Origin of the sequence: Cyclobacterium roseum, assembly GCF_010119225.1 — a bacterium.
Taxonomy (GTDB): domain Bacteria; phylum Bacteroidota; class Bacteroidia; order Cytophagales; family Cyclobacteriaceae; genus Cyclobacterium; species Cyclobacterium roseum.
Map to the genome: position 1 here is coordinate 173,015 of NZ_WNKF01000005.1, position 57,671 is coordinate 230,685.

The 57,671-nt window shown below is 41.7% G+C and carries 46 protein-coding genes (2 of these 46 running past the window's edge); 20 read left to right on the plus strand and 26 right to left on the minus strand.

Annotated elements, in window-relative coordinates; all coding sequences use genetic code 11:
* Positions 1–1,030, minus strand: partial view of a putative type IX sorting system protein PorV2 gene (locus GJQ68_RS09385; RefSeq protein ID WP_162417045.1) — the 5' portion only. The gene continues 86 nt to the left of window position 1, outside the view; the window shows 1,030 of its 1,116 coding nt (coding positions 1–1,030); it begins with the start codon at positions 1,028–1,030; the stop codon falls past the left edge of the window.
* Positions 1,031–1,428: 398 nt separating this feature from the next.
* On the opposite strand from GJQ68_RS09385, the gene GJQ68_RS09390 reads away from it, so the two are divergent.
* The 8 genes from GJQ68_RS09390 (at position 1,429) to GJQ68_RS09425 (ending at position 9,184) form a co-directional block, all read left to right on the plus strand.
* Positions 1,429–1,770: a PadR family transcriptional regulator gene (locus GJQ68_RS09390; protein WP_162417046.1), complete on the plus strand. Its 342-nt coding sequence runs from the start codon at positions 1,429–1,431 to the stop codon at positions 1,768–1,770.
* Between the two features lie 46 nt (positions 1,771–1,816).
* Positions 1,817–3,712 (plus strand): PspC domain-containing protein, encoded by a 1,896-nt coding sequence (locus GJQ68_RS09395; protein WP_162417047.1) that lies wholly within the window; start codon positions 1,817–1,819, stop codon positions 3,710–3,712.
* Between the two features lie 56 nt (positions 3,713–3,768).
* The gene (locus GJQ68_RS09400) at positions 3,769–5,169 is read left to right on the plus strand and encodes an MBL fold metallo-hydrolase RNA specificity domain-containing protein (protein WP_162417048.1); all 1,401 of its coding nucleotides are present in this window, start codon (positions 3,769–3,771) and stop codon (positions 5,167–5,169) included.
* A gap of 56 nt (positions 5,170–5,225) precedes the next feature.
* Entirely contained in the window at positions 5,226–5,768 is a 543-nt protein-coding gene (locus GJQ68_RS09405; RefSeq protein ID WP_162417049.1) for a carboxypeptidase-like regulatory domain-containing protein, read from the plus strand.
* A 132-nt stretch (positions 5,769–5,900) separates the two neighbouring features.
* Positions 5,901–6,470, plus strand: a complete 570-nt coding sequence (locus GJQ68_RS09410; protein ID WP_162417050.1) for an RNA polymerase sigma factor — start codon at positions 5,901–5,903, stop codon at positions 6,468–6,470.
* Complete coding sequence (locus GJQ68_RS09415) at positions 6,460–7,212, plus strand: hypothetical protein (RefSeq protein WP_162417051.1); 753 nt, start codon at positions 6,460–6,462, stop codon at positions 7,210–7,212. Before GJQ68_RS09410 ends, GJQ68_RS09415 begins: the two co-directional genes overlap by 11 nt.
* Before the next feature lie 11 nt (positions 7,213–7,223).
* Entirely contained in the window at positions 7,224–8,249 is a 1,026-nt protein-coding gene (locus GJQ68_RS09420) for a hypothetical protein (RefSeq protein ID WP_162417052.1), read from the plus strand.
* A 17-nt stretch (positions 8,250–8,266) separates the two neighbouring features.
* The gene (locus GJQ68_RS09425; RefSeq protein ID WP_162417053.1) at positions 8,267–9,184 is read left to right on the plus strand and encodes a DUF4097 family beta strand repeat-containing protein; all 918 of its coding nucleotides are present in this window, start codon (positions 8,267–8,269) and stop codon (positions 9,182–9,184) included.
* A 31-nt stretch (positions 9,185–9,215) separates the two neighbouring features.
* Here GJQ68_RS09425 and GJQ68_RS09430 read toward each other — a convergent pair whose 3' ends face one another.
* Positions 9,216–9,725, minus strand: a complete 510-nt coding sequence (locus tag GJQ68_RS09430) for a hypothetical protein (RefSeq protein ID WP_235941257.1) — start codon at positions 9,723–9,725, stop codon at positions 9,216–9,218.
* Positions 9,722–10,822, minus strand: coding sequence for a ferredoxin--NADP reductase (locus GJQ68_RS09435; protein ID WP_162417054.1), 1,101 nt, complete (start codon positions 10,820–10,822; stop codon positions 9,722–9,724). The genes GJQ68_RS09430 and GJQ68_RS09435 overlap by 4 nt, the downstream gene beginning before the upstream one ends.
* A gap of 208 nt (positions 10,823–11,030) precedes the next feature.
* On the opposite strand from GJQ68_RS09435, the gene GJQ68_RS09440 reads away from it, so the two are divergent.
* The 3 genes from GJQ68_RS09440 (at position 11,031) to GJQ68_RS09450 (ending at position 15,138) form a co-directional block, all read left to right on the plus strand.
* Entirely contained in the window at positions 11,031–11,765 is a 735-nt protein-coding gene (locus GJQ68_RS09440) for a DUF4397 domain-containing protein (protein WP_162417055.1), read from the plus strand.
* A gap of 134 nt (positions 11,766–11,899) precedes the next feature.
* Positions 11,900–13,243: an adenylosuccinate lyase gene (gene purB / locus GJQ68_RS09445; RefSeq protein ID WP_162417056.1), complete on the plus strand. Its 1,344-nt coding sequence runs from the start codon at positions 11,900–11,902 to the stop codon at positions 13,241–13,243.
* A gap of 332 nt (positions 13,244–13,575) precedes the next feature.
* Positions 13,576–15,138 (plus strand): SulP family inorganic anion transporter, encoded by a 1,563-nt coding sequence (locus tag GJQ68_RS09450; RefSeq protein WP_162417057.1) that lies wholly within the window; start codon positions 13,576–13,578, stop codon positions 15,136–15,138.
* 63 nt (positions 15,139–15,201) lie between these two features.
* Here the strand turns inward: GJQ68_RS09450 and GJQ68_RS09455 are convergent, their stop codons facing one another.
* The 5 genes from GJQ68_RS09455 to GJQ68_RS09475 form a co-directional block, all read right to left on the minus strand.
* Positions 15,202–17,259 (minus strand): alginate lyase family protein, encoded by a 2,058-nt coding sequence (locus GJQ68_RS09455; protein ID WP_162417058.1) that lies wholly within the window; start codon positions 17,257–17,259, stop codon positions 15,202–15,204.
* Positions 17,260–17,331: 72 nt separating this feature from the next.
* Positions 17,332–17,880: a HEAT repeat domain-containing protein gene (locus GJQ68_RS09460; RefSeq protein ID WP_235941258.1), complete on the minus strand. Its 549-nt coding sequence runs from the start codon at positions 17,878–17,880 to the stop codon at positions 17,332–17,334.
* 112 nt (positions 17,881–17,992) lie between these two features.
* Entirely contained in the window at positions 17,993–18,178 is a 186-nt protein-coding gene (locus GJQ68_RS09465) for an Arc family DNA binding domain-containing protein (RefSeq protein ID WP_162417059.1), read from the minus strand.
* Positions 18,179–18,182: 4 nt separating this feature from the next.
* Positions 18,183–18,686, minus strand: a complete 504-nt coding sequence (locus GJQ68_RS09470; protein WP_162417060.1) for a hypothetical protein — start codon at positions 18,684–18,686, stop codon at positions 18,183–18,185.
* Between the two features lie 2 nt (positions 18,687–18,688).
* The gene (locus GJQ68_RS09475; protein WP_162417061.1) at positions 18,689–19,537 is read right to left on the minus strand and encodes an SPFH domain-containing protein; all 849 of its coding nucleotides are present in this window, start codon (positions 19,535–19,537) and stop codon (positions 18,689–18,691) included.
* 483 nt (positions 19,538–20,020) lie between these two features.
* Here GJQ68_RS09475 and GJQ68_RS09480 point away from each other — a divergent pair, with 483 nt between their 5' ends.
* The 7 genes from GJQ68_RS09480 to GJQ68_RS09510 all read left to right on the plus strand — a co-directional run bounded on the left by GJQ68_RS09480 (position 20,021) and on the right by GJQ68_RS09510 (position 27,372).
* Positions 20,021–21,250, plus strand: coding sequence for an MFS transporter (locus tag GJQ68_RS09480; RefSeq protein ID WP_162417062.1), 1,230 nt, complete (start codon positions 20,021–20,023; stop codon positions 21,248–21,250).
* Between the two features lie 246 nt (positions 21,251–21,496).
* Positions 21,497–23,341 carry a tetratricopeptide repeat protein gene (locus tag GJQ68_RS09485; protein WP_162417063.1) on the plus strand — a complete coding sequence of 615 codons (1,845 nt, stop codon included), beginning with the start codon at positions 21,497–21,499 and terminating at the stop codon, positions 23,339–23,341.
* A 161-nt stretch (positions 23,342–23,502) separates the two neighbouring features.
* The gene (locus GJQ68_RS09490; RefSeq protein ID WP_162417064.1) at positions 23,503–24,243 is read left to right on the plus strand and encodes a DUF2589 domain-containing protein; all 741 of its coding nucleotides are present in this window, start codon (positions 23,503–23,505) and stop codon (positions 24,241–24,243) included.
* Positions 24,244–24,264: 21 nt separating this feature from the next.
* The gene (locus GJQ68_RS09495; RefSeq protein WP_162342138.1) at positions 24,265–24,549 is read left to right on the plus strand and encodes a hypothetical protein; all 285 of its coding nucleotides are present in this window, start codon (positions 24,265–24,267) and stop codon (positions 24,547–24,549) included.
* Positions 24,550–24,552: 3 nt separating this feature from the next.
* On the plus strand, positions 24,553–25,101 hold the full coding sequence (locus tag GJQ68_RS09500) for a DUF2589 domain-containing protein (RefSeq protein ID WP_162342137.1): 549 nt from the start codon (positions 24,553–24,555) through the stop codon (positions 25,099–25,101).
* Between the two features lie 53 nt (positions 25,102–25,154).
* A complete protein-coding gene (locus GJQ68_RS09505; RefSeq protein ID WP_162417065.1) occupies positions 25,155–26,135 on the plus strand; it encodes a glycoside hydrolase family 25 protein in 981 nt (326 codons plus the stop codon).
* A 112-nt stretch (positions 26,136–26,247) separates the two neighbouring features.
* A complete protein-coding gene (locus GJQ68_RS09510; protein ID WP_162417066.1) occupies positions 26,248–27,372 on the plus strand; it encodes a mechanosensitive ion channel family protein in 1,125 nt (374 codons plus the stop codon).
* A 240-nt stretch (positions 27,373–27,612) separates the two neighbouring features.
* Here GJQ68_RS09510 and GJQ68_RS09515 read toward each other — a convergent pair whose 3' ends face one another.
* Positions 27,613–29,187, minus strand: a complete 1,575-nt coding sequence (locus tag GJQ68_RS09515; protein ID WP_162417067.1) for a family 43 glycosylhydrolase — start codon at positions 29,185–29,187, stop codon at positions 27,613–27,615.
* Positions 29,188–29,209: 22 nt separating this feature from the next.
* A complete protein-coding gene (locus GJQ68_RS09520; RefSeq protein WP_235941260.1) occupies positions 29,210–30,184 on the minus strand; it encodes a glycoside hydrolase family 43 protein in 975 nt (324 codons plus the stop codon).
* Positions 30,185–30,444: 260 nt separating this feature from the next.
* On the opposite strand from GJQ68_RS09520, the gene GJQ68_RS09525 reads away from it, so the two are divergent.
* Together GJQ68_RS09525 and GJQ68_RS09530 are read left to right on the plus strand one after the other, a co-directional pair.
* Positions 30,445–32,883 carry a right-handed parallel beta-helix repeat-containing protein gene (locus GJQ68_RS09525; RefSeq protein WP_162417068.1) on the plus strand — a complete coding sequence of 813 codons (2,439 nt, stop codon included), beginning with the start codon at positions 30,445–30,447 and terminating at the stop codon, positions 32,881–32,883.
* Between the two features lie 701 nt (positions 32,884–33,584).
* Entirely contained in the window at positions 33,585–38,522 is a 4,938-nt protein-coding gene (locus tag GJQ68_RS09530; RefSeq protein WP_162417069.1) for a malectin domain-containing carbohydrate-binding protein, read from the plus strand.
* Between the two features lie 153 nt (positions 38,523–38,675).
* Here the strand turns inward: GJQ68_RS09530 and GJQ68_RS09535 are convergent, their stop codons facing one another.
* From GJQ68_RS09535 to GJQ68_RS09610, 16 genes are all read right to left on the minus strand, one after another.
* Positions 38,676–40,007 carry a hypothetical protein gene (locus GJQ68_RS09535; RefSeq protein ID WP_162417070.1) on the minus strand — a complete coding sequence of 444 codons (1,332 nt, stop codon included), beginning with the start codon at positions 40,005–40,007 and terminating at the stop codon, positions 38,676–38,678.
* Positions 40,008–40,718: 711 nt separating this feature from the next.
* The gene (locus GJQ68_RS09540; protein WP_162417071.1) at positions 40,719–41,867 is read right to left on the minus strand and encodes a glycosyltransferase; all 1,149 of its coding nucleotides are present in this window, start codon (positions 41,865–41,867) and stop codon (positions 40,719–40,721) included.
* Positions 41,868–41,910: 43 nt separating this feature from the next.
* Positions 41,911–42,615 (minus strand): glycosyltransferase, encoded by a 705-nt coding sequence (locus GJQ68_RS09545; RefSeq protein WP_162417072.1) that lies wholly within the window; start codon positions 42,613–42,615, stop codon positions 41,911–41,913.
* Between the two features lie 395 nt (positions 42,616–43,010).
* Positions 43,011–43,952, minus strand: coding sequence for a glycosyltransferase family 47 protein (locus tag GJQ68_RS09550; protein WP_162417073.1), 942 nt, complete (start codon positions 43,950–43,952; stop codon positions 43,011–43,013).
* 172 nt (positions 43,953–44,124) lie between these two features.
* On the minus strand, positions 44,125–44,604 hold the full coding sequence (gene pssE, locus GJQ68_RS09555; RefSeq protein ID WP_162417074.1) for a PssE/Cps14G family polysaccharide biosynthesis glycosyltransferase: 480 nt from the start codon (positions 44,602–44,604) through the stop codon (positions 44,125–44,127).
* Positions 44,605–44,632: 28 nt separating this feature from the next.
* Complete coding sequence (pssD, locus tag GJQ68_RS09560) at positions 44,633–45,109, minus strand: PssD/Cps14F family polysaccharide biosynthesis glycosyltransferase (protein WP_162417075.1); 477 nt, start codon at positions 45,107–45,109, stop codon at positions 44,633–44,635.
* Between the two features lie 40 nt (positions 45,110–45,149).
* A complete protein-coding gene (locus GJQ68_RS09565; RefSeq protein WP_162417076.1) occupies positions 45,150–46,214 on the minus strand; it encodes a glycosyltransferase in 1,065 nt (354 codons plus the stop codon).
* Positions 46,215–47,189: 975 nt separating this feature from the next.
* Positions 47,190–48,050 carry a hypothetical protein gene (locus tag GJQ68_RS09570; RefSeq protein WP_162417077.1) on the minus strand — a complete coding sequence of 287 codons (861 nt, stop codon included), beginning with the start codon at positions 48,048–48,050 and terminating at the stop codon, positions 47,190–47,192.
* 4 nt (positions 48,051–48,054) lie between these two features.
* Positions 48,055–49,068 carry a Gfo/Idh/MocA family protein gene (locus GJQ68_RS09575; protein ID WP_162417078.1) on the minus strand — a complete coding sequence of 338 codons (1,014 nt, stop codon included), beginning with the start codon at positions 49,066–49,068 and terminating at the stop codon, positions 48,055–48,057.
* A gap of 61 nt (positions 49,069–49,129) precedes the next feature.
* Positions 49,130–50,140: a glycosyltransferase family protein gene (locus GJQ68_RS09580; protein ID WP_162417079.1), complete on the minus strand. Its 1,011-nt coding sequence runs from the start codon at positions 50,138–50,140 to the stop codon at positions 49,130–49,132.
* Positions 50,141–50,146: 6 nt separating this feature from the next.
* Positions 50,147–51,457, minus strand: a complete 1,311-nt coding sequence (locus GJQ68_RS09585; RefSeq protein ID WP_162417080.1) for a glycosyltransferase — start codon at positions 51,455–51,457, stop codon at positions 50,147–50,149.
* A 20-nt stretch (positions 51,458–51,477) separates the two neighbouring features.
* Positions 51,478–52,731 carry an O-antigen polymerase gene (locus GJQ68_RS09590; RefSeq protein WP_162417081.1) on the minus strand — a complete coding sequence of 418 codons (1,254 nt, stop codon included), beginning with the start codon at positions 52,729–52,731 and terminating at the stop codon, positions 51,478–51,480.
* Between the two features lie 2 nt (positions 52,732–52,733).
* Positions 52,734–53,342, minus strand: coding sequence for a CatB-related O-acetyltransferase (locus tag GJQ68_RS09595; RefSeq protein ID WP_235941273.1), 609 nt, complete (start codon positions 53,340–53,342; stop codon positions 52,734–52,736).
* Positions 53,343–53,389: 47 nt separating this feature from the next.
* Positions 53,390–54,760 (minus strand): lipopolysaccharide biosynthesis protein, encoded by a 1,371-nt coding sequence (locus GJQ68_RS09600; RefSeq protein WP_162417083.1) that lies wholly within the window; start codon positions 54,758–54,760, stop codon positions 53,390–53,392.
* 39 nt (positions 54,761–54,799) lie between these two features.
* On the minus strand, positions 54,800–57,175 hold the full coding sequence (locus GJQ68_RS09605) for a GumC family protein (protein ID WP_162417084.1): 2,376 nt from the start codon (positions 57,173–57,175) through the stop codon (positions 54,800–54,802).
* Positions 57,176–57,184: 9 nt separating this feature from the next.
* Positions 57,185–57,671, minus strand: the 3' portion of a protein-coding gene (locus tag GJQ68_RS09610; RefSeq protein WP_162417085.1) for a polysaccharide biosynthesis/export family protein. The gene runs 311 nt beyond the window's last position; 487 of the gene's 798 nt are visible here — the last part of the coding sequence; its start codon lies off the right edge, out of view; the stop codon is at positions 57,185–57,187.

Genomic DNA, 57,671 nt, shown 5'->3' on the forward strand with positions numbered 1-57,671 from the left:
GCGTTTCTGAAACACTTCCAATATCGGTGAGCGCATAATCGATCAATACCTTCTCACTTACCCGAAATCCCAATCCAAAACCAGGCTGAAGGGAGGTATATCGCGTGCCATCGAAATTTTCCAACCGTTGGAAATTACCCATCCCTATCCGAAAATAGGCTGTTTCCTTGTAGGCCAGCTCGGCTCCGATTTTCGGATCCAGACTAAAAACATCACTTCCATAGAGCGCATGGCGTTTTCCATCAAATGAAAAATTCAAATCCAGGACGGTAAGCAACTGCATGTCGGTATTCAGGCTAAAATTCTTTGCCACACTAAAAATAGCCCTGGGCAGGGTAAGTTCAATGCTATTTACGGGCACTTGATTCTGTGTTTGTGCATAAATTTCGCGTACCATCGCTGCATTATGGGACCAGGCGTTAAAGGTGGTGGTAATGTCCCTTCCCATCAATCCAAGTCTCCAGCCATTAGCGAGATACATCGCGCCGAAATCCAGTCCAAATCCCCAAGCCTTGGCAAATTTTCCGACATTACGGTGAATAATTTTAGTATTGAACCCCATTTTAAACCGATCGCTCATGTCTCGCGCATAACTTAGGATCAGGGCATAGTCTGCTGCATTGAAGTACTGGATATTGTTGTAGTTCAATGCCCCATTTGCATCGTACAGGAATCGGGTATCCGGAATGTCATCCACACCGAACCGGATCAGGGACACTGCGATCTGATTGTCTTCCTGAATATTGGTGGTGTATGCGGCGTAGTCGTAGGAGGCTATTCCGGCGAAATATTCGGCATGCATTAGTGAAAATTCGTGTTCATGGGCCACTCCTATCAGCCCTGCCGGATTCCAGTATGCCGCAGTAACATCATTTACCGCCGCCACCTGAGCTCCTGCCATACCCAGTGCCCGGGCTCCAATGCCAATATTCAAAAATTCATTGGAATACTTGGGTGCTATCCCCTGCGCACTAACAGATCCCCCCAGCACTAAACCGACCATCACATAAAAATATGCCCTGAAAACCATGAGTTTAAATAATAATTATCCTGCAAAGTAAAAAGAAAAACCGATTCGAAATATGCTGAATTCGAAAAATTCTACCGGAATTAGCCGCCCATGTTCAAAAGTGAACAGTAAATTGTTCGATGGAGGGACGCTTTGGTTAGGGGTAAGGCTATTATACGTATGCGAGCAATTATTTATCGAATAGTGTACTCTGTTTTTCGCCGGGTCAATTTCGCATTTCAACCCTGATTTTAAGCCTCTTACAACAAATCACCGCCAGGGCGGCCACAAGATAACAGGCAGAATCAGGTAATACATGGTACCTGATAAAAAATTGGTACTATTTTTCTTGGTACACCTCTGCAGGAAGCCACTAGCAGAGGGGATTTCCAAAAAATATTTCTACTAATTGATTAATTATGAAAGCTTCAAACACCCAAACACAAATGCGGAAAGGAATTCTGGAGTTTTGTGTCCTACACATCATTGCCAGGGGGGAAGTCTATGCCACTGATTTGATCCAAGAATTGAAAAATTCTCAACTGATCATTGTGGAGGGCACTTTGTATCCGCTCCTAAACCGAATAAAAAATTCCGGATTGGCTACCTATAAATGGGTAGAGTCCGATGCAGGCCCCCCAAGAAAATATTATTCCCTGACTCCAGAGGGCAGTGCCTTTTTGACGGAGCTTCAAAAAACCTGGGAAAACCTTGACACTTCGGTCAATCAAATCATTTCAACACCAAAAAATCAATTGTAGCATTCGGGTTATTACCTAATATTTCTTAACCTTAGAAGTAGAAATCATGAAAAAAACGATAAGCATAAATATTAGCGGCATTCTTTTCCACATAGAAGAGGATGGCTATACCTCCTTGAAAAGCTACCTGGATGCAATCAATCAGCATTTTTCTCTTTACGAGGACAATCAGGAAATCATTACGGACATAGAGAACCGCATCGCAGAAATTTTTCTCAGTAATCTAAAAAATAACAAACAGGTCATCACAGCTGAGAATGTTAGCAATTTGATTGAGAAAATGGGGACGATCGCTGATTTTAAAGCCAGCTCTCTGGATTTGGAGGAAGAGAAACCGGTGGATGAGGAAAACGATTTTTATAAATACATTACCCCTCCGGACCAAAAATCCGGTAAAGGCTATAAAAAATTAACCCGCCTGGCCAATTCCAAAATACTGGGCGGGGTCTGTGCAGGTTTTGCAAACTACCTCTCCATTGATCCATTATGGACACGGTTGATTACCATTTTACTACTTTTCAGTGGAGGCTTAAGTTTCCATTCCTTTCCCTTTCCTTTCTTCTCAGATGGATTTGGTCTCCATATGGCGCTGGGCTGGTGGACGCTGATTGCCTATATTCTTTTATGGGTAATCCTGCCCGTATCCTACGAGAAACCGGAAGACAAAAACATCAAAAAACTGTATCGTAATCCCGACGATCGGGTTTTGGGTGGTGTTGGTAGCGGTTTGGCAGCTTATTTTAATTTGGATGTCATTTGGATGCGTCTGGCTTTTGTAGGATTGATTTTTGCCGGAGGATCGGGGTTTGTTTTATATCTCATCCTATGGATCATCACCCCCATGGCCAAGTCCATTACGGAAAGGATCGAAATGAAAGGAGGAGCCATCACGCTAAGTAATATTGAAACCACCATCCAGGAAAACTTATCTGCTGAAAACAGAAAGGAAGAATCCGCTAGCCGGAAGCTGGTCCTGGCACCATTTCGATTCCTCGGAATGATTATCAATGGGATAGGCAAAGCCTTGGGCCCCTTTGGCAGATTTATGTTGGAAGTAGTACGGGTAATTTTTGGACTTATTATTTTCTTTATCGGAATGCTGGTCCTGATCACCCCCCTGGTTTTTCTGGGCATTTATACCGAAATTCTCACCAATGAAGGCTGGGGTTATGCACTAGACGGGTTTCCGGTAGATTCCCTGGCTGAATTGCTTCCCCTCTGGCTTGCCATCGCCGCCTCCATAATCGTGCTGATACCCAGTATTGTACTGGTACTGCTTGGCATCAGTGTATTGATCAAAAGAAACCTTATAGATGGTCGTTTTGGTTTGGTGATATTTGGAATTTGGGTACTCAGTATCCTGGTCTGCGCCTTTCAGGCACCTAAAATCGTTGGTCAATTCAATTCAGATGCCGTGCATACCCTGGATAAGAGGTTGGAGATCCCGGAAGGCAGCATGGTCTTCAAAGGAGAAGAATCGATTCTGGACACGAAAGACTGGGGCCAGGTCCGCCTTCAACTGAGAGGCCATGAAAGGAATGAAATAATTCTGGACCAACGGTTTTTCTCCAAAGGATCCAGCTATGAGGATGCCTTAGAAAATGCTACTTCGGTAAATTATACGGTGCGACAAACCGATTCACTGTTTGTATTTGGAAAAATGCTCACCTTCCCCGATACGGCTAAATTTCGGATGCAGCAGTTGGAACAAACATTGTATTTACCTTATAACAAGCCCTTTATGATAGACCGGAGCCTGCTTCCCATGCTAAAGAATACGTTAACCAGGGACGGGTATAAAACACGGGATATTTCAGATACCCATTTCTGGGTGTTTAACGAGGACGGGTTGCTATGCCTGAATTGCATCAACGACCACAAGCAGTCTCCGGCAGACAGCGTTTCCAGGAGCCAATTTCAGGATCGCTATTTTATGAAATAAATTTAGTATATCCATGGTTTTGCTTACATTCAGGTTGGCAAAAACAAGTTCCTGATATGGATATTAAAGTAAAATTTATGGGAGGAGCCGGTACTGTCACCGGCTCTCGCTTTTTATTGGAAATAGATGGCTTTAACCTTTTGATTGATTGTGGTCTCTTTCAGGGGCTGAAAGAATTAAGGTTGCGAAACTGGGAGCCATTTCCTGTGGACCCATCCAAGGTAGATGCCGTGCTGTTGACCCATGCCCACATTGACCATTCCGGTTACCTCCCCAAATTTATTAAGGAAGGATTTCAGGGACCCGTTTACCTGACAGAAGCATCCTTGGAACTGGTAAAAATTCTATTAGTAGATGCCGGAAAATTACAGGAAGAAGAGGCCAAATTTGCAGCTAAAAAAGGCTATTCGAAACATCAAAAACCGCTTCCACTCTTCACACAGGAAGATGCTGAAAAAGTGTTTCCACTGCTTCAGCCCATTGATTTCGAACAGGAAGTAAAAATCAACGAGCGAATTACCCTGACTGCCTACAATGCAGGGCATATTTTGGGAGCAGCCATCCTGAAGGTATTAATTAAGGGAGACAATCAGGAGAAAAGACTTATTTTCTCCGGTGATCTGGGCAGGTACCGCGATCCCATCCTCAATCCACCGGACGAAATTCCATTTGGAGATGTGCTGTTTTTGGAATCCACTTACGGTGACCGGTTAAATAACGCTTCCGATGTGGACAAGCGTCTGGGCAAAATCATCCGGGAAACGTACCAAAAAGGAGGCATTTCGCTCATCCCTTCCTTTGCTGTGGGACGGACACAGATGCTTCTGTTTTATTTGCATCGCCTACAGGAAAAAGGATTGATTCCAGAAATTCCCATTTATGTGGATAGCCCGATGGCTATTAATGTCACTGAATTGTATAAAAAATTCAGCCATTACCATCACCTGGGCCCCTCCCTGGAGGAAAAAGGTGCCAATCCTTTCTTGCATAAAAATCTCCACTATTACCGGGAACAGGAGGCCTCCATGAGCCTGAATCAACTCCGGGGAGATGCAATCATTATTTCCGCCAGTGGCATGGCCACCGGCGGCAGAATCCTACATCACCTGTATCACCGGCTACCCAATGAAAACGACAGTGTTATTTTTGTAGGCTTTCAGCCCGAAGGCACCCGCGGACGGAAGTTACTGGATGGAGAAGATACCTGCCGGATATATGGCATCGATGTGCCGGTAAAGGCTGCCATTCATTTTATTGACGGCCTTTCGGCTCATGCCGATCAGGAAGAGCTGGTCAATTGGTGCGAGAATTTTATCTCCAAACCTAAATTCACTTTCCTGGTGCATGGGGAAAAGGAAGCAAGCGAAAAACTGGCCAGAATTTTGAAAGACAAGTTTCAATGGAACACCATTTGTCCACATTATTTGGAATCCTTCGAACTATTTACGGGGATTTAGCTGAAATTTCAGTAATACCTTACCTCATTTTTAACAATAAATAATACCAGGCATTCATGAAATCACTCCTCCACATTTTCCTGCTGATTTTATTAGTTTCCTTTCTGGTCTCCTCCTGTAAATCTTCCCGGAAAGCACCTCAGACTTCCAAACAGACGGAAGCACAACCCTCAGAAAAAGAAACTCCCAAAACCACATCCACTCTTCCCGGCGAGGGAATACAGGGACACGTTTATTGGATAGATGGAAACCAAATGCCCCAAGCCTCCCAATCCGGAGATGCCTCCCCGTCAGGATCAAAAAAACAACCTGTCAAACGGACGATTCGGATTCACGAGCTGACCCATATCAATGAGGCCAGCCTTGGGGATTACCTTTTTGGTGACATCGAAACTCCGCTCATTACAGAGGTAGAAACGGATGAATCCGGCCGTTTCCAGGTGAAACTTCCACCTGGGAGATACTCGTTGTTTACCATTGAGGAAAAAGGTTATTTCGCCAACGTATTCGATTTAGATAGTTTCATCCATCCGGTGACCGTAGAAAAAAACCAATGGGAAAAAACGGAAATTACGATCGATTACCAGGCAAGCTATTAAAACCAAACCACTGACATTCAGTTTTTTTTAGCCCACAACCTTACCTGTAATTCCTTTTTTTTAAACTATTTTTAACTGGCCGTGCAACCTTTTTTTAGCAGGATGCATCTACCTAATTGTAAGCCATCAACCATGTCAGCCAATAATTTACGTAGGGAGGAAGAATTGATCGACGGTTGCCTTAAGGGAAACAGAAAATCCCAACGGCAATTGTACGAATACTATTCTGGAAATTTTCTTTCGATCTGCATGCGGTATGTGAAAAATCGGGAATTGGCGCAGGATGTATTGGTGGAAGGATTTATGAAAATATTTGAAAGCCTTTCTCAGTTTAAAGGTGAAGGAAGCTTTGAAGGGTGGATGAAGCGGGTGATCGTCACCCAGGCCTTGCTTACACTTAGAAAAAATAAAAAACTAGCCATGGAGGTAAACCTGGATGAACCAGAGCAGGGTTTCAGCATTGCCCCGGACCTGAACACATTGGAGGTGGAAGATTTATTACAGCTGGTAGCAGCCCTGCCTGTGGGATACCGAACGGTTTTTAACCTGTATGCGATAGAAGGATATACCCATAGGGAAATCTGCGAAATGCTGGACATCTCGGAAAACACCTCCAAGTCCCAATTGAGTAGGGCACGGGCCATTCTTCAACAAAAAATTACAACGAATCAGAACAAAACGGTAAAACGAAATGGAAGATAAGAAAAAAAATATGGATACCGTATTCCGAAAGGCCCTGTCCGGACATCAAACGATTCCCGATGAGCAGGTATGGGAGCGCATCTCTGACAGGTTGGATAAAAGGAAAAAACCAATCTTCCTTCTTTGGAGTAGATGGGCTGCCGCGATCCTCTTACTCGTAGGCGTGGCAGGGGTATTCTATGTCGTAGACACTTTCAAGGAAACTGAGCGTCAAACGGCCGCCATTCAGGAATCGTTACCGGAAAAGTCCGCTTCGCCCTCCGGTCAAACAGCCGAGCAACCCGAAAAACCCGAAGAAAAACCAAACAGTCAAACAGAGGTCCTCCCCAAAAAAGAAACCAATAAGAAAAAGGAAATAATCCCCAATCGCCAGGTACCTCAGCAAGACCCGGTCGTTTCATCTCCGGCAGGAAACGCGCCGAGAGAAATTTCCGAGCCGGTGGCCGTGGCCGCTACCGGGAAGCCGGAAATCATCGAACCACCACAGATGGACCTGAACAGGGAAGAACAGAACTTTCTGTCGGATACGCAGACGGAACAGCCTGGAGAAGATTATACCGTTAGGGTAGTCTCAAGAGGCTACGCCCTTCAGCCGGAGAAAGATAAGCTAGTAGAGGAATTGGAAACTAAAATCGGCGTGTTTTTCACCAGAGTGGATGAGGGCTTTGGTGAATTACAGGATGCAAAGAATACCATATTTGCCTCCCTGACTACTAGAAAAGATCGAAAAAACACCAAATAAAAATGGGAAATATGAAAAAGTACGTGATTGCCATGGTTTTCATGGCTTTGGTTCAGATGGCTTTCGGAAAGCCAATCCATACGGAAGAAAAACCGGTAAATGACAGCATTATTGTGGAGTTCGGTAACTCCGGCAAGGTGGTCTTTGTGATCGATAATCCGGATGATTTCGAGCGTTTGAAAAAAATGGATATCAATCAGATCATTAGGGAGCTGAATTTACCTGAAACCAAAAATGAGGGTGAGTTGACCGTCGTAGAAATCAGGCAAAAAGGCGGACAAAAAGAGATCGTAAGCATTTATGAGGATGTGGGAGAAACGGAAGTAACCGTAGGCCGGTACAAATTGATCGTCGATGAAACGGGCAACCGTACGAAAGTCAAAGTGGAAACCATTCCAAAAGAAAAAAAGGACCCTCCCTTTCGTACTTACTTTAATACCGATATTGGCATCAACAGTTACATGGAATCCGGAACGATACCCGGTGCCGGGGCAGCCTACAGTCCCAAAGGCTGGGGCAGCTGGAACGTCGGGTTTCACTGGATGGCCAGCCAAAAACTAAGTAAAGGAGCCTTCTGGGATTTCGGGTTGGGGGTAAGTTGGTACAATTTTAAACTGGACAATCCCCGCTACCAGGCCGTTGGATCAGAAGATGGGGTATCTTTTATCAATCGAACCGATGTGAATGGTTTTAAAAGTAAGATTTCGGCCTCATATCTCAATGCATTGACCCTTTTCAAATTTGATTTTGGGAAATACAACGACTCAGGAAGGGATGGCCTACGTATCGGGATTGGCCCCTATGCCGGCTATCGTTTAGGTGGTCGCAGCAAATTTGTCTACCGCGAACTCAATGGATCCGGAAGGAAAAAGGAAAAAGAACCGGCAGGAAGCTACCTGAATAATTTTCGCTACGGTATTCGGGCTGAGGTAGGGTTTAAAAGCGTCACCTTTTTCACCACCTATGATCTCAATCCTGTGTTTCACCAATCCCTTAGCCCTGATCTGAATCCCATTAGTTTCGGCCTAGTATTTTAATTTAACCCCACTCAACTATGAAATTCTTATCGAAAATTTGGTTATTATCCTTCCTTTTTGTTGCCTTTGGAAGCCACTTTGCTCAATCTCAGGAATTGATTCAAAAATCCTTTGCCGGAATACAAAAATTAGAAATCAGCTCCGGGGCCATCGCTATCGCATACGAAGGCGAAGAAGGAAGGAACCAGATCCTTCTGGAAGCACTTCTGGGCTCCAATGAAAATACAGACAAAACCCTGGTAATGGTAACCGTCGGCAATACCTTGAAAATTGCCTACAATCCGCCCAGGGGAAGCTGGAGTAATAAAAAATACATCCGGATAAAAGGGCCTTCGGCAATCCAATTGGATGTCAATAATGGTTCCGGCTCATTGGCCGTATCTGGCGTTCGCGCCTCGGATACCCGGCTACAAGTGGGGTCCGGGCAGATCCATGGAAAGGAAATCAGCGGAGCAGTTTTGGTCAAGGGAAGCTCGGGAAACATTCGTTTGGAAAACATCGATGGCCATGTGGATTGCCAGATAACTTCAGGAAATGCCTTCTTAGAACAAATCAATGGTAATGTGGATTTCAAAGCGACCAGCGGCCAATTTAAAGCCTTTTCCGTGAATGGTATTCTAAATGCCCAACTCACCTCAGGTAACATGCGCCTGGACCAAATCGGAGAATTAGGGAAACTGGAAATCACCTCCGGAAACATCAAAGCCGATCGGGCCGGTTTGGGAAGCTACTCCTACTTTCACGGATCATCGGGCAACATACAGATTCACACGTCTAGCAATCTCCAGTCATATAACTACGAACTTCAGGCAGGAAGTGGGAACATCCGGGTAGCAAATCATTCGCAATCCAGGTCGCTTTCCATCCATAATGGGAATTTTCCCACTATAAAAGGTAAGATCAGTTCCGGGAACATTGCCATTCTTCCCCTCTGAAGTCAAAGCTTATCCCTTGAGCCTGGTGTAATTAATCGTCTCTTTTGTTGATTTCATACACCAGGTCCTTTTCTTCTTTTTTTAAACGTAAGGAGGTTACGATTCGGTGGGGTGTCGGCTTTCCCAGGGAAATAAACATTAAATTCACCCCATACATAATCGTAAACCCTTGATTATCATAAAAAAACAACCCGAAGGCCGTCAGGATACCGACCCAAAATAACTGCCAATACCTTAAAAAGGTGGCCGTTGCGTAACTTTTTATGCGGCTTTCCAGGTCGGCCTCGCTTTTTTTGACTTTGCGAATGCGTTTTTGGAAAGCCACCTGTTGCATCACCAGCAAGACGATTACCAGACTCAACGTAACATAATTAAGGAATTCGGGAAGCTCAGGAAGATCCAGCGAAAGGGTACTACTGGTAGCATACAGGTAGGCAAAGGAAAAGAAAGGCAAAGGAACAGCGATTAATAGCAGTACGTTTCGTTCCAATAACCTAAAATCTTTTTTCAGGCTTTTTAGTCGTTCGGTATTCTCTATCATTCGATGTTCACTTTCACTTCAGAATTTGATGGCTTAGAAGAACAACAAAGAATGAACCCCTCTGCAATCTCTTTTTCACTTAAGCCGGCATCTTCCATCATGGACACCTCTCCTGAAAGCAATTTACCCCGGCAGGCCGTGCAAAGTCCACTTTGGCAGGAATAAGGCATGTCCAGCCCCTCTTCCAAACCTGCTTCCAGGATGGTTTTGCCAGGCTCCACGTCGAAAGCATGTTCTTCCCCTTCCAGCACGATTGTTACCGGCCGGCTCACTAGCTCCGTCAACGCTTCATTGGGTTCGTTTACTTCCTTTTCCAAGTAAAAACTCTCTGATAAAATGCTTTCCTCTGATGCCCCCAGCTCTCGTAAAGTCGTTTTGGCCGTGGCCATCATCCCTTCCGGTCCGCAAACGAAAAATCGGGTTTCCAGCTCCCTGGACTCGATAAGGTTTGAAAAGAATGATTTTATCGTTTCTTTATCCATCCTACCGCATGCCCCTGCCCAGGCAGGGCCGGGCTGGGACAATTGATGCCATACACGAAGCCTGCCCGGGTAGGCTTCGTGTAACGTTTCGATCGCCTCTTTAAAAATGATCATTTCCTCAGAACGACTACAATACAACAGATGCGTTTCTGAGTGGGGCTCGTTCACCAATATGGATTTTAGGATACCCATGATGGGCGTAATACCACTACCCCCGGCTACCATTCCATACCGCCGCTTATTTTGGGAATGGTAATCCGAAACAAAATTACCTAAGGGTTTCATGACCGTTACCCGCTTTCCCGGATGAAAATGCTCGTTGATGTAGTTAGATACCAGTCCACCTTTCAAGCGTTTGACGGTAATACCGGGAAAAGGATCTACGAATGGCGAGGTACACAGGCTATACGAACGCCTCTCCTGCTTTCCATCAATTTCTAAAAGGAGTGTCAGGAACTGCCCCGGTTTGTAGTCTAGAAAAGGCTCCGGCTGCTCGAAATATACCGTCACAGTATCTGGGGTTTCCCGGACGGTTTCCCGTATCCTTAATGTCAAATAATTATCTTCCTTCTTTTCAGATTCCGTTTTATTCTTTTTAAATAAATTAAACCGCATATGTATGTGGGATATAAATTTGAATGGCTTTCGCACCTAAAATTAACGTACCCGCCTTTATTTACCTAAAACCAGCGGGTATTTTCACTATTCTAACCCGGGCTTTAAGCATATGGTTCTCATCTAACGGGAAAAATTTTTGCCATGCATAGTCGCACTTTGCATGCATTTTTCGTATTGACATTAAATGACTAAACCAAACTATAGTATGACCACCCAATTAATGCACTACATGAGAAAAATAAAATTTAAATGGCAAGTATTCGCACTGCTTTTCGTCCTACCGCTTACCTTTTCCTGTATGGATTTGGATAGTGAGTCCATAGGAAATACGCCAAGGGCCTATGTATCCTTCTATAACGGAACCACTGCCGGTCATGAAATAAAGATTGAAGTAGATGAGCGCGTCTATGATCGGAAGCATTTTGACTACGGGCAGTTCATTGAATACTGGTATTTTTTCACCGGTGAAAGAAATTTTTCTTTCAAAGACCCTGCTTCGGATCAATCTCTCCTGGATACGGCAGTGACGCTGGAAGTGGAGAAAGCCTACTCTTTCTTTATGGCAGAGGAGGAAGGCGATTTACAGACGCTATTTATAGAGGACAGCCTGGGCATTCCTGCAACCGGTAATGCCCTGGTCCGCCTTGTTCACCTTTCCCCGGATAGTCCGGAAGTGCGCATTTTCCAAAGAGATGCTTCCGATCCACTATTTCAGGGAAATGAATTCATGGAGATTACAGACTTTATTAATGTAACGCAAGGCGAAACAGACCTTATTATTATGTCAGCGGATGGAAACGAAGAGTGGGCCCGGCTGAACGATGTCTACCTGAGAGAAGGAAGGGTTTATACCCTTGTAATCAGAGGAAAAAACCAAGCTGAAAGCAACTCTGAAGACGCCCTACGGCTACAACTTATCCGGAATTATCCCAATTATTAACTACCCGTTTCAAATGAATTCGAACAAGCTCCCTGATACAGGGGGCTTTTTTTATGCCAATAATTTGAGGCAGAAGCGCTCCTTTTCAATAAAAGGAATTAATTTTGCACCTTAATAGACCGAAAAGGATACCCATGAAACTTTCCCCACTTACTGCAATATCTTCGATTGATGGGCGGTATGCCTCCAAAACCAGCCCTTTAAGCGACTATTTTTCCGAATTTGCCCTGATTCGGTACCGGGTAAAAGTGGAAATCGAATACTTTATCGCCCTGTGCGAATTGCCTTTAGCTCAACTGGAAAGTGTAGATAAAAATAAATTCAGTGATATCCGTGAAATCGAAAGGGATTTTGATGAGAAAGATGCTCAAGTAATCAAAGACATCGAAAAAGTGACCAATCATGATGTCAAGGCAGTCGAGTATTTTTTGAAAGATCGGTTTCAGTCCCTGGGACTTGAGCGTGTTTCGGAATTTATTCATTTTGGTCTTACCTCGCAGGACATTAATAACACCGCCATACCCATGATGTACAGGGATGGCATCCAAGAGGTACTGCTTCCCGCACTGGATCAGGTCATTAAACGGTTGATCAGCCGATCAGAGGAGTGGGAAGCCGTTCCCATGCTGGCGAAAACCCACGGGCAACCAGCTTCGCCTACCCGGCTTGGTAAAGAAATGCAGGTTTTTGTCAGTCGTCTGAATGAGCAGCTTGGACTACTTCAGAAAGTCCCTTTTGCTGGAAAGTTTGGTGGAGCCACCGGAAACATGAACGCGCATTTCGTTGCCTACCCGCAAATTGACTGGAAAGAATTTGCCGATGCTTTTGTCACCGAAAAATTAGGATTGAAAAGAAGCTTCCCCACGACTCAAATCGAGCACTACGACCATCTGGCAGCTCATATGGATGGGTTGAAACGAATGAATACTATTTTGCTTGATTTTAGCCGGGATATCTGGCAGTACGTAGCGATGAATTATTTCAAGCAAAAAATTAAAGCAGGTGAAGTGGGCTCTTCGGCCATGCCTCATAAGGTAAACCCCATCGATTTTGAAAATGCGGAAGGAAATCTGGGAATTGCCAATGCCCTCCTGGAACACCTGTCAGCTAAATTACCTGTCAGCCGCTTGCAACGTGACCTTACCGATAGTACCGTGCTCCGGGTGCTTGGTGTCCCCCTGGCGCACATGCTGATCTCCTATGTTTCCCTGGAAAAAGGAATAGATAAGCTGGAATTGAATCAGTCCGCCATTAATAAAGACCTGGAAGATAACTGGGCAGTGGTCGCCGAAGCCATCCAGACGATTTTAAGAAGAGAAGGGTACCCGAAACCTTACGAAGCACTCAAATCGTTAACCCGCACCAACCAGGCCATTACGAAAGAGGCCATTAGTGAATTTATCAATACCCTGGAGGTATCCCCTGAAATTAAGAATGAATTGAAAAAGATCAGTCCGTTTACCTATACCGGAATATGATTCATCCTAAAAATGAGGGATTTCATCCTCGAAAACTTGACTTTTACTTTTTAAACATGGAATTTTATTTACATGGCAAGGAAAAGGCTATAAGTGCCGCAGTTTAATAAGGATGTTAAGTTGAAATCCTTTACTCTTTTCAGCGAATACCGGAGGTTTCTTTTATAATTACAATGCTAATTGAACCCTTTTGTATTAAATTTGCTTATGTAAATCATAATAAAAATTTTCTTTATATCGATTAAATTTAGTTCTCCGGTCGGAACCGGACTGTTTACTTTAAAAAGAACCGGATTAAAACTAACCCATTAAAACTAAAAAAACCAACCATCATGTCGAATAAAAACGGAATTTTTTCAAATCTAAGTTCGGATTTACCTGCAGGTCTCGTCGTTTTTTTGGTGGCCTTGCCACTGTGCTTAGGGATTGCCCTTTCTTCCGGAGCTCCTTTGTTTTCCGGAGTAATTGCCGGAATCGTTGGCGGAATCGTGGTAGGTGCGCTTTCGGGTTCGCATACGGCCGTTTCCGGACCTGCTGCTGGATTGACCGTTATTGTCTTGAATGCCATTGAGGATTTGCAGGCATACGAACTTTTTCTTACAGCACTGGTAATTGCTGGGATCATCCAGTTGGTTCTCGGATTTATCAAAGCAGGAGTGATTGGCTATTATTTCCCCACTTCGGTGATCAAAGGAATGCTTGCCGGCATAGGTATCATATTGATTATAAAACAATTACCTTTTGTTTTCGGTACTAATTCTAGCGAATTGGTTGAAGACTTCATTCCGCTGGTAAATGATTTCCAAGCCGTTCTTGCCCTACAGTCCTTAATGAATACCCTGGAAATGGGAGCGATTATTATCGCCCTTTTTTCGTTAGCTATCTTGATCCTTTGGGAAAAGCCATTTGTCAAAAATCATTCATTTTTAAAATTTATTCCTGGTCCTCTGCTTGCTGTATTATTAAGTATCGGAATCAATAAATTTTTTAAATTTGTTATTCCGAACTTGTATATTGGTACTGAAAACAAGGTGACATTACCTGAAATAACCGGTTTTTCCAGTCTGGGTGATCATTTATTCTTCCCCGATTTTTCGGGAGTATTTAACCCGGAGGTTTGGGTTGTGGCCATAACCATTGCCATTATTGCCAGTTTGGAAACACTATTGAGTCTGGAAGCGGCCGATAAAATTGATCCTCAGAAACGAGTATCGCCTCCAAACCGGGAACTACTCGCCCAGGGAGCTGGAAACATGGTCAACGGCCTGGTGGGGGGAATGCCAATCACTGCCGTAATTGTCAGGAGTTCGGCTAATATCAACTCAGGAGCAAAATCAAAAATGTCAGCCGTATTTCATGGCCTATTACTCCTTCTAAGTGTGTTCTTGATTCCTAACCTATTGAATTTGATCCCGCTTGCCAGTTTAGCAGCTATCCTATTGGTAATTGGATACAAACTAGCCAAAGTTTCCCTTTTCAAGTCCATGTACAAGTTGGGTTGGGATCAATTTTTACCTTTTTTGATCACTATTTTAGGTATCATTTTCTTTGATCTTCTCAAAGGAATCGGAATGGGAATGATCGTCGGTATTGTCTATATCCTGATGAGAAATTACAAAAACTCTCACTTCTTCAAAGATTCCCGACAAGACGACGAGGACATTGTTCACATCATTCTTGCGGAAGAGGTGAGTTTTCTGAATAAGGGTTCCCTTATCAAGACACTCAAGCATGTAGGAGACAATAAAAGGGTAATCATTGATGGGACCAATTCAAAAATCATCGATTACGATGTGATCGAAGTCATCAGGGATTTCCAAATCAATGCCAAAGAAAGAAACATTACCGTGGAAATCATTAACATTGATAAGGAAAACATGCCAGTTGCCAACTAACTGGGTTAACATTAAAAAAAAAATTAGAAAGCCTCTTCTTACATGTTTAAGAAGAGGCTTTTTTTATTTGATTTTGGTAAGCTTTACATGGCTACTATCCAGAAAGGGAATAACCAGGTGCCAAATTTCCTCTGCAAACTGAACTTCCAGTTCAATATGCTGGTCGTTTTCGGATAAAATTTTAACCTGATGCTCCCCCACTAAATCGCTTTCTCCTGGAGCCAATAGCCAAACCAGCGTCTGATCCTGCTCTAGCCTGCCTTCAAATAAGGTCGCTGCATTGGGTTCGTACAAGTTGTACTCGGGGCTGTACCATCCTTGTATTTCCGGAGCCTCCTGGCCCTGGATAACGGATACGTCAAAAACCGCGGGGCTAACCAAGGAAAGGGATAACACTCCCTCCGGCAGCATTCCGGTTACTTGCTGTTCATTTACCGCTGCCTCCACATCGGGGTGCCAATGCCATAAGGCCTGTATTTCTCTGGGTTGGTCTGTGAGAACCCTATCTGCCACGATCCAAAAACGACCTCGAACATACAACAAACTACGAATATGACTGGCTGCTCCATCCAAATCTTCAAAACGATCAAAAGACTGGGAGGCAAAATCATACGCTTCGGTAACCTGTACAAATTTTTCACCTAAGGCTTCGGTAGCATGGGTAGGGCCTGCTGCCTGGCCGTTTCCATCGATCAAGAGGACGTTATGTCCCCGGCTACTGCGGGCATAAGGTCGGAATTTTTCCGCTACGGCTCCCGTGTAGGCAAACCGGCCCGCATCGACCAGAAAATCCTTTCCGAAAGCAGCTACCGAAAGATGCAATTTATCGTTGTGCTGGTGTCCACTACCCCAAGGACCCATATCAAAGAATGACCAATGGGCCAGCGAATCAAATCCGCTTCGGCTGATCAGCTGTCCTGCCCAGGGGAAAAAATACGAGGGGCCATCCGTCGGCCTACTTCCTTCCCGTCCATTACTGGCGATAAATGCCCATTCGGGCTTGTTGAATTTTTCTGCCCCTTCCAGAATCAGGCTCCGGTCACTGCCCCGATCTCCATCATTATTTAAGATCCGGTGTCCATCCGGTCTTACCGCCCGGGCAATGTACCCGTACATGCTTTCAATCGTCTGGGTATAAAAGGAGGGGAGGGTTCTATCTGCTTCCTCACAAATGGTTTGGAACAGTTCAAAATTATGTAAGGACACATTGTGATAGTGAGAAGCAAGCTCTGTCTGTACCCCGTCGGGATAAACCTGATCCCGCATACTTTCGGTCATGGCTGCTATCGCATAATCCAACCAGGCATCTGATTCCCGGAATTCAGGGAAGTAAGCAGCAATAGTGGCCAATGCGGATATTTCCATGGTCAACCAGTTATTTCCACCATGAAAATTTCGACTGTAATGTGCATGATCCGGCAAACTACTAAGCATCAACAAACGGGTGGCCGGAGAGAGATATTCGTTCTGCAACATGCCATAAAAAACCCTGGTCCAGACTTTGGCCCTGGCGGCCACTTCCAGCCCGCGCCAAATGGACTCCGAACCTTTCTCTGCCGGGTAAGGCATGCTTTTCAAAATAAAATCACGTAAAAATAAGTCCAGGTATTCCGCATATTTTGGGTTACCGGTTTCAAAATAAGCATTCATGACTACCATCAACTGGCTATGCCTGTTGGATAGCCAGGCCCACTCCCGATCGTTGTTGGGGCCTTTGTAATACCAGTCCCGATGGCCATCCGGAAGAATAGGCACCTCACCTTTGACATTTTGAATGGTAAAAATATTTTTCAAAATGGTGTCCGCTTCAGCAATGGTTTTCTCGGTGACCATAGGCACCGGCTTGCGGAAAGATTCAGCCTGGTCGGTGGATTGATAATATTCAAGCAGCTCCTCACCCGCCGCTACCCAATTTCCCCTTTCTCGAGCTTGTTTTACGTTAGCAAGATTAGGGAGCTCCAGGTCCAGGTGTGCAAAAAGCCCTTCTACCGTCTCGGGATGGGCTTGATAGAGATCTTCGACTGTAACCAGGTCTTTCCAGTCTTTCTGGGCAGTACTAATGCCCACTTGAAAAACAAAAACAATCAGACTCAAACAAATTCTTAACACATAGCGGCTCATGATAAAGGATAGTTATTTAGTTATATTGGGTTACTTTTTAAATTAGGACTATTTATTTACCTGAAAGGTACTCTATTCCCCTTCAAACAATTCATGCAATTCCTTCAAAATGGTTTGGGCTTCTTCTTTCTTCAATTCGTACGCATCATCCTCTTTTCGGGGGTTGTTCAGGAAATGCTGCCAGTGCTTTTCTGCTTTCTTCAAGGTGCGGGGACTGATCGCAAATTCCTCGTAGTCCAGGTGGACTTTTGCCAATGCAGATGCTTTAAAGTTGCCGAAAAGAAATATTCGAAATAAATCAACAAACTTCTCAGTCAAATCAAATTGCTCCAGCAGCGACACGAGTGCGCCATTTTGGCTGGAATTCGAAGGTTTATGGATCACATCCAGGAGGGCATCCAACGACTTATCTTTATCCTCCTCCATCATGCCCAGCGTTTTGGCAGCTAAAAACGCCTCCTCCATGTTTCCCTTGTTCAATACACCGACCAATTGACGATGCACTTCGGGGCCGCCCATGCGAGCCAAATGTTCCGCATAGCGAAGGGGTTCTTCTTCCGTCTCATCCAAAAGTTTAGCCATCAAGGCGTTTATTTTTTCTTCTTCCGTTGTATTCATCATCTTTTTCGTCTGCCTTCCGGTCCCAGCCCGGAAATGGTTCCTTTCAAATGTACTTAAAAATAATTGTAGCAAGCAACTGTTGGAAAATGAGAACTCCTACAGGTAGCTGAAATCAATCGCTACCATTACGATCCTCCGTTGATTTTTTTCCGGGGAGCCTGCCCGCCTTTTTCAAGGCATCGTGGATTAACCATTCCAATTGGCCATTGGTACTTCTGAATTCATCGGATGCCCACTTTTCAACGGCTTTCATCAGCCTTTCATCTATCCTTAGGGCAAAGGGTTTCTTCTGCGCCATAATCTTACGTTCCTACTTTCCATTCTTCCCATGCAGCCATCAATTCTTTTGGCCTGCGTGTGCTTAGTACAAACCGGCTGTCCTTCAGGAAAATCCGCACCGCATTCCCAGAGCTAAATACATAGCGCCATTCGCCATTCCAACCTCTGCGTATTCCGATGCTCCATCCCAATAACCCGAAGCCCCCAAAGGACCCGAATGATCGGGTAGTAAGCAATTGGATGTCTTTCACCTCCTCCCAGGGATACTTTTTCCAAGTATTTACAAATGGAGGACTCCTAAAACGGAATCCAGTGGCATCCATTCGTATCTCCAGCCGCATGCTTAAAAACAATACTAACAAACTCCCACTCACCAAGAGCACGATTCCAAAACTTATCCAGCCTTGCATGGGCTGCTCCGTGGAATAACCTCCTGCCAATGCCAACATACCCACAAGCAGCTGCACCACCAAAACAAATGGTACCAGCCATGTTTTTTTTAAGGGCTGACTTTCCTTGTACACCATCCTTAGGGGTTTAATGTACCCACATTTACGACCGGGCTGGCGTTCTTGTCCGAACAAAGCACCACCATCAGATTACTTACCATGGCTGCTTTTTTCTCATCTTCGAAATCAATGATACCTTTGATTTTTAGGTCTTCCAGGGCCATTTCCACCATTCCCACGGCTCCATCGACAATCATCCTTCTGGCAGCGACAATGGCCGTGGCCTGCTGCCGCTGAAGCATGGCGGAGGCAATTTCCGAAGAATAGGCCAAATGGGAAATCCGGGCCTCAATGACTTTTATCCCCGCATGTTGCAGGCGGTCACTGATCTCGTCTTCCAGGGATTTATTTACATCTTCCACCCCGGAGCGCAGGGTCACCTCCGCATGCTCGTCCTCAAAATTGTCATAGGGATACGTACCGGCCATCTTACGAACAGCCGCATCGGCCTGCAAGTGTACGAAATTTTCATAATCATCCACGTCAAAAGAAGCCTTAAAGGTATCTTCCACTTGCCAAACCACGATGGTGCCAACCATTACCGGGTTACCAATCTTGTCATTTACTTTCAGGGGCTTGTTCTCAAAATTCCTGACTCGCAAGGAAATTTTCTTTTTGGTCATGAACGGATTCACCCAAAAAAAACCATCTGCCTTCACCGTGCCCTTATAGGATCCGAAAAGCAATAATACCATCGCTTTGTTGGGTTCAACGATGAAAAATCCGGGAAGGACCAGAAAGAAGGCCAAAGCGGCCGGTAGGGCCAAAAGAAAAGCCTTCGCAGCAAAGCCGAAAATGGCCAGTACTAAAATACCAAGGGCCACCAAAAGCATGAGGTAGCCAGAGAGGGGTTTGATTGTTTTTTCCATATTAGTATAGTATTAAATTGATATCATTTCAATATACGTATTGTTTTAATACTTTGTTTAATCAGACTTATTTTTTTCCAAAAATAGCAGCAGACGGCAAAAAGAATCGCACTGCTTCACGGATGCGTTCTTTTGCCAGGCAGGGCAATGGGTACAAAAAAGCAAGGATAAATTGCCATCTTTCAGGTCTTGATGTATATCCTACATTGCCAAGATCCATACTGATTGGTTCCTACAGGTGCTAATAAAAATGGCAGGGTACACCTATATGATCCATGAAATACCGTAAAGGAGCCTGGGCACGAGAATGATACCGAAGAACTCACGGACTTCATTCCCCAAATAATAATACCTGCCCTTATCAAAAAATTGGCGATAATTCTAAAAAAAAGGCAAAAGGTAAAATCAATTTTTTTTATATTGTCCGAATATTTTGAACAATCATCCGAAAACAACATTTAAAAACTTCTAAACCCAAACTCAATGAACGAAAACATTAACAAAAGCGCACTCTTTAACGGGAGCTGTTTTGCGCTGATCACCACCGCCTTTACCTTTAGCATCCGGGCTGGGATCTTACCGCAGCTTGGAGACGAATTCGGCCTGAGTGCCGCCCAACTTGGGTTTATCAACTCCATGTGGTTTTTGGGATTCCCCATTTCCATGATCATTGGAGGCATTGTCTACCATTCTTTTGGTGCAAAAAACATTATGCGGGTAGCTTTTGTAGCCCACACACTGGGTATCTTGCTTACCATTTATGCCGGGGGCTACACCACCCTGCTGATCTCCACACTCTTTATCGGTTTTGGTAACGGTTGTACGGAAGCGGCCTGTAACCCCATGATTGCAGACATGTATTCCGGGGTAAAAATGAACAAGATGCTCAACCGGTTCCACATGTGGTTTCCCGGAGGCATCATGCTGGGTGCCATCATCTCAAATGTGATGACCACCATGAATCTGGGATGGGAAGCACAAATGTGGATTACGATGGTTCCAACCGTGATCTACGCCGTCTTATTTTATGGAAAAACATTTCCAAAGGCAAAAGTGGAAGGTGCCACCTCTCTTGGTAATAACTTCAAAGCCTTATTCAGTCCGGTTTTTCTTTTCCTTTTTGTTTGCATGTCCCTCACTGCCATTTCCGAATTTGGTCCGCAGCAGTGGGTAAATATTGTATTGGCTAACAGCGGCGCAAATGCCATGATTATTCTGGCACTGACCACCGGAGTAATGGCGGTCGCCCGGTTCTTTGCTGGTCCGGTAGTTGAAAAACTAGGTCAAACCGGTGTATTATTGGCAGGTTCTATCCTTGCAGCGATAGGCATCTACCTTTTCAGTATGGTTACCGGTGGAATCGCTTACTTTGTTGCCATCATATTTGCGTTAGGGGTCGCTTATTTCTGGCCAGTAATGGTAGGCGCAGTAGCTCAAAGGGTACCTTTAAGTGGTGCTTTAGGGATGTCCATTATTGGAGGAATTGGCATGTTTTCCACAGCCATATGGCAACCAATTATCGGAGGATGGATCGATAGCTCCAGGGAAGAAATGCGAGCCGAAGGATTTTCTGGTGACGAACTGGAACTGATGGCAGGGCAAGCTACCCTTCAAAACATGGCGCTTTTTCCCGTCATTTTAATTGTCTTATTTACCATTTTCTTCTTCTGGCAAAGGAATATCAAAAAGACAGAAATGGTTAGCCCTGTGTAAGACTGGGTTAGCGATTTGGTTAAAAAAGAGCGAGCATCTTCGGATGCTGGCTCTTTTTTTATTTGAGGGATACCAGTGTAACCGAACTCCAGTTTTTTTTGTGTTTCAAATACCAAAATATGCTCTTTACCGTCCAGCTTGAATTTTAAATCCGTATGATGGCATCAATAAGATTTTTCAGTTAAATTTAATAACCGATTAATCGGCTGGTAAACAACCATTTTGGATAATTCAATGCGAACAACGGTGGATAAAACAATCTATTTTTTATTGGTGTTTTTTCTTGCTTCAGGCTGCCTTTTAGGGTACTCCCTTTCCGATCAGAAAGTAAATCCGGATAGTTTGCGTACCCTACTGGACCGGTCCAATGAATTGGCTTATAGCCAACCGGAACGTTCCTTCCAGTATGCAAAAGAGGCCTACGAAAAAGCGGCAAATAACCCGGCATTACAATCCGAAGCAGCGCAGGTATTGGGATATAGTTACTACGACCAGCGAAAATTGAACCTTGCTGAAACCTATTTTCTGGAAGCTTTAAAGCGTAGCAAAGCAGCCAACCTGCAGGCGTTGAATGAAAAAAACCACCATGCCCTCTACCAACTCTACCGCAGAATGGAAGACTTTGAGAAGGCTCGCTTCCATATTGATCAGGCGTTGAAATATGCGGAATTAATGGAAAATCCTCATCGCCTCGCGACAAACCTAAAGGGGCTGGGACAGCTTTACAGAGAAATCGGTCTTGCCGATAAAGGAATCAACGCCCTTCACCAGGCCTTGAACGTCCTGAAAGGGTCCGACGGTTCCTTAGATTTCACCCTTTACATTGATTGTGAAACGAGTCTGGCCCTGGTCTATAAAGATCTGGAAGATTATAAAAGCGCGCTGGAACACCTACATGAAGCGCTTATACTATCGGAAAAACATGCCTTACCCGTGCAGACCCTCTATGCTCATTTAAATTTGGGATTGGTCTTTAAAAAACTGGCAGACCAGGAAGGGGCCGAGGGAGATAGCTTATATAAACGAGCCTCCTATCACAATGACAAGGCATTGGCTCAGGCAAGTGCGCAACACCGTGAACCGGAGAGGGCCATCATTTTAAATAACATGGCCTTTTTAGCCTTTGAACTCCCGGATTTGGGACGGGCGGACTCTTTACTGGCAAAATCCATTTCAATTAAAGAAAAAATAGGTAACCTTAGAAGTCTTGGATACGCTTATTGGCTAAAGGGAAAAATCTTATCGGCAGAAAACCAGTCTAAGGAAGCGTTGAGTACCTACCGATTCGCCCTATCCTATGCGCAAAAAGGCAAAGACCTTCCCCTTCAAAGAGACCTAATGAATGACCTGGCGGAAGAATACTTCCGGCTCAACGACCTTTCTTCTTACCGTCATTGCCTGCTACAGAAGGAAAAATTATCGGATAGTCTGATTAACATTGAGAAAATAAAACGTATTGCACGTTCTGAATTCCTTTTCGAACAAGATTCGGTCCTTCAGGCAAATCCCTATTCCACGCTTTGGGATGTCCACCCTTATCCCGCCATTCATTGGTGGCTGACCGGCCTGGCACTTGGGAGCATGATTTTACTAGTCTATTTTTACCATCGGCTAAGTATCAAAGAAAAATTACTTAGCGCATTTGACAATCAACTAACCGAAAGCCGTAAAAAACACGAAAAACTGAAGAAAAAACTGCTCGTCTATGCGGAAAACCTGGCCAATTCCGATCATAAAAACAAGGAGCTGATGGCACAATTGGAACGGTCTTCTTTGGCCCAGGCGAGGCAGGAAGCCCTGGAATCCCTTTCCCGATTTCGGATTTCCAAAAAGGAAGACTTACGGACCTTTCGCATGTTGATCGAAACGGTTTTTCCCGGTTATTGGGAGCGGCTCAAGGAAGAACTACCAGATCTGACCGAAAACGAGCAAATGATTGCCTCCTTATTTAAGTTGGGCTACTCTACCCGGGAAATGGCAACAGTAATGGGAATTTCCTATGACGGCATGAAAAAGGCTCGTTACCGATTGAAAAAAAAGGTCCTTGCTAAATGGGGAGTTCCAAAAACGGATCCCATTGCTGATACCTAGAAATAAATATAAAAAACTCATTTATCAAGAGGTCAAAAAGTATTTCCCACAAATTGTCCCCTTTTTGTCCACCTATTTATAGGTTAAAAATAAAGAATGATTGGCATATTTCACCCTGATTATCCATTCATTAATTTTTAACCAATTAAACAGAATTCAAAATGGCGGAAGGATTAGTAAACATGTCGGATCAATTTAAAGGCCTGCCGATGCAGGACTTGATCGGAGGCCCGTTAAATGCCGCTGTGTCGGCCAATGTGAAATTAGCCCAGGCGACGGCAGATTTCATCAATACCGTTGGTTTTACCCAGGTTCCGGTGGATAAAAAACCGGGAGAGTTCACCACGGGAGCAGCGAGAATGCTGGATTTTGAATTTGAACGTCCCGGAATTTTTGTTCCGGAAGTCACCGATAAAAATCCCACTCCGGTTCCTCAACGGACCATTGAAGAGGTAAAAATCCGGGTCCCCATGCTGGCAGTGGTTCCTATTCCGAACTTACAGGTAGATACCGTAGACATTACCTTCGATATGGAGGTTAAAAGTTCCACTTCTGAAACCAGTTCGACCGATATGAATGCCTCGGCGGATGTTTCCGCAAAAATCGGTTGGGGGCCGGTAAGTGCAACCGTGAAAATTCATGGTTCGGTGGCCACCCATAAAGAAAACACCCGAACTTCTGACAATTCTGCCAAATACCATGTGGAAGTAACCGCGTCCAATCACGGCACACCGGAGGGACTTGCCAGAGTGCTGGATATCATGGCCACGGCTGCTACGCCCCATGATGTGAATGTCGCACCACTTGCAGCTGGCAAGGACCGGGATCCAAAAACAGGTAAAATAAAGGATGCCAGTAAAAAACAAGTGAACCCGGATGGCTCTCATGATAGCCTGACCTGATAGGCAAGCTACCCAAACAAAATGATCAATAGCAGCACCAAAACCTTGGAGTTAGCAGATGTTACCTATGTCAAACGGGTGAGCATAGGTAACATCAACCCCAATAATCCACTAAACGAAGAGCAACAAGAGCGGCAGATGGCCTTACTGAATAAATGCCTGAATGAATACCCGAAAGGAAAGATTATAGGCAAAGACATTTCAGTGGGTGTTTTTCAGGTTGGCGATCATCAAATCACCCTTCAGCGTACCACCTACCATGTAGGATTTTTGAGAAAACCTGTTTGGCTGGAAAACAATTCATAACCCATGGCAAAAACAATCAAACTGGACAACCTACTTCAAGCGATCCACCAGGCGGTGCTGGAAGCCCAAATGCTCACCGAGCAACAGCATTTGGAGCAGTTGGATCGATACTTTGAATGGCCGGAGGATGAAGACCGCAAAAATGAAGATATGGCTTCCCATATTCACCGAAATGGAGGAATTGCCAAAACCTGGGCAGTAGAAGTCCCCAACCTCCATCCGGAGGCAGAAAAAGGGAGCACAACGACCATTCAGGTTCCGCTAATGAGTCTCATTCCACCTACAGCCATTAAAATAAAAAACATGGTGGTGGAATTTAAGGTGGCACTGGGCCAATTGGTAGAGGAAAAGAAAAGAAGCCGAAGTTTTTTCAAGAAAAACCAACCCGGAGAGGAAAACCCTAGCCTGGGAATTGATTTGGGTGGTGTGTCCGGAGGCGGGTTTTTTGGAAATAAAACACCGCTGGCAAAAATAAAAATTGAATTTGAAGCAGGCGAACCGTCCGAATCCTTCCTCCGAATCAATGATCACCTGATCAAATCCATTATTTGACCGTTGATTCCCGCCGAATTCGGTTAGCGGAAGGATTCCTAAAATAAAGTGACATGTACAGAAGGATACTATTCGTTTTGCTCATTGGTTTTTTTCTGATGTTTAGCATGTTGCTGGTGGTGATCTTGAACCTGACAGGCCTATTGGATTTCGGTAAAACCATCCATGAGCATCATATATATCTTTCCGAGGCGGATCCAAACGCAGGAAAAACCCCTTTCGAGCAAATTGATAATAGGCTACCGACCGGCCCACTGTACTATGCCGGTCATTCGGCTCCCAAGGAATCGGGGGAAATACACCATCGGGCCCACCATTATGATAGCATGCTCCGGATTTTTGACCTGTACCAAGAGGACTGGATCCCGGGACATCAAACACACGGGTATTATGGAATTGACGTCTCCCATTGGCAAAATGTGATCAATTGGGAAATGGTAAAAAACGACTCCCTCCCACATCCGATCTCTTTTGTTTTAATAAAGGCTACACAAGGGGCCCGGGAAATTGACCCTTTTTTTAATTCGAACTGGTCTTCCGCCGAAAAACAAGGGATTCTGAAAGGAGCCTATCATTTCTACCAATACAAGGATCCTCCACTGGAGCAGGCAGCGCATTACATCAGCCAGGCCAATTTATCTCCGGAAGACATTTTGCCCATTGTAGACGTAGAACTGGACTGCACAGCTTGCAGTCGGCCGGAAATTTCGGATAACCTTCTCATTCAAAATCTAAAAACCTACCTGCAAGCGATCGAAAGCCATTATAAAGTAAAACCTATCATTTATACCTATGAGGCATTTTATCAAACGCATTTAAAGGGGCATTTTGACAACTACCCCTATTGGCTGGCCCGTTTTTCCTCCAAGCCTCCAACTGAATTTAAGATGGAGCCAGACAGCGTTTCACTTCCTGAAATTACCATGTGGCAATTTACTGACGCTGGGAAAATAAAGGGCATTCCTGGTAAAACCGATATGAGTTTTCTACCCGCTGCCTACAGAGAGCACATTCTGGTCCTGAAAGAACCCTGATGGCCGTTGATTAAAGCCACTTACCTGATTGCAGGGGTAAGATGAACCTTTTTAACTCCAAATCCGGTTTTGTTTTTTTAACCATCAGTTACCAACCAAATAGTAAGTAAAAATGATACAGGAATACTTAATTCAGGAATTTTGGAACAATACGATACAGGATTACCTCCTTGCATTGGGATTTATTCTGTTGGGAGTGGGCATTATCAAAATCTTCAAAAAGTCCATGCTTCAGCGACTCAAAAAGTTGACTGAAAGGACCGATAACAGCCTGGATGATTTTCTTTTCGACATTATTGAGCGCTATGTACTTTCTGCCATCTACATTTCCATCGTATTTTGGGGGATAAGGACCTTGTCCCTTTCCCTATTTCTGGAAAATAGCCTCTCAATAGCTCATAGCATCATTCTTACCTACTACGGGGTCAAAATAATCGCCAATCTAATCATCATGCTCATTCGGTCTTACGTTAAAAGGCAGGAAGGTGGTGAGGAAAAAGTAAAGCAAATTGGCGGCATTATCCTACTCGTCAACGTATTGATTTGGGCCGTGGGTATCTTGTTTTTCTTTGATAATATTGGATGGGATGTTACCACCATTATCACCGGTTTGGGTATTGGTGGTATTGCAGTGGCTCTGGCCGCCCAAAATATCCTCGGAGACCTTTTTAATTATTTTGTGATCTTTTTTGACAGGCCCATTGAAATCGGAGATTTTGTGGTCGTAGACGATAAAAATGGAATCGTAGATAAAATCGGTATTAAAACGACTCGAATCAAAACCCTTTCGGGCGAAGAATTGGTGGTGGCAAACAGTGATCTTACCAGCTCACGGATCCACAATTATAAGAAAATGCAGCGGAGACGGATTTTATTTGGCGTGGGGGTAACTTACGAGACGCCTTTGAAAGCCCTAAAAAAAATACCCGAATTGCTGAAAGAAATTGTGGAAAATCAATCTCCCGTAACGTTTGACAGGGCTCATTTCAAGGCATTCGGAGGCTCCAGTCTGGATTTTGAAGTAGTCTATTACATCGAAGTCGCCGATTACAACAAGTACATGGACATCCAACAACAAATCAATTTTGCAATAGTGGAGCAGTTTGATGCGATGGGCATTGATATCGCCTTTCCTACCCGTACACTTTATGTCCGAAACGAACCCGACCATCAATTTAAGATTAAGAACTTCGTACCAAATGATAACGGGACCGAAACCGGCGAAGTGGCCGAGTAAACCTACCGGCCAGCTATCCTCCGACTCATTTCTGCCTAAAAAAGGGGGAATAACCCATCCCCCTAACGGCCACATTGATGTCCGGCTGAGTCAGCTAGTCCCAATAAAGTTATCAGCGCAATCTATCCGGCTAGCCAATTGGAGCCGGTATCCGGGAGCCATCTAATTCGCGGGTAATAGGAACCATCTAAGCGATCAAAGGTGATTCGAAAACAGTAAAATTAGATCGGTTCAGAAAAACTAGTTTCCCGTGTACTGGATCTTCGTCTCCAAAAAGTTTGCGCGCTGTGTCTCCGTACCCAACGCAAACATTCCCAGGCGAAAACCCATTCCCCAGGGAACGAGGTGGGATGCATCAACCGTTTCGCCCAATGGCTGCCGGTCATCCACGCCTGACTGATACGAAAACGCAATCAGGTACCCCTCCTTTACCTCCATTTTTAGGTTAATCTCTCCGGAGAGGCCCTTTTTAACTTCTGCCAAAATCCGCTTTTCTCCATCCCTCATCTCGAAAACCTGTACACCTACTTCACCCGCTCCAATGCCCATACCTGCAATCGGTGCACCGAAACCATTATTTTCTGCGCCAACCAGTAATATCCCCCCTACGGCATTCGATTCCTCCAGATCTATAGTAGTTGTCATCCTGTAATCAGTCGCTTTGGTTCCTTGTACCAGAAGGCTTCCCATGCCCTCGTTCTCTTCGGAAGCGTTTAGGAATAATCCGTTTTCACCGGCTGAAAAACGAATATCCTGAGTCACCCGCCATTGCCAAAGCGGATCTAACTTTTCTTTAAATTCATCCTCAAAATCCAGAGAAGCCACCTCCCGGCTATAATCCGCTGTATTATCCAGCACAGGCCACTGATCCTCCGTCCAGTTAATTTTCTCCAACACCCCTTCCCTACCCACATACACCGATCCCTGAGTATTATAGGCATGGTACAGCATAAAATGCGCTCCGTCTTTTTCTACCACCGTGCCATGGCCTGCACATTTCCAGTCCTCATTATCAGTGAGAATAGGGTTGCCACTGTATTTCTCCCAGGGGCCCAATAAATTTTTTGCCCTTGCCACCCCTGTTTGATAGTTGCACTGCTTGTCACAACAAGCCCCGGCAGAATACGTGGCAAAAAAATAGTCTCCCTTTTTAAACACACAAATACCCTCCACCAGGTTTTTTTCCCAGGGAGCATCGTTCCGAAATAGCTCAGTAGGACATCCCAATAAACGCGTCCGCTCTTCATTGATTTCCTGTGCCCACATCGGTGTCGGCATTCCCTGGCTGTTACCGTCTTCTTTCCAGAGAAGGTATAGCGTACCCCGTTCATCCCTCACTTCAAAGGCATCGATGGAGCCGAACTCCTGTGCCACCAACGGACCGTGATCGGTAAAATCCCCTGTTGGCGATTCCGAACTGGCAACGGCCACGCTTAGGCGGTTGGTCATTTTATCTCTAGCCGTGTAATACGCATACACTCTTCCCTGCTCCCTATCATATGCCAGCTCTGGTGCCCAAAAGTTATTTCTTGCCCAGCCCGGAGCTCCGTTCGGGAAAACATAATTAACCAGTTCCCATTCTACCAGGTCAGAAGACCGGAAAATAGGAAACAGGGGTGCCCATTCATTTGAGGTAGCGGAGGCGTAATAATAGTCCCCTACCCGAATAACCGTAGGATCCGGTCGATCCCCGGCTAAAACCGGATTGACAATAGCAGGGACTGGTTTCACTTCCAGAACCTCTTGGTCTGAAGTACTCCGCCCGCAGGAAAAAAGGAGGACGCCAACAACAATAGCGTTAAGAACTGTTCTCATAATTGATTATTTTCAAGGTATATTATTGCTCTCCCGAAGGAAGCGGTATGGGGACTCCCGCAGGCACTGCTTGTCCGAAATCCGGACTCCCATCGACCTTCCATGTAAATGGTTGTAGCCGAATATCTCTATCCCATCCGGGAGTGGCTGATTTTTTAGAATGATACAGGATCCAGTCCTCCCTTCCATCGGGCGATTTGGCAAAACTGCAGTGCCCCACTCCCAACACCTCGTTAGTTCCCATGAAAACAGGACCCGATTTTTCCCAATTATCCGGGTTTAGTGGATCTGAGGTAGCTTCCTTCAGCTGCAACTGCCCCAGTCGATATTCCTTGAGCCAGGACTCTCTGGTCGAATAGATGATGAACGTTTTTCCCTGGTGTTGCAAGGCCTGAGGGCCCTCGTTCAAATCAAGTGGCCCTCCCCTTTCCCAAGGTTCCTCAGGAGAAGAAAGCTTTACCCGATTGCCGCAGATCGTAGCTGGGTCACACATAATAGCTATGTATAGGTGTTGCTTTGTTTTATCGGTATCCCTGTTTTCTTTCCAGCCAGACCAGATTGCATACAGTTGGCCCTGAATCACTACCGGGCTCAGGTCTATGGCCCAGATAGCAGATCTCGGATCCGACAGGTCATCTCCTGTATAGAGCATGCCCATGTCTTCATAGGGGCCAAAAGGATCCTCACTGGCTGATTTCAAAACGCCTGAGCGTTGATGTATAAATGGGCTGCCCGGTTCCATTCCCGCAGCGTAGTAAATATACCAATGACCGTTGAAATAATGGATTTCCGGGGCCCAGACGGTTACCTTGTTCCAGCCCGTTTCCGGAGCGTTCCATACCTTCACCGGGGTCCCCTGGTCGGTAAGCCTTTCTGATACTGACACCGCAATTCCGTCGCCCGTGCTCATTGAATAATAGTAGCGCTTACCCTTCTGGTATACCCAGGGATCTGCCCCATCGCGAATGGGATTGGTGAAGGTGGTTTCCTGTGCCATTGCTAGTTGAAACCCCATGAACCACCCGCAAGCAAGAAAAAGCTTCTTTGAAAATAGAAAAATGAATGCTTTATTGGAGTATGTCATTTTCTTTGGATTAATCTTTTCAGTAAAAAAACGATTTAATACCAAAACCTTAGCAATGATGCCGCCTGGTACCGAAATTGTAACGAATCAAATTTCCTGGCCGGATGCTGGTCGAACCATTCATTCCCATAAATAAATTTACCTTAAAACTAGAAGGAACAATTGAATAAGCCATGACCCGAACCCGTTTTTTATTACTCCTGCTTTGGTTAGGCACTTTTTTTAAAACGCCGGCAGCCAGCTATTATCTATCATCCTCTACAGGTAAGGATACCCATACACCAGAGGATGCTCAACATCCGGCAACTCCCTGGCAAAGCCTGGAAAGATTAAATCAGTTTATTCCACAATTATCACCGGGAGATTCTGTTTTGTTTAAAAAAGGAGACCTATTTTTCGGAACGCTTCACTTAAAAAAATCCGGAACAAAAGAAAAACCCATCGTTTATAGTCATTATGGAAATGGTCCGCTTCCAATGATTACGGGCTTAACCGAATTAAAGGGATGGAAACGCCATTCACCCGGCATTTATTTTGTGGAATTGTCTCCTCTAAGCAATCGAATTAATATGCTCACCATTAATGGAAAGCCTCAGGCTATGGGGCGGTTTCCAAATTCGGATGAGAAAAATAAAGGGTACCTGGTACCGGAAAAGGTCGTTGGGAAAAATCAATTGAGTCACGAGATATTTCTGGATAATGGCGGCTGGAAAGGAGCAGAACTAGCCCTGAGAAAAACCCATTGGATCATCGACCGGCATAAAATAACAGCCCAGGACGGAAATACCATCACTTTTTCCTCGACATCGAGTTACGATCCAAAGGAAGGGTTTGGTTTTTTTATTCAAAATCACCTGAATACCCTGGATCAATTCGGAGAATGGTACCAGGATCTCGATAATGACCGGCTATACGTTTGCCTGGAAGAAAAAAGTCCGGAAGAGGTAGCCATTCAGATCGGTGAATTAGATCAGCTTCTTACCACCCTTCCCAATACCCGGCACGTAGTCATTGATGGGCTGCATTTGAATGGGGCAAATAAAACAGGGCTTTTCATTCGGGGAGGTAACGCTCTCCATTTTTCTAACGGCATCATAGAGAACTCAGGAGAAAATGGCGTTCTGGCCTATAATATGGATCACTTAACCATCCGACAATCAGAGATCCGCAATTCGTTTAATAACGGAATCTATTTACGATCCGGGAATTATCAGGCCACCATTGCGGGTAACCTCATCGAAAACACTTACATGATGCCCGGAATGGGGCAAAATGGAGATAATAACGGTTTTGCCTTCTTCAGCATTTCAGATGCAGACACCATCGTGCGCAATACCATTAGGAATACTGGATATGTTGGAATTGGCTTTAGAGGCAGCCACACCTTGATTAAAAATAACCTGGTGGAAGGATTTTGCCTCACCAAAGGAGACGGGGGAGGGATCTATTCCTATTCGGGAAACTCAAATACCTCCTATAAGGATAAAATTGTAAGTGGAAATATTGTACGGAATGGATACGGTGCCAGGGAAGGCACGCCACTTCAAGGGACGGATTTGCCTGCTCCCGCCGAGGGAATCTACATCGACGATAATACCAATAACGTTCGTGTAACCGACAATACGGTGTATGGGATTTCAAATAAAGGCATTTACCTACACAATGCCCAAAACATAGAGATTAGCAACAATCTGGTATTTGATGCCGGCTATTTGATTCATCTTGCTGACGATGACCTGGGACGGTCACTGAGAAATATTTCTATAGCCAGCAATACGCTAATTAAAAAAGAGCCACATCAAATTGGCATGGGGATTCGATCCGGAACTCCAAAATACGCAAGCATCGGACTTTCTGATCAAAATCACTTTGTAGACCTCAGTGGAGCGGGTATTTCGTTTCACCTGCAAAACCTTGACACCAAAGAGGAAATGTATTTTGATTCGGAAAATTGGGAAACAACCTCTGGTTGGGAGCAATCCTCTACTAGCAGGGATTTGAAAGCCCATTTGGAAAGGAGTGCCACCAGTGAAAAGTATCACGCAGAGAAAACCCTTTCCGGAGGAGCAATCAGGGAGCGAATTGTCTGTACAAAAGGATGTAACATTAGTTGGGAAACCGAGGGAGGTTTCTCTATAACCGGGAATTCGGAGAAGTCGGAAGTGAAGGTAAATCTTTCCGGGTTGGAAAATGAAGTGGGTTATGCCTTGTCCTTATCCCTAAGCAGTTCAAAAAATGCGGTGATGGCGATTTTTCTGAGGCAAAATGGCCCCACGTATCGAAAATTAAGTGCTAGTAAGATACTCATTCCAAGCACAGAGAATCAGGCATTTCAGTTACTTTTTGATCGTCCGGATGAGCGATCAACTCCTGCATTATTGCTTACGCTTTTTCAAGGAAATAACACTACCCGGATTACCGAGTTTTTAATTTCATCCATAAAACAAGCCCATGAGCCCTCAAGACTGAAAAATTTCAAACTTCTTACCAACCCTACTGGCCATTCGGAAATAATTGATTTGGAAGCTGAATGGCAGGACCTCTTGGGAACTTCATATTCAACGAGCCTGACACTCGCCCCCTTTCAGAGCCTTTTTTTAATAAGAAAATAGAACAAGCCCCTACTAACCCCTTTCCAGAGGTGCCTATCTGATAGTTCCCATATTTTTTTGGAAAGGTTAAAACTTCTTTCCTATGAATTGGGGCCAAACATTAGTTGGTTTTGCCTTTCTTCGTCATTATACCTATCCCTGGCCCATAGCCAATCGACTTCGCTAAGCTTTAAAAACCTCAAAGGGCTTCAGGTGTCCTTATATTCCTGCAATTCCAAGGAGCGTTCAGTATTATCATTCGCATAAACAATTTTTACAGAACGATTTTCATTCCATGTTTCCGTCCACTTGGGCGTGAAAAAGTCGCCATTCCGGCACTTCTGAAAACTGCCGAAAAAAAATCGCTTTTTTTTAAAATATTTTCTCTCGGACTTTTTAAGGACTATCGGCAATAAAAATAATTCCAAAAACAATATTGAAATCACATACAGAAATTATCCTATTCCCCTCCCTTTACGCGAAATATTCCCTCAGTTAAAACATTTGGTTTTAAGTATTTTATATCTGTAATTAACAAATACAGAGGAATATTTAGAATATCATTTTGGTATATATAAAATTCAAAAAATTAAATTCCAATAGTCAAAATACTGTTTTAGGAATTTATACTTCAGAAAAGATAGAACAAAATGAATATTCCCTCAAAAAATATCAAGAAGAAAAAAAACCGAACAAGTGTCAAAAACATAATTTCTGAACTCATGAAAACACGTGTCTTTTTAATCGCCATCTTCACTTTTCTGGTGGTCTCAGCATCTTTTGCTACCGATTACCACATTTCGAATGAAAAGGGAAACGATTCCAGAAGTTTTTCTCAAGCTCAAAATCCTGAGACTCCCTGGAAATCAATTGAAAAACTGAATGCCATATTTTCCTCCCTTCAACCTGGGGACAAAGTACTATTCAGAAGAGGAGAATCTTATTTCGGTACCATCATTATGAATAACTCTGGTACAGCAAGCAACCCGATCAAAATAGGTGCATACGGTAGTGGAGAAGATCCTATCATTACTGGCCTGGTAGACCTGAGCAATTGGAAGTCCATTGGTAATGGGATTTATGAGGCTGGTCATTCTCAATTAAAGTCAAGCCCGACATCATTGGTGACTTTTAATGAAAAAATCAGAGAAATGGGCCGGTATCCTAATTCGGATAGTGACAACAAAGGGTACCTCACCTATGAGTCTACCTCATGGAATTCCATAACCGACAATGAGCTAGGTTCCTGGCCCAACTGGACTGGAGCTGAAGTGGTGATCCGAAAAATCTATTGGATCCTGGACCGTCACAAAATCACTTCCCACTCCGGCAATACTATAAAATACGCCACCAATAGTGAAACCAGCTACAAGCCAAAGGCTGAATTTGGATACTTCATCCAAAACCACGTCAGAACCTTGGATCAGCTTGGAGAGTGGTATTACGATACCGGGAGCAAAAAACTAAAGGTGTTTTTTGGAAGTGAATCGCCATCCAGACATTCGGTAAAAATAGCTGCCCTGGATAGGTTACTCATGCAGGTAAGACGGGTAGACCACGTAATTATCGAAAACCTTCACTTCAAAGGAGCCAATACTAATGCCATCCAATTAGCGAGCGGAAATAATGTGGTTATAAGAAATTCAAAAATTGAAATGGTAGGCGAAAACTTAATCTCCGCTGAGGGAAGCCACCACTTGCGCTTGGAAGGAAATGAATTAATGGACGCCCATAACTCAGGTATTGAACTAAAAACCTGTGACAACGCCATTGTCCGAAAGAACCAAATCCGCAATATTCAGCTTTTTCCCGGAATGGGAAAATCAGGAGATGGAAATGGATTTGGTATTTTCTCCCCCAATGACAATAGCCTGATTGAGGGTAACCAAATCATTAACTCCGGCTATATCGGAATCAGATTTGGCGGAAACAACAGTGTGGTAAAAAACAATTTCATCAACCATTTTAATAAGACCAAAAATGATGGAGGGGGCATCTACGTTTATACTGGAAGCAGCAACACAACATACTATAACAGAAAGGTAATCGGAAACATCATTTTGAATGGGCAGGGAGTAGTAGAAGGGACCAATATCCGTTCCGCTCTAGCCAAACCCCAATCGGAGGGCATCTACCTGGATGACAATACGACAGGTGTGGAAGTAGCTTACAATACCATTGCCAATATTTCCAGCAAAGGAATTTACCTGCACAATGCCCGGGAAAATCACATTCACCACAATACCGTTTACAACAGCACCTACCAACTATTTTTCAGAAATGACAACATGGGGGCTGACATCCGGAATAATAAAGTTGAAAACAACCTGTTTTTCTCACGAGATGGAGAACAGAATAACCTAAACCTGAGCTCCATAAAGAATGATCTGGGGCAAATGGCCGCATTTAATAATAACGTATACGCCAGCCCATTGACAGATAATTACCGTATCATAAACAGATACAATATGGGTACTAGCTATGAGGTCACCAAAGCATTGGATCTGGACGGATGGAAAAACTTGTACGGAGTCGATGCCGGTTCCAAAGTTCACCCGGTTTCCATTCCTTCTTATGAAGTTAACGGCGTTCTTGGAGAAAATAAATACGATAACGAGGGGTTTGACAAAGATGCTAACTACGTGACGGTCAAAAATGGAAAAACCTATTGGGCAAGATATTCCAAATTAGATGGTGGAGCCCTACGGGTAACTGGATCCAGCACCTTTGAAATAAACGTGAACATTGGCAAAGTGGTAAAAGGAACCAATTATTTGATTCGATTTGATGGAATTGGGAACAAGGATTTTGCAGGTAAAGCATATTTCAGACAAAAGTTTTCTCCCTGGAGAGTTGTTAGCGCTGTAAATACCGTGGAATTCTCAAACGAAAGAAACGGATATGAAATTTTATTGACCCCTGTAGAAAGTGCGAATGAAGCGGTATTAATGTTTAAATTCGAAAACGTCGGTTATGCGGATTTTCAGATTGACAACCTAAGCGTCTATGAGGCTGATTTGAAATTGACAAATCCTGATGATAAAATATTTTTTGCTTACAACGAGGGATATACTAAAAAATCAGTAGGGCTGCCTGGGGAATATGTAGACATGCACAACAAAAGCTATTCCGGAAGCATCGAGCTAGAGCCGTTTCGCTCTGTATTATTAATCAAGACTTCGGAGGAAAAAACCGCTCAGCCAGAGCCCATACAAGAAGCCCGGGTAATCATTCCAGAATACGGTTCCGGTATGATCGAGGGCGATGATCTTCCCATTACCTTAACGGTAGACCAAGGCCGGGAGTTGGAAGTAGAAAAAGTTAACTACTACTTTTGTGAAACGTTGATTTCAGAAGAAACCGAGAGCCCATTGGCCTGTACCTGGGAAAATATTCCTTTTGGTTCGCACTACATTTACGCGGAAGCCTTAGATGTATACGGAAGAACGGTTTTTTCAGATAGTGTCGCTATTGAGGTCAAGAAGGAAAACGTCATGCCCATCATCACCCTGACCCAACCTCTCGAAAATACTGAAATCAAAACGGGTGAAAGCATGGTGGTTTCAGGTTCTGCGATAGACCTGGACGGAGAGGTTGCTCGGGTCAACCTTTTAGTAAACGGAAATTCCATCGCTTCTTCCACTTCTTCTCCTTTCGAGTTTACCTGGACTGCTGCTCAGGAAGGGGCCTTCACCCTGGCCTTACAGGCAGTGGATAATGAAAATGGTGAGGGATTATCTGATGAAGTGGTGGTAACGGTTTCGGCGAAAGAAGAAGTAGTTGAACCCGCTCCTGAGGAAAAAGAAACTACTGAGAACACACCCGGTGACCTGGAGTCGGCATTTAGTCTATTCGTGAATATAGGTACTCAAAAGGAAATAGTATATGGTGGAACTGATTTTGCAGGTGAGCAGGCAGTAACCAGCCACATCTCCGGAAAAACATACACCTATTCTAACACTAAATTCCAGGAGCAATTGTTCCAAACAGAAAGAAATGGAGAGGAGTTCGCTCTTGAAATACCGGTCCCAAATGGAACGTATACGGTCCAAACATTTCACAATGAATTGTATTTCGGACAGGCAGGCCCATCCGCTGCAAAAGGAAGGAGAGTTTTTGATATACTTCTTGAGGATAAAATGGTCAAAGAAAACCTGGATTTCTTCGTTGAAAATAACAACCAACCTCTTGTCTTAACTTTTGAAGACATTGAAGTAACCGATGGAAACCTGAAAATTGGAATGAGTGCTTCTTCCAACCGGGCCACCATCAGTGGCTTAGCGATCCTTTCCAATAGTAATTCATCCGGAGAATATCCGGTCGGATCGATAGCACTTGAGCCCTTTATGCGATTGAAAACCGGACACAACAGCACGGTACAGTTTGAAGGGGAAGACTTCCTCCCAGACTATAATCTGGGGTACTTTAGCCCTTCCTATACCTATACCAATACCAAAGCAAGCTCTGAACAATTGTTTCAAAAAGAGAGAAATGCCAAAGTATTGAATTACAGCATTCCTGTACCGAATGGAAACTACACCATTAAAACATACCACAATGAGTTGTATTTCGGCAAAGGAGGGCCTATTGCTAAAGCGGGTAACAGAGTCTTTGATATTTTCCTGGAGGACAATCTAGTTAAAGATGATTTTGATCTGTATGTAGAGAGTAATAATGAGGCTACCACGCTAACCTTTGCAAACATTAGGGTAGAAGATGGTGTACTAAACATAAACATGGTGGCTAGTTCCAACAGATCGACCATCTCTGCCATCGCCATTTTTAAAGAAAACACCACATCGGTGGATAACACTGGGACAGACCACGTATTCTTTTTGAATACTGGTGGCAAAACGGATGAACAGATAAATGATAATCTCTTTATTGCTGAGGAAAACCAAGCGATATATTACAATCAAGCTTCCTATCGATATGAAAATAGCAGCGCATCCAATGAAAAGCTCTTCCAAACAGAACGAAATGCGAATCAATTGGCCTATACCATTCCCGTACCTAACGGAACATACACGGTCCTTACCATGCACAATGAACTTTGGTTTGGACATGCCGGACCGTACGCCAGGGCTGGAAGAAGGGTATTCGATCTGGCTTTGGAAGGTAAAGTAGTAAAAGAAGGTTTTGACATCTATGTAGAAAATAACAATGCTCCTACGTTACTAGCCTTTGAAAATATTACCGTTACAGATGGCATCCTTAACCTGGAATTAACTGGAAAAGTGAACAGAGCCAGTATATCCGGCATTGCCATCATCGGAAATGGAGCCAAGAACAGCGTTGATGGAAGCAACCTCAGGGGTTATCGTGAAATGTTTGGCAGAGGGTATAAGGAAATGTTCGGAAGAGGATATAAAGAAATGGACCTTTTTGTGGAAAATGCAGAACAAAATGAAATGACCATTTTCCCTAACCCTGCTAAAGACAAAGCTTATTTGGTATTGGATCAGGAAATTGGCCAGGGAAGGGTTCTTATCCACAACATGAGCGGTCAGTTAGTCGGTCAGTTTGAACTGGATTGGATCAGAACATCAGGCAATCAGTTTATCATTCCTTTGGACAACTTGTCTCAGGGTATGTACCTGGTTAGCGTCAGCAATGACCAGACCATAGTTGATAAACAGCGACTGATTGTCCAACCTTAATGCACAAAAAAACCCTGGAATTGATTTCCAGGGTTTTTTTTTGCCTTTATTTTTTAACAACCTATCACGGTTAAATAGGTTGACATTTGGAGGCCTTAGAAAACAGCCGTGGTAGCGGAATATCTTAGCCGCTTCATATGAAATCCCCCACCTCTAAAATAGCCTGGCTTTAATCGCTATGTACCGTACTAAATTGTATAGATGCACCTTTTTTAATAGCCTAAAAACCTTCCTTTTTCTTGTTGGATTTACAGGCATGTTCATCACTTCCGGATTATCGTCTGAAAGAATGCGAATAATCTCATTTTGCAATTTATTAAAATGAACATCCCTATCCTTTCTTTTAACCGTCAAGAGTAACTCGATTAGTGCTCTCGAATTGAAAGGGGATTTTACTGTCTTTCCCATTGCATTCATTTCGGTTCTCGCCTTACTTAACCAAATCCCCATTCGCTCTTCCCAATAAAACATATCAAGATAATGATATCCAAATTTTTCAAATATCGGTTTGTCTTGCAACCAGTGTTCATAACACTTTTTTGCAAAATCGGATTTACCAAACCCAATTTTGAAAGCCAAATCACCAGCTGTAGCATTTCTTTGGTAACCAAATGAATTCCTGGCTATTTCATAAATATTACCATTGATATAGGTACGGCCTATAAACTCATCTGAGCTAATGGTATCGGTTGAGGGAAAGTCTACACTTTCTCCAAAACGAGTAGTGTCCTCTACCGTCAATAAATTTTCTTCTTCAATAACATGAAGCTTCTGCTGGAAAATTGAAGTTAACCTTTTTGGCAATTGAATATCATGATGACTATGATCCATGTTTCTATGCTTAAATACATAGTACTTGCATTTTTCTTTCACTTCCAAGCTTGCCAAAAACAGGGTCCGGCTATCGTATCCGCCGGTAACCGCAAAAGCCAGGTCATCACGGTTCGCCATGGATTTTAGGTAGCCCTTGATCATGACGGCAGCCTTTTGCGCTACCTCTTCCAGTGGCTTTTCCTCCCTGGCAATTGAAGGGAAAAACCGAACATTCTTACTCTCAATTACGTCAAGATAATGATTGGGAAGCAAATGCTTTACATTTCTGACATGCGTTGCATCGTATACGAAATGCTTCTTTTTCAAAAATTCAGAGGACTTAAAAAACTCCACGGCACTTTTATCTTCATAGGGAAGCAACTCCATTACCTCAGCCAGCAATTTCGGTTGAGAAGCAAAATTCTGGTATGTTACATCATAGTAAACCTCTCTCTGACTACATGCATCATTAAAAATGTAGATACTATCCTTCGACTGAAGAATACAAACAAAATCTCCAGAATACCTTGATAGCTTCGGAATTAAATCGATCAAGGGCAGATCCGTATTCAAGGAATTCACTATTTCCTTAGTAGATAGGTCGGGGTACTCCCAATCATGAAGATAACCTAATAAATAAAATCCTGCATTCGTAGTTACTTTCTTTGTCAACGTTAATTCCGGATGACAGAAAAGAAAAAAATCGTTAACGCTTTCTTTTTTCCAACTTTCATTCCCCCTTTCCGGGCTAAATAAAGCTGACTTCGTCAAAATAAATTGATTGTAAAACATGTGCTTTTTCAGTGACTGATCTAAAACCTGTTAAATTACTACTTTTTTTGCTATCGATAAATAATCTGGTCTTCTCGTGTCTTAAATAAGACACAAAAGCTGTCACCAAGATTCCCCACTCATCCTCTCCGGGAGCATTTTCCCAAACTACCGTTGGGTTCTTTTCAAGCCAACCGACCCTGATAATCCATGAATATGTATTTGAACAAATAAATAGTTTATTTAGCAATTCCCCGTAGAAAGGTAGTGGTATTTCTCTGCGAAGAATTGGCCCCGCCGGGCCTTTTGCGCTGAGCTGGTATCATTTCATATCGAAACCGGACTTCGAAAAGGAAGCCCCTTTGACAAGGGATGTGAGAACCTTTGCGGGTTAAATTAACCGAAAAAGATGCGAGGATTTAATTTTCTCTAAATTGAGACCAATTATCGCTACTATATTCTTTCAACACGCTTTGGAGAACAGGGCTGCTAGCAATTAAATGATGAAGGGTAATATACTCCAATACTACTTTCAATTAACCTACCTTTCGAAATCCAGGAAAACATGCCTAAAACTTCTTTTTCTAAACTATTAGTATTACGTTAACGCCATCAGTTTAGACACTCCTCCGTCACCACCTTCATATATAAGCCGCCAATGTACTTCTCTGAAAATTTCTTTAGCCCATCGTTTACTTTAAAGTCTTCTACTGCATGATTAAAATCCTCATTATTACGATACAGTTCCTCGATTGCATCGCCTATTTCGTTTACTGAGCTACTCTCAACTTTTATTCCCAACTTCCCACTATCAAAAAGGCCATCCACCCCGGCGTTCTTTGCGTAAATAATCGGTAATCCTGCGTAAAGAGCCTCAACAAAAACCAAGCCAAACGTTTCCGGATTGCTAGGCAAAATAAACCCTAAATAACGTTGATAGTGAGGTATCAGTTCATCGTGACTCATTTGTCCTAGGAGCTTAAATTTAAAGGGATATTGACACGAATTTATATACTTTTGTATGATTATTTTTGACTTTTCCGTTCCTGATCCTACAATATCCAAACCAACATCCGGAATGGTTCGATGTAACCTATCAAAAGCCTTAATAACTCTCTTAATATTCTTCCTCTTATGACTATCCAATTTAAAGACGGTAATAAACCGACTGTATCGTTTTTCACCTCCAGGTGTAATTTGTTGTTTTGGATCAATTATATTAGGGAGTAAAACACTCTTTTTAACTAGATGTATTCCATTAAAATGGTTCTCTAATTGTTTCATTGTCCAGGGAGCCAAATAAATAATCTTGGACGATTTTTTAAGAACCTTTTTTAAAAAAGGTTTAAAAAGCGGCTTGTGTCTGATTACCTTAAGATCAGAATCTCCTCTGACGGTAATGATGTATGGAACGGACAACCATTTCGACAACCAATATGCCATAACTCCCTCAAAAGTGAGTTTATGAGCGTGGATTAACGTTATTTCATGCGATTTGGAATCTAAAAGACCTAAGACCCTCTTACTGGCTAAGTACATGGAAATGGAAAGTCCAATACCAAATGGCAGCCCAAAAATCTTCATGGCATAACCAAAATCGGTTTCAATAGCATTCAATCCTGAAAACGGGTTTGCAGTACGATTTAAAGAAATAACCAGGTTTTCATATTTATTCTGGGAATTTACTAAATTACTAACCGCTTTGGTCTTTGATCTATCAAAATCGTCTGGGTAATCAAATGAAAGGTGAAGTATTGCCATGCCTTTGATGCATTTTTTATAATAGATAATTTACTTTATGGATTCATAATGCTCTTCTAAAAATACTAGCCAATTCCCGGCCAAATATTCCAGAATTGTACCTTCTATGATACATTTTTTTTGCATTTTCCCCCATACTCTCAAAATTATCAGACAGGTCAAACATTCTATTTAATGCCACCGTCCATCCCTCTACGGTATTGTCTCTTACCCAAAGCCCTATGTTTTCCTTTTCAATATCTACATCAATATATGGATGATAGGTCATCAATACCGGTTTACCAACAGCTATGCAATCATTTAGAACCGTGAGACCAAACGTATTTCCCCTATTCTTAATATCATCCCGAATAGGAATAATAATAAAACTGGATGCCATGTACTCCTTTAACAATTGGGGGTACGGTACCCAGGAATTATCAACGGACACATTCGCTGGTACTACTTTATTATCAGGAACCCCCTTTTTGGTGCAAAAAATCTTGAGTGAATGTTCCAATTGAGAAAATGCATCGATCAGCATATCGTAATCTCTGTCAACCGTGCCGGCACATACAGCAAACGGAAGGGAACTATTTGGGTGAACAGGATCCAGGTTGCGATAAAAATTCCGGTCCGGTCCCCAGTGAACCAGGTTAAAATGTTTGTCAGCAAAATCTTTGGAAAGATCTAAATCAATTCTGGTTTTTTCTAAAAGCCTTTTGCTAAAAAAAGCATAATGATCAAATTGTTGAAAGCTTTTCTTCAAAATCCTATTAAATAGGGAATTTTTGTCTTCATAAAATAAAAATCCTTGATGACCCAGAACAACAATAGGAATACGAATTAACCCAATCCATTTAAAAAAGGAGATTAAACGGCTATTTGCCAGGGGATAGGGTAAATAAAGCAAATCATAGTTTTTTATGCTGCCTAGGGTCCGTACTTGCTGGTCAAAATAAGGAATCCGCAGAAAATCACCCAGCTTATTTAACCATTCAAATCTTTGATTCTCTAATATATCCACCTGGAAATCACCAGATTCTTCCAACTCCACCTTTCCCATTAAAAAATGGCTGGGATTTTCGCCATTTTCCCAATTAGTAAAAACTTGCTCTAATGAATAAGAATTAACCAGTAGAACTTTTATTTTGCGATTCCTTTTCATTTTAACGCTAAAAGGGATTTAATTTTCTCGTTCACGTAATTTGCAGTAGCCCGTTCTGAACACTTTTTTTCCCACCATTCCATAACCTTACCTTGGATTTCAACCAATCGGCCAGGATCATTCAACAACTGCTTGGCTATGATAAGACCTTCTTTCCAATTATCAACCTCAATAATCGGAGACCCGGAATAAAAATCGGTTTTTGGTAATTTTTCAGAAATTATAACACAGCCTGCCCTCATAGATTCAAAATGCCTAAAACATTCCGTCATATCATATCCTTTAGGACATAGTACTATTCTACTTTCAGCTAGTATCTCACCGTATTCCGCTGTTGTGAAACCCGATTTAAAAGAGTTGTTAAAAATAATGATGGAATTTGAAAAGTAATTACTGAAATCATTCTTGAGTTTCAACAAAATTTTTCGGTATACCTCAGAATTTAGAATGCGCTCGGAGGGTATAAGGTATTTATACGAGGAAAGGTTACGGTAAAGATCAATTCTATTCTTATTCAGATTTCCCCTAAAAAATACATTATATTTCCGTTTCAAAACCGGTTTTACCGGAGAAAAATGAGGGACATCCTTGACATACCCAATTTGGATTGGGAAAATATTCCCACCCTTAAACCTATCACCAATATAAGCCTTAAAAATAGCAAAATAATGATTCGAATAGGGGGAAGGGTCTTTGCCATATTCATCAGAAAAATAAAATAATATTTTTTTCTTGTCACTTTTAACATTTACGCTATCTGGAATCGAATTCAGTTTGTGATTTGAAAAAATGAAAAACACATAATTAAAAAAATCGTCTTTCATTATCATCTGAAGTTCTTCAAAAATTCGAGAAATAAATAATTCCTCATTTAATTCATCAAATTGATAATCAGAATTAGATTCATAATGAACATTTGAAAGTTTAAATAATTCCATGCTTAAAGATTTCTTTTTTGTTTCCCCCGCTTATATATTTGCTTTCTAAAATAATACCGTAGTTAGTATTCCAACTGATCTAATTAACAACAATTAACCACCTTCTTACTACGGTTTTAAAAATCTAATGTATAAATCCTTTAAACATTTATAATAGACCTAAGCCCTTACATTAAATCCCACTAATATAGTCATCCAAATAGTCAATAATTTGCTGCTTTTTTGAAACATAAGGATTAGGAACAAATTTTTCAGCTTTAGCCAATAAATCAATCAATTCATCCGTATCGTACCAAGGAATCAAATAGCCTAATTCTTCAAATTCTTTCAATATTTCTAACTGGTGATCGTCCACTACCTCCCCAAATTTTGCTAACCTTGGAATAGCGATAACCTTCTTACCAAGCTTTACTCCTTTCAAAATAGATCCCGAGCCGGCGTGGGAAATAACAATACGTGCCTTTTCATATAATTCCAACAAGTCACTAGTAGACATAAATGGTCTTAACGTCAAATAGTTAGAATCAAATTCAGTATGTCCTGATTGAACAATAACCTCCTCCTTAATCAATCCTTTTTCACAGAGTTTGTCTAGTTCGACTAGTGGACGCTGAAACTGAGTAGGAAACGTACCTAATAACACCAATATCATATCTATTTACTTTATAATCAATATATTGTCAATATATGCCGCCCAAATAAATTGCTTTCTTATAAAACTTTTTTGGCCCTGGCCACTGAATGATAAACTTATCGGCTATTGGATAGATGAGGTCTGCAGAAAATGCCCTCGAACTAATTCTAGCGAAGGATAGTATCCATATAATTTTACTACCCAATACTTTTCCCAAAATACACATCGGAACGGCTGTATGGCTTCCTGTTGTAATGATAGCTTTTGGAAAATGAGTTAGTAATATTTTTAACGTAAGGAAAAAATTAATAATAATATTAACAAAAAAACCAATACTTCTATTTTTACCCTTGGTCCTTCCCCTTAAATACTTAATATTAAAATCATTTTGGTAAAATAATGTGGAGGTAGCTTTTTCAGTAACTAAAAGGTAATCATATTTAACAAACCATTCTTTCAGTTCCATAATTTGTGCTAAATGCCCACCATCTGAACAGATTAATATTATCTTCTTTTTCTTCATTATTAATATCTATAATTATAACAAAACCTTATCAAATAAATTAATCAATTGCCTTGGCTTTTACGTCTAAAAACACCTTTTTTAGTTGTTTGGCGAATATTTCAGCATTAAATTTATTCTGATAAACTGATAAGGCATTTTGTTTCATCTTTTCCATTCGTACCTCATCATTCATTAACATATTGATGGCTTTTACCCAACCAGATACATCTCCCATGTCCACAAAGATACCAAACCCCTCTTTTTCCACATCAAGATTCAGCGTTTTATTTTTGGTAATTACAGTCGGCTTTCCCAAAGCTACAACATCCTGAATACTTGTCATTCCCTGGCATCCCTCATTCCTGGTTTCATACTTCAAGGGAATAAGTATTATTTTAGAATTTAGGTAAAACTTCATCAATTCAAAATAGGGAATAAACTCCGAATAAATCGTGACATTTTTCGGTAAATTTTCAATATTGGGCATCGATTTTGGCGTACAAAAAATTTTAAGCTGGTAATCCAGTTGCCTAAATGCATTAATCAAGGTAACATAGTCCCGGGAAGTATGACCAGCACTAATAAGGTACATTTCCTCCTTGCCAGCTTTAAACTGGGATTTATTATAAAAAGTCAAATCTGGCCCCCACTGAGCGGTATAAATTTGGTTCGCCGCAACCTCCTTTTTAATCCCTAACTTTTCGATTCCCTGATTCATTAAACTTTCACTCAAGTAAATGCTGGCATCGTAAGTCAATAATAGTTTTTTAGTAAGCCATCTAATCCATTTTGAACTGGAGTTTGTCCCCAAAAATGGCGAGTGAATAGTCACAACTATAGGCTTTCGATAAAGCTTCAATAGTTTCAAAAATAACAGAAATTTGGTGTTTTGGGTGCTATAGGGAGCATACAATATATCATAGCTGTTAGACGCAAACAAAATCCTAATTTGCTGATCTAAATGGGTAATACCAATCAGCCTACCTAACTTATTGAGCCATTTGTATTTTTCATGAAGAAACACAATAACGCTAAATTCACTAATCTTTTCCAGTTCAATCTTACCCCAAACATGGTGACTCCCACTCTTTCCCTCCTTCCAAAGTTGGTAGGCATTTTCCATGGAATAATTATTAATCAATAAAATTCTCATTTAGATTGTATTAATTATTATCAACCCTCGGAATTGGACCATTAAACAAAGCATCAGGTCGTAAATCCATCGATAAATCATCTAAAAATAGATTAAATTAAGCACTTATCAAATAAAACATTTCAAACTATAAGCTGGATTTACCACCACACTTAAACTAAATTATCTGAAATTTCATTTTTATTTCGCTATCGGTTATACTTCTTGGTCTATTCGTTGATGAAGCACTGAAGATGGCAAACAAAATGGCTGCCTATTCTATGCTAAATTTAATATCCTATTGCTCCAATGCTTCTATTTGAAGGTCCCGACACCTCTTTCAGATGATACTTGGTCCCATTTCAGAAATTCAGCCTCCATCCCACTATATCTTCTGCAAAAAATCAGTTTTTAAGGATGTATCCTTTCCCCTTCATTACTTTCAAACAAGAATGCCATAAAGATTTCCACCGATTTCCACACACCAATTCCTCTGGTTATTCATGCAATTGTCTTTGTCAATAGAACCTGAATAAATAATATAAATTACCTTAAAAGAAGGCGTTTTATATTTTAAAGAAAGATTTCAGCCGATGGTAACCCAAAACCAATACATTTCGTGAATTGTCCTTCAAATTAGACCATACCTTTGCCCAATTTCAATTAATCAAAGCATTTTCATCTTTCCACTTCATGTATTCCAGTAGTTACTACATATACTATTGTTGGGGAACGAGCCTAGTATACCAAACACTCACCTCCTCATAAAGTATTTTTCTATAATTAAAAGCTTACTGCCAATTCAGCCCTTTTACTATCGGTTAGAAAACAATCCATTCAAAATATAAAACCGCCCTAATAAAATTAAGTTCTCAATTTTACAATTTGATAATTAAATAAGATATTATATCCGGATTTTAAAAACAGGCTAAAAACCTTAATCACTTTTTCACGGCATTAAAACACCTATTTAACCATTCCAAAATTATCGATCAGGGTTTTTGTCTGATGAATATTCGCTCTTGAAGATGCACCAAATAAAATGGATTCAACCCCATCTAATGAGCAGACATACTCCAGTGCTTCTGCTGGTGGTAAAGCTCCAGCTGCCAGCACCTGCATGGCTACCAACCTGCACCTCTTTTGAGCAATCACCTCCTCATACACTCGCTTTCCTCCAGACATTCTGAATCCAATTTTATTTATAGAAGAACAAATTGTCGGGTTCTCAATTCCTGCTTTCTCCAATGTATTCAACAATAAAGGAAGATTCATCGTAATAAAGCCGGGTTCGGCATTATGTTTTTCTTTTACATGCCGGTAAAAAGTGAGCAGAAATTCGGTCATCCCCAAGCCTAATAACAAATCAGTAATGACGTTCTGCATCCAAATTACAGGCGTCTTAATACCGTGGAACATTTTCAATTCAGCATCTATCATCAGTTCAGCCAAAGAAGAAAAATCTTTTTTCATATATGCCAATCCTCCTTTTGCAAAAGTGCTAAAAATATTGCCCGGTACAAATTGCTTGATGGTTCCCATGTAACCTACTTCTGTTACTGAATTGGCGTACTTATGTGCATAAGGCATGCAGGGAAAAACCTGAAAATCACGGTATTTTTCATTTTGCCTGAAAACATCACAGATATTGGCCATCCGATCATGAGTGGTGCACATAAAGGTATTGATGCCTTCATCAATTGCAATATCCAACACCTTTACGATTGCCTCATCTTTTTGAAACTTGATGGTCTGGGCTCTAGATTTTTCATCAGAGCTATGGTTGACCCCAAAAAATTGATTATCTCCAAATAGTATTCTATCCATTTTCTTACAGTTTTGCGTTTTCAAGTAATTTCGTAATCATTTCATCCGTTACCGTAGCATTTTTGAAGCTACTTTTGTTTTCAGTACCAGCATCTTTGATACAAGCTATAAAATGATCCAATTGAGAACTGTATTCTTCCCCCCTAAGGTAAAAATCAACGTTTTCAGTGAGGTCCGTCAAGTACTTGATATTCCAGCCTTTATTGAGACCCTCTTTGCTAATTGCCTCCTTTAGATAAATTTTTAACTCTGTAGCATCCGCTATTATTTTTCCCTCGGTTCCCAAGACAGTAATTTGAGTTGTCATTTTTCTATGCGTCTCGTCACTCCAGTTTACAGCCAACTGTCCACTCAATCCATTTTCCAGTTTAATACTGGAAAAAACAGCATCCTCAACCCCCTCGGAAAAAATATTTTTAAGCAAAGTACCGGATGCGGATACGGGTTTCCCTAAAAGAAAATGTACCAAGTCTATCGTATGAGACGCATAATCATAAAGGCAACCACCTCCCTGGTTCTTTTCTGACCTCCAGGTTCCCCCCTTCTTCCTCAACACAACAGGGCCATAGGACTCACCCATAAAATGATAAACTTCACCAAGAATTCCATTTTCAAGCAATCTCTTAACCTCCTCAAACGTCCCTAAATACCGATTATGGTAACCTACCTGGTTGACCAACCCCTTGGATACCGCCAATTCTGTTAACCGAACGCCATCTTTGGCGTTAAGCACAAAGGGCTTTTCACAAAAAACATGAATATTGTTTTCCAAGGCGAAATCTACCATATCGGAATGAAACTTAGTCGGAGACGCTATGACCACCCCATCAAGGTTCGCAAGTTTTATCATTTTCTTATAATCCGAATAACAGGGAAAAGATGAATACTTTTTAAATCCATCAATCACCAAGCTAGAAGTGTCACAGACTCCTGCTACCTCTACTTCTGGGTGTCCTCCTAATATCGCACAATGCGATAAGCCCATTTTTCCAAGGCCAATAATACCAATTCTAATCATTATAAAATTTGGTTTAAACTATATAACATGTATTAACAATTAAACAGAACAAAATATCTCTTCAGTTATTTGAAATAACAAAATCTAATCTTTCTATAAATTTACCCCAATTATTACCATTATAAAACGCTTCTCGTTCTATTTTTGTTTTTTTATCATCCATTTCATAAGCAGCAAAAAGATCGGGAATCCTACTAAAGTCTTCATACCTGTGTACAAAACTCAGGTAACTAAGATCTTTAAATGCGCCATGATTTGGTCCCATAATTTGACTACCCATTCGTATCGAATCAATCAAAGAACCGGAACTTATCACCGTATCTGAATTGTAAGTGAAAAGAATGAATTTCGACTCTTGGGCCAAGGTATTTATTTCCTCTAAATCAAGCACTTCATTGCAAAATTCAATATTTTCGTCTAAAAAACCCTCTATTTCTTCCTGATATTCTTTATCAACACATTTCCCTACAATCTTTACTTTAAATGGTCTTTCCACTGAATCAGAAGAAATATATTTTAAAAACTTTACTATCCCCTTATATCTATACACACTACCCCAAATTAAAAAATCAGTGGTTTTTTCCCGATGATGAATAGGAAATAACTCCCTTATAGGATGCATAATAACCTGGACCTTGTCTACATATTCCGGAAAGGTTTCAGCTACAAAAGACTTCCCCGACTCAGAGTGAGTTATTATCTTATCTGAACTTTTTATCATCAAAACAAAAAGCTTTTTTACCAATTTGTTGTCATTTTGATGATGGGAGCCTTTATTATGTAACACCCAAACAATCTTCTTCTTAAAAATCCGGGCAAGCCATAAAAATAAACCAAACCCAACAAATTGAAACCGACCATACCTCTTTAAAGGTAAGGTTTCTATCCAATTAAATATAAATATTTCCGTTTGGAAAAAGTAGATAAATAAATTAAGGATGCCTAACCCCGATGCCCTTTCATTAACTATATGGTGCACTTTAGAAAGTTCTTGATGAAAATCAAAAATATACGGGTTTGGTGATCCATAGAACTTATTATGCTTTGGGTATAAAAAAATATTTTTCTTCACAACTTCCTATTCTAAAACCGAAATCAAGGATTTCCTAAAATCATCTCTAACTTTTGATGATTCATGCTTTTCCTTTGCTAAAAGAATTGCGGACTTACCATATTGTTGTCTTTCGTTGAGATTGACCAAAAGCTCTTCAACCGCATTTACTAATTTTTCAATATCTTCCTCTTTAACCACTTTGGCCCAATGGTATTTCTCGGCATAGGTCACAAGCGCCGTTCCTTCCGGGGCAAAAATTAAAATGGGCGTTCCGCTCACCATGTATTCGGAAGCCTTGGTAGGCATCGAATATTTGATAAACTTAATTGCCTTTTCGGAAAAATCATAAGGCAAATATAGAATGTCGGCTTCACCAAATTTTTGAGGAAGATGCTCATATGGAACAGGAGGTCTGTATTTGACACATGTATAACTATCCATCCAACTCCTTTTTTGTGCCACTTGCATGATAAATTGAACAGAACGTCCCGACTTCCTGTTAATAATCGTGACAGCATCAGCAAGAAGTTTTAAGGATTTTTCAATACCTAATCCCATTCTCCCCGCATAGAGAATGGAGGGGCTGTCACCATCTACCTGCCAACTAACCTTTTGCCCTTTCTTCCAAAAATCAAAATCTATTGGGTTATGGAAGGCCTTAAAATCAATATTATACCTCCGCTGGTATTCCACTTGCATAAGCTCGCTGATTCCCAGATGGAGATCTGAAATCCGCAATAACTCTCTAAATTCCCTGTCGACAACACCCTTCCAAAACCCGCCTAAAATACTTTCATCTTTAACAAACTCAGGCCAATCATCCATCATATGAAAAACCATTGGTTTGTTTAAGTACTTCTTAACCTCCGAACAAAACCTAACTCTATTTCTACCATGAGCCTGGGCATAGATAATGTCAGGTTGGTACTCATCCAGCCAATCTTTAATTTCCTGGGAAAGTTCAAACTTATAAATGGTTTCCATCAAACCTAACCACTTGAGAACCGGCTCAATATAATTCATTAAAAAAACTGACCTCATCCTAGACTTTTTGGGGACAATCTCTTTAACAGAATATTTCTTGAAGTCCAGTAAACCAGAAGGATACCGTCTTTTAACCTTGTTAAAAGGAAACCGCCAAATCATTTCCTTTTCGCCCAATTGATAGTACTTGTTACAAATATTTGTATCTGTATTAGTATTGACCAATCCTGGAAGAGTCGCCACTGCAAGTTTATCTTTAGGCCAACCATAAAATAAATTCCTGAGGGTTATTCCACCACCGGTGTTGTTATTAAAAGGTTGGATCAATATAAGAATTTTGGGGAAATTCATTTTAAATAATTGAGACTAATCTAAAGTTTAAAAGCTTCTTTTATGGTTTCATCGGACAATTTTCGAACATCATTCGAATATCCAATCCCTACACATATCCAAAATATCATATAATTCACTGAAAAGAGGAAAACATTCATGGGATATAAACTTAGGATCCATAAAACGATCCATATTCCTGCAACTTTTGATAATAGATTTTTCGAATAGAAAAATGCTTTATAAGCAGCTGGAATAGATATCAAAAGAATTAATACAAGAAGGATACTCCCCCCATTCAGAATCATGTTTAAGTAGTCCGTTTCTATCATCGTTCTGTAACCAGTAGTATCATTTACGTCAGCATTTGGACACCAATACCGTCCATTTATACCCCTGCCGATTATCCAGTCTTGTAGTTCGAAATCTCTATAAAATGCTGCTTCTACAATTTCCCGGGTATTTTTGGTACTGCGCTCCTCAATTCTTTCAAAAAAACTAAATCTGAGCTCATCATAAATCTGTCCAGCGAAAAAAGAAGCAACAAACAAAACCAATGAAATCGCTACAGCCATTAAAACCTTTCGGTTAGCGTAAATATAGTAAATCACCATAAATATCAGCAAATAGGCCACTGAAAATACCATTATGGCTCTTCTGGCTCTAAATACAGATATACCAAGCATCAAAATAACAGCAAGAAGTACGATGACATTTCTGGTCTTACTGTGATAAATGTACGTAAATAGAAAGAACCCTAAAGGTATACCAAATTGTCTTGTAAAACCTTCAAATATAAACTTTTGATTAACGTCAGAATCATAGTGTGCCGTAACTTCTTCGAAAAAGATTAGATTATAAATGATATAAGCAATGGATAATATAAAAATAACTGTAAATAGCTTCTTGTAAAAGAAAAGATTTCTTGGAAAGAAAAGAAAAAGCGGGAAAAAATATTTGAAAACACCTCCAAAAATAACCGACTTAGTATCTTTATACGTAAATTCAAAGCCATAGAGAGTGATGAATATGATCCATAAAAAATAAATCACCAAGACGATTCCAAGTAACTTATTGTTAACCTTAAACTGGACAATATTCCAGGTCGCATAGAATATTCCGAGGAGTGAAATAGTTTGGAAGAAATGAACTAATTTATATAAACTATCAATAAACGTACTGCCAAGACCCCCACTAATGCTATATACTAGCACGCACATCCAAAACAGCTTATAATTAAAATTAAGCTCATTAACATATTTCTGGTAGTTTACTGAGTAGTCAATGGTATTCATGATTATTGAATTTTTTTCACATATCCTTCTACATCAAAAAACATTTCCTCTACTTTTTTTAAGGATTCAGCATCTCCATCCCACCATTTTGACTTAAGTAGGGCATCAATGGTTTTTTCATCGAACCGGTATTTTATTACCTTTATGGGGCATCCTACTGCCACAGCGTAAGGAGGTATATCTTTACTAACAACAGCTCCCGCCCCTATTACTGCACCGTCCCCAATGGTAACACCATCCAGAATGACAACGTTTGCACCTATAAACACATCATTTCCGATGGTCACTGGAATCAATTCTTGAACTTTGGTTTCTTTCGCATAGGTAAATCCGGCCTGCCCGTTCACGGAATAAAAAGCAGGTGAGGTGGAGATGCCATGAATGGGATGAAGCCCCCATCCACACACCAGATTAGGACCAATAGAACAGAATTTGCCTATTGTTGTATTGTAAATCCTAGCATTCAGAGATATATAGGAACCTTTTCCAACCACCGTATTATTAAGCATGTGGTACTTGTACACCCTGGCTTCCGGATCTATTTTACAATTGATAAGATTGCTTCCCAAAATCTCCCAATAAACTTTTTCGTTTCTTGCCGCTGTCCTCACCAAAGAAAAGAGGTTTGAAAAAAAATTTACTATGGGTTTTAAAACTCTCATTCGTTCCAAATATTTTTTGCTGTCTTATTTAGTAGTTTGTGTGTTTGTATGGAAAATACGATTCCCATAACCCCGAAGATTAGCGTGCTTGTCATCGTAATACCTGCCAGACCAAACCACCTACCCAAGAGAATGGCCAGGGGGATATTTAATAGGGCAGTGGTACTAACCAGATACAATTGCAATTTAATTTTGCCAATTCCATTAAGGAAAAACACATGCATGGTTTGCCAAATCGCTACGATTACGTAGAGGCACATGGCCGCAGATAATACAAAGGGTACCTCTACCGAATCTCCCACCCATATATCATACAAAAATGGAGAAGCAAATAAAATGCCTATAGATGCCAAAATTGCCAGAAACCAGATTTTCCTCATTTTGGCAAGGGTATTTTTAATCCAATCGTATTCTTCTCTCACATAGGCATCCGTAAAGGCACTCCACATGGGTGTCACTACGATGCCAAATCCCATTGTTACGATGGAAAATAATTTAAATGCAATATTGAATGGAGTCACTTCTTCCGGTCCGAAAAGCTGCGTAATGATCACGTTATTGGTACTGAACAACACCAGTGCTCCAATTTGAATGACAAAAAATTTCGCTCCCAGGGACATTAAATCCTTTGCCAGACTAAAATCCACCATGCTAACTGATGGCGCATACTTTTTGTATTCGTGCGTATAAAACCAAATACTTGAACTGATCAAAACCAAAACCGGGGTAAAGCTTAATGCCGCTCCCAAATAAACCAGATTCCCTTCGGTAGTCTTGGTAAGTATAAATATCACTATCAGCGAGAATAAACTTCCCAGAAAATTAAACAATGAGGCTTTGGCAGGCTCCTGATTGGCTGTAAGCACAGTAGTAATTAATTTCAGTACAAACTGCAGGCAAAAAAACGTAAATACAATCAGCGCTACCGTCCTAAGTTCATCTCCCAGTTCAGAAGAAGTGTTCAAAATGGAGGCCCAATTCAATAAGGGGTTGATACCCACAAACACCAAAAGAACGATTCCTATAATTATACTTAAAATGGCGTAGGTAGTGCTGACGTATTTTTTTGCCAATTGGTACTCTCCCTGAGCAATACTCTCGGCAAATTTATTTCGCAAGCCATGACCAAAACCGATATCAAAGAAACCAAACCAGGCTACCATCGAACTAAGGGTAAGCCAAATACCATAACTCGTCGGGTTGACATAATTTATGGTCAAGGGTACCAATAATAAGCTTATGGCAATACTCCCTCCTTTTATTACAAAAGAAGCCAGTATATTTTTTTTGGCTTTTACACTTCTTTTATGCCCCTTATTAATCGCTTTATTGATGGATACATAAAGCGATGAAATCTGATTTCTCATACAAAAAAACTTTCAATACCATTAAAACTAAAAATTTTATTAAACTTTTTTAGCCATTTTCTTATATACCGCACGCTTCTTCTTCTTTATATCCCCTTTCTGATAATAGTCGTAGCCATAGCTTAACTTGGTATTCGCATCGTTCAGGACAATAACAGGGTTTTTTAGTTTTTTCTCTCTCTTATTTTCATTGATAAAAGATATGGTATCCGATTTCGTGTAATTATACCGCATGATATACGTCGTAATATCCGAAAACTTAGATAACGAAAAGGCATCTGCCACCTGACCTACAGGAGCAGAGTCGATAATAATCACATCATAAATTTCCTGAAGCTTATCGATGAAATAACCTACCTTTGGCAATAGCATCAATTCTGACGGATCATCTGGAAGCGTACCGCAACCAATGAGATCAAGATTTGCGGGCAATTTGTCGTTCTTTACAATCAGGTCGGAAATCGTTAGTGACTCATTCTGCAAATAGTCAGTAATTCCATTGTCACTTGTCATCCCCAGGTATTCTAAAAGTAAGGGCTTTCGTAAATCAAATTCAAGGACAACCACCTTCTTGTCCGTCAAACTCATGCTAACACCCAAATTTAACGAAAAGAAAGTTTTACCTTCCCCGCTGGAGCTTGAAGTTACCAGTATGACTTTTTTGTCCTTATTTGGCAATGCAAATTGAAGGTTCGTACGAATGAGACGAAACTGCTCCGCTACCGGAGTCCTAACACCCTTTGAAATGGCAATCGGCACCTTTTCATCGTGATGGGATATTTCCCCCAAAATCGAAATATTCGTTTTGGAAGTAACATCCTTTTTGATCTTGATTTGGGTGTTTAATTGGTAATAAATGAAAACCAGGCCCAAGGGCCCACCGAATCCAAAAAATAAAGCAAACCCCAGGACTAGCATTTTATTTGGTTTGGAGGGCTGACTACCCGCCATGGCCGGGTCGATAACTCTTGAGTTACTTACGGTAGTTGCTGCCAGAGACATGGAAGCCTCCTCTCGTTTTTTGACCAAATATTGGTAATGATCCTGCTTGATCGCCTGTTGCCGATTGATTTCAAGCAATTCCCTTTCAATTTCCGGAACTTTTCCACTTTGAATCTCTACGTCAGTAGTTCTGGCCAATAAGTTATCCCTGGCGATTTCTACGCTAGACTTAATGTTTTTGATGTTTTCCAGTATATTTCTTCTCATTGAACTAAGTTGCTGATCCTTCTCTAAAACCAAAGGATTACCAGGCTGAGTGGTCCGAAGCATTCGCTCTCTTTCTCGCTGCAACTCATTAAACTGGCTAATATTAGACATCAATGTCTGATCCATAATATTGAGGGAACTAGGAACTGCCTGATAGCCCTCATCTTGGCTCGTTAAGTAGTTTTCAATAGAAGTTAATACGTCCAGCTGAATGGAATAATCTGCAAGTTGCTCTTTTCCCTGATTAAAGGTCTCTGCATATTGCAATGCGTCTGAACTCAGTTCAGTGATCTTATTCTCCTTTTTATAGTTTTCAACCAGAGATTCAATTTCTCTAAGTTCAGTGGTGACCGAGTCCAATTGCTTATTTATAAAATCAATGGTGTTTTTGGCCGTTTGATTTTTATTCAGCATGGCTTCTTTATTGTAGGCTTCAATCAGCTTGTTCATGACCAGCATCCCCTTTTGTGGAACCGGATCCGTGAAGCTTAAGCGCAGCACACTAGCAAGTTTATTCACGATCATCACGTCCAACTTGCTACTATACCTTCCTGGTAATGCATACGGGTTGTTAAAGTTAATGATAATGGTACTGGGATATTCCACCTCCTGAACTCGCTCGATACTCAATTCCCCAAAAGGAAAAGCTAATTCTTCACCAAACTGGTGACTGGAAGTTCTTTCTTCCTCGTCTTCCAGTCGAAAATTAATCGAATCTAACACATGAACCTTAAATCTCGTGAGCAGGTCCTTATCAAAGAACGCGGTTGAGTCATACCTATCCAGTTCAACTTTTATCGGCACCTGGGCTCCAAATATTTCCTTGTCCCTGAAAAAATTGTCCTTAACAAAATACGAAACGTTGAGATCCAGATTACGTATCGCCTCATGCATCAAACTGACTGAACTGAGTACTTCCGCCTCATTCTCAACGGTCTTTACGGATTGGTAAGTCTCCAACTCAGAATAAATCGCGTTTTGAGAAAAATCCGTGCCTTTGTTACTATTGATCAAAATGGACGCCCCGATTGGATATTCCGGAGTCGCATATTGAAGGTAAGTGTAAGCCAAACCAATACAACAAATCATACCAATCAAATAGAGATACCAAAATCTAAGGTATTTCATGATCAGGTATTTGTAATCCGTTTTTTCCACCTCTTGAGGCTGGAAATCATCCATTAACATATCCGACATTTTCATCATTATAAAGTCTTATTCCAAGTAGAAGCGTAAGTTAAACAGTAACGAAACTCCCACAGATACCAACAAACCAAGAACAGCCAAAGATCGCTGGTTAGTGCTGGCCTGAACTGCCTTGATACTATCTGGTTCAACGTAAACCACATCATTTTGATGCAACATGAAATAGGGCGAATTTAAGATTTCCCGATTATTTAGATTGAGTCTTACGGCCTTTCTCACTCCGCCTTCATCTCTGATAACCAGTACATTCTCTCTTTTACCATATTCAGTCATATCCCCGGCCAATCCCAATGCTTCCAATATGGTAATTCGGTCTGTCTCGAGTGTAAAGGTATTTGGGTTGGCCACTTCTCCGATAACCGTAATCTTAAAATTAAGATATTGAACGTTTACGATGGGGTCTTTTACGTACTCTTCCAAACGTTGTGCCATTTTTTCAATCGCCTCCTCTTTGGTCAAGCCCTCTAACACGACCATCCCCAAAACCGGAAAATTC

Excerpts from the sequence above, each read along its gene's own strand:
- pssE (WP_162417074.1), bottom strand. The coding sequence starts at position 44,604 with ATGATATTGGTGTTATTAGGTACGTTTCCTACTCAGTTTCAGCGTCCA.
- GJQ68_RS09500 (WP_162342137.1), top strand. The coding sequence starts at position 24,553 with ATGGCAAAAACAATCAAACTGGACAACCTACTTCAAGCGATCCACCAG.
- GJQ68_RS09440 (WP_162417055.1), top strand. The coding sequence starts at position 11,031 with ATGACCACCCAATTAATGCACTACATGAGAAAAATAAAATTTAAATGG.
- GJQ68_RS09525 (WP_162417068.1), top strand. The coding sequence starts at position 30,445 with ATGACCCGAACCCGTTTTTTATTACTCCTGCTTTGGTTAGGCACTTTT.
- GJQ68_RS09430 (WP_235941257.1), bottom strand. The coding sequence starts at position 9,725 with ATGATAGAGAATACCGAACGACTAAAAAGCCTGAAAAAAGATTTTAGG.
- GJQ68_RS09425 (WP_162417053.1), top strand. The coding sequence starts at position 8,267 with ATGAAATTCTTATCGAAAATTTGGTTATTATCCTTCCTTTTTGTTGCC.
- purB (WP_162417056.1), top strand. The coding sequence starts at position 11,900 with ATGAAACTTTCCCCACTTACTGCAATATCTTCGATTGATGGGCGGTAT.
- GJQ68_RS09530 (WP_162417069.1), top strand. The coding sequence starts at position 33,585 with ATGAAAACACGTGTCTTTTTAATCGCCATCTTCACTTTTCTGGTGGTC.
- GJQ68_RS09540 (WP_162417071.1), bottom strand. The coding sequence starts at position 41,867 with ATGGCAATACTTCACCTTTCATTTGATTACCCAGACGATTTTGATAGA.
- GJQ68_RS09390 (WP_162417046.1), top strand. The coding sequence starts at position 1,429 with ATGAAAGCTTCAAACACCCAAACACAAATGCGGAAAGGAATTCTGGAG.
- GJQ68_RS09605 (WP_162417084.1), bottom strand. The coding sequence starts at position 57,175 with ATGATGAAAATGTCGGATATGTTAATGGATGATTTCCAGCCTCAAGAG.
- GJQ68_RS09400 (WP_162417048.1), top strand. The coding sequence starts at position 3,769 with ATGGATATTAAAGTAAAATTTATGGGAGGAGCCGGTACTGTCACCGGC.
- GJQ68_RS09480 (WP_162417062.1), top strand. The coding sequence starts at position 20,021 with ATGAACGAAAACATTAACAAAAGCGCACTCTTTAACGGGAGCTGTTTT.
- GJQ68_RS09515 (WP_162417067.1), bottom strand. The coding sequence starts at position 29,187 with ATGAGAACAGTTCTTAACGCTATTGTTGTTGGCGTCCTCCTTTTTTCC.
- GJQ68_RS09405 (WP_162417049.1), top strand. The coding sequence starts at position 5,226 with ATGAAATCACTCCTCCACATTTTCCTGCTGATTTTATTAGTTTCCTTT.
- GJQ68_RS09585 (WP_162417080.1), bottom strand. The coding sequence starts at position 51,457 with ATGAATTTCCCCAAAATTCTTATATTGATCCAACCTTTTAATAACAAC.
- GJQ68_RS09415 (WP_162417051.1), top strand. The coding sequence starts at position 6,460 with ATGGAAGATAAGAAAAAAAATATGGATACCGTATTCCGAAAGGCCCTG.
- GJQ68_RS09495 (WP_162342138.1), top strand. The coding sequence starts at position 24,265 with ATGATCAATAGCAGCACCAAAACCTTGGAGTTAGCAGATGTTACCTAT.
- pssD (WP_162417075.1), bottom strand. The coding sequence starts at position 45,109 with ATGAAGAAAAAGAAGATAATATTAATCTGTTCAGATGGTGGGCATTTA.
- GJQ68_RS09575 (WP_162417078.1), bottom strand. The coding sequence starts at position 49,068 with ATGATTAGAATTGGTATTATTGGCCTTGGAAAAATGGGCTTATCGCAT.
- GJQ68_RS09460 (WP_235941258.1), bottom strand. The coding sequence starts at position 17,880 with ATGATGAATACAACGGAAGAAGAAAAAATAAACGCCTTGATGGCTAAA.
- GJQ68_RS09550 (WP_162417073.1), bottom strand. The coding sequence starts at position 43,952 with ATGGAATTATTTAAACTTTCAAATGTTCATTATGAATCTAATTCTGAT.
- GJQ68_RS09475 (WP_162417061.1), bottom strand. The coding sequence starts at position 19,537 with ATGGAAAAAACAATCAAACCCCTCTCTGGCTACCTCATGCTTTTGGTG.
- GJQ68_RS09455 (WP_162417058.1), bottom strand. The coding sequence starts at position 17,259 with ATGAGCCGCTATGTGTTAAGAATTTGTTTGAGTCTGATTGTTTTTGTT.
- GJQ68_RS09435 (WP_162417054.1), bottom strand. The coding sequence starts at position 10,822 with ATGCGGTTTAATTTATTTAAAAAGAATAAAACGGAATCTGAAAAGAAG.
- GJQ68_RS09565 (WP_162417076.1), bottom strand. The coding sequence starts at position 46,214 with ATGGAAAATGCCTACCAACTTTGGAAGGAGGGAAAGAGTGGGAGTCAC.
- GJQ68_RS09505 (WP_162417065.1), top strand. The coding sequence starts at position 25,155 with ATGTACAGAAGGATACTATTCGTTTTGCTCATTGGTTTTTTTCTGATG.
- GJQ68_RS09410 (WP_162417050.1), top strand. The coding sequence starts at position 5,901 with ATGTCAGCCAATAATTTACGTAGGGAGGAAGAATTGATCGACGGTTGC.
- GJQ68_RS09420 (WP_162417052.1), top strand. The coding sequence starts at position 7,224 with ATGAAAAAGTACGTGATTGCCATGGTTTTCATGGCTTTGGTTCAGATG.
- GJQ68_RS09510 (WP_162417066.1), top strand. The coding sequence starts at position 26,248 with ATGATACAGGAATACTTAATTCAGGAATTTTGGAACAATACGATACAG.
- GJQ68_RS09465 (WP_162417059.1), bottom strand. The coding sequence starts at position 18,178 with ATGGCGCAGAAGAAACCCTTTGCCCTAAGGATAGATGAAAGGCTGATG.
- GJQ68_RS09395 (WP_162417047.1), top strand. The coding sequence starts at position 1,817 with ATGAAAAAAACGATAAGCATAAATATTAGCGGCATTCTTTTCCACATA.
- GJQ68_RS09490 (WP_162417064.1), top strand. The coding sequence starts at position 23,503 with ATGGCGGAAGGATTAGTAAACATGTCGGATCAATTTAAAGGCCTGCCG.
- GJQ68_RS09570 (WP_162417077.1), bottom strand. The coding sequence starts at position 48,050 with ATGGATAGAATACTATTTGGAGATAATCAATTTTTTGGGGTCAACCAT.
- GJQ68_RS09520 (WP_235941260.1), bottom strand. The coding sequence starts at position 30,184 with ATGGCACAGGAAACCACCTTCACCAATCCCATTCGCGATGGGGCAGAT.
- GJQ68_RS09470 (WP_162417060.1), bottom strand. The coding sequence starts at position 18,686 with ATGGTGTACAAGGAAAGTCAGCCCTTAAAAAAAACATGGCTGGTACCA.
- GJQ68_RS09450 (WP_162417057.1), top strand. The coding sequence starts at position 13,576 with ATGTCGAATAAAAACGGAATTTTTTCAAATCTAAGTTCGGATTTACCT.
- GJQ68_RS09590 (WP_162417081.1), bottom strand. The coding sequence starts at position 52,731 with ATGAATACCATTGACTACTCAGTAAACTACCAGAAATATGTTAATGAG.
- GJQ68_RS09600 (WP_162417083.1), bottom strand. The coding sequence starts at position 54,760 with ATGAGAAATCAGATTTCATCGCTTTATGTATCCATCAATAAAGCGATT.